48 protein-coding genes (1 of these 48 cut by a window edge) are annotated in these 57,671 nt (G+C 59.7%); 42 read left to right on the forward strand and 6 right to left on the reverse strand.

Translation table 11 applies throughout. The features are described from left to right. Positions 1 to 34: 34 nt before the first annotated feature. The 3 genes from thrC (at position 35) to ACIGEK_RS09290 (ending at position 2,562) form a co-directional block, all read left to right on the forward strand. Positions 35 to 1,444, forward strand: coding sequence for a threonine synthase (gene thrC / locus ACIGEK_RS09280; protein ID WP_397492998.1), 1,410 nt, complete (start codon positions 35 to 37; stop codon positions 1,442 to 1,444). A gap of 90 nt (positions 1,445 to 1,534) precedes the next feature. Further along, positions 1,535 to 1,795 (forward strand): ribosomal protein L7/L12, encoded by a 261-nt coding sequence (locus ACIGEK_RS09285; protein ID WP_397492999.1) that lies wholly within the window; start codon positions 1,535 to 1,537, stop codon positions 1,793 to 1,795. Positions 1,796 to 1,827: 32 nt separating this feature from the next. Next, entirely contained in the window at positions 1,828 to 2,562 is a 735-nt protein-coding gene (locus tag ACIGEK_RS09290; protein ID WP_397493000.1) for a substrate-binding periplasmic protein, read from the forward strand. A 27-nt stretch (positions 2,563 to 2,589) separates the two neighbouring features. Here the strand turns inward: ACIGEK_RS09290 and ACIGEK_RS09295 are convergent, their stop codons facing one another. Continuing rightward, entirely contained in the window at positions 2,590 to 3,789 is a 1,200-nt protein-coding gene (locus ACIGEK_RS09295; RefSeq protein ID WP_397493001.1) for a CaiB/BaiF CoA transferase family protein, read from the reverse strand. A gap of 337 nt (positions 3,790 to 4,126) precedes the next feature. On the opposite strand from ACIGEK_RS09295, the gene ACIGEK_RS09300 reads away from it, so the two are divergent. From ACIGEK_RS09300 to recJ, 11 genes are all read left to right on the forward strand, one after another. Further along, entirely contained in the window at positions 4,127 to 4,756 is a 630-nt protein-coding gene (locus ACIGEK_RS09300) for a YjfI family protein (RefSeq protein WP_397493002.1), read from the forward strand. A 4-nt stretch (positions 4,757 to 4,760) separates the two neighbouring features. Beyond that, the gene (locus ACIGEK_RS09305; protein WP_397493003.1) at positions 4,761 to 5,462 is read left to right on the forward strand and encodes a PspA/IM30 family protein; all 702 of its coding nucleotides are present in this window, start codon (positions 4,761 to 4,763) and stop codon (positions 5,460 to 5,462) included. A gap of 56 nt (positions 5,463 to 5,518) precedes the next feature. Next, entirely contained in the window at positions 5,519 to 6,163 is a 645-nt protein-coding gene (locus ACIGEK_RS09310) for a hypothetical protein (protein ID WP_397493004.1), read from the forward strand. Between the two features lie 27 nt (positions 6,164 to 6,190). Next, entirely contained in the window at positions 6,191 to 8,236 is a 2,046-nt protein-coding gene (locus ACIGEK_RS09315) for a hypothetical protein (protein WP_397493005.1), read from the forward strand. Positions 8,237 to 8,349: 113 nt separating this feature from the next. Then, on the forward strand, positions 8,350 to 8,589 hold the full coding sequence (locus tag ACIGEK_RS09320; protein ID WP_397493006.1) for a hypothetical protein: 240 nt from the start codon (positions 8,350 to 8,352) through the stop codon (positions 8,587 to 8,589). Positions 8,590 to 8,681: 92 nt separating this feature from the next. Further along, positions 8,682 to 13,937 carry a DNA repair ATPase gene (locus ACIGEK_RS09325; RefSeq protein ID WP_397493007.1) on the forward strand — a complete coding sequence of 1,752 codons (5,256 nt, stop codon included), beginning with the start codon at positions 8,682 to 8,684 and terminating at the stop codon, positions 13,935 to 13,937. After that, the gene (locus ACIGEK_RS09330; RefSeq protein ID WP_397493008.1) at positions 13,934 to 14,494 is read left to right on the forward strand and encodes a rhomboid family intramembrane serine protease; all 561 of its coding nucleotides are present in this window, start codon (positions 13,934 to 13,936) and stop codon (positions 14,492 to 14,494) included. Before ACIGEK_RS09325 ends, ACIGEK_RS09330 begins: the two co-directional genes overlap by 4 nt. Beyond that, positions 14,495 to 15,184 carry a phospholipase D-like domain-containing protein gene (locus tag ACIGEK_RS09335; protein ID WP_397493009.1) on the forward strand — a complete coding sequence of 230 codons (690 nt, stop codon included), beginning with the start codon at positions 14,495 to 14,497 and terminating at the stop codon, positions 15,182 to 15,184. It abuts the gene before it with no gap. A gap of 102 nt (positions 15,185 to 15,286) precedes the next feature. Next, entirely contained in the window at positions 15,287 to 16,729 is a 1,443-nt protein-coding gene (gene gtfA, locus ACIGEK_RS09340; RefSeq protein ID WP_397493010.1) for a sucrose phosphorylase, read from the forward strand. Between the two features lie 72 nt (positions 16,730 to 16,801). After that, a complete protein-coding gene (locus ACIGEK_RS09345) occupies positions 16,802 to 17,341 on the forward strand; it encodes a YaeQ family protein (protein ID WP_397493012.1) in 540 nt (179 codons plus the stop codon). Positions 17,342 to 17,464: 123 nt separating this feature from the next. Continuing rightward, the gene (gene recJ, locus ACIGEK_RS09350; protein WP_397493013.1) at positions 17,465 to 19,177 is read left to right on the forward strand and encodes a single-stranded-DNA-specific exonuclease RecJ; all 1,713 of its coding nucleotides are present in this window, start codon (positions 17,465 to 17,467) and stop codon (positions 19,175 to 19,177) included. 5 nt (positions 19,178 to 19,182) lie between these two features. On the opposite strand, the gene ACIGEK_RS09355 is transcribed toward recJ, so the two are convergent. After that, entirely contained in the window at positions 19,183 to 19,854 is a 672-nt protein-coding gene (locus ACIGEK_RS09355) for a transglutaminase-like cysteine peptidase (protein WP_397493014.1), read from the reverse strand. A gap of 278 nt (positions 19,855 to 20,132) precedes the next feature. Between ACIGEK_RS09355 and ACIGEK_RS09360 the strand changes: the two genes are divergently transcribed. Both ACIGEK_RS09360 and ACIGEK_RS09365 read left to right on the forward strand, forming a co-directional pair. Further along, positions 20,133 to 20,882, forward strand: a complete 750-nt coding sequence (locus ACIGEK_RS09360) for a tellurite resistance TerB family protein (protein ID WP_397493015.1) — start codon at positions 20,133 to 20,135, stop codon at positions 20,880 to 20,882. Positions 20,883 to 21,010: 128 nt separating this feature from the next. Then, positions 21,011 to 21,805, forward strand: a complete 795-nt coding sequence (locus tag ACIGEK_RS09365; protein WP_397493016.1) for a hypothetical protein — start codon at positions 21,011 to 21,013, stop codon at positions 21,803 to 21,805. Between the two features lie 3 nt (positions 21,806 to 21,808). Here ACIGEK_RS09365 and ACIGEK_RS09370 read toward each other — a convergent pair whose 3' ends face one another. After that, a complete protein-coding gene (locus ACIGEK_RS09370) occupies positions 21,809 to 23,446 on the reverse strand; it encodes a diguanylate cyclase domain-containing protein (RefSeq protein ID WP_397493017.1) in 1,638 nt (545 codons plus the stop codon). Between the two features lie 242 nt (positions 23,447 to 23,688). On the opposite strand from ACIGEK_RS09370, the gene ACIGEK_RS09375 reads away from it, so the two are divergent. From ACIGEK_RS09375 to ACIGEK_RS09440, 14 genes are all read left to right on the forward strand, one after another. After that, positions 23,689 to 25,323: a methyl-accepting chemotaxis protein gene (locus ACIGEK_RS09375; protein WP_397493018.1), complete on the forward strand. Its 1,635-nt coding sequence runs from the start codon at positions 23,689 to 23,691 to the stop codon at positions 25,321 to 25,323. 2 nt (positions 25,324 to 25,325) lie between these two features. Continuing rightward, on the forward strand, positions 25,326 to 25,829 hold the full coding sequence (locus ACIGEK_RS09380; RefSeq protein WP_397493019.1) for a chemotaxis protein CheW: 504 nt from the start codon (positions 25,326 to 25,328) through the stop codon (positions 25,827 to 25,829). Beyond that, the gene (locus tag ACIGEK_RS09385) at positions 25,826 to 27,085 is read left to right on the forward strand and encodes a CheR family methyltransferase (protein WP_397493020.1); all 1,260 of its coding nucleotides are present in this window, start codon (positions 25,826 to 25,828) and stop codon (positions 27,083 to 27,085) included. The genes ACIGEK_RS09380 and ACIGEK_RS09385 overlap by 4 nt, the downstream gene beginning before the upstream one ends. Then, positions 27,075 to 27,743: a chemotaxis protein CheW gene (locus ACIGEK_RS09390; protein ID WP_397493021.1), complete on the forward strand. Its 669-nt coding sequence runs from the start codon at positions 27,075 to 27,077 to the stop codon at positions 27,741 to 27,743. The genes ACIGEK_RS09385 and ACIGEK_RS09390 overlap by 11 nt, the downstream gene beginning before the upstream one ends. Next, entirely contained in the window at positions 27,740 to 29,995 is a 2,256-nt protein-coding gene (locus tag ACIGEK_RS09395; RefSeq protein WP_397493022.1) for a hybrid sensor histidine kinase/response regulator, read from the forward strand. The genes ACIGEK_RS09390 and ACIGEK_RS09395 overlap by 4 nt, the downstream gene beginning before the upstream one ends. Next, positions 29,992 to 30,996 carry a chemotaxis response regulator protein-glutamate methylesterase gene (locus ACIGEK_RS09400; RefSeq protein ID WP_397493023.1) on the forward strand — a complete coding sequence of 335 codons (1,005 nt, stop codon included), beginning with the start codon at positions 29,992 to 29,994 and terminating at the stop codon, positions 30,994 to 30,996. The genes ACIGEK_RS09395 and ACIGEK_RS09400 overlap by 4 nt, the downstream gene beginning before the upstream one ends. A gap of 136 nt (positions 30,997 to 31,132) precedes the next feature. Then, a complete protein-coding gene (locus ACIGEK_RS09405; protein ID WP_397493024.1) occupies positions 31,133 to 32,095 on the forward strand; it encodes a diguanylate cyclase in 963 nt (320 codons plus the stop codon). Between the two features lie 209 nt (positions 32,096 to 32,304). Further along, a protein-coding gene (gene prfB, locus ACIGEK_RS09410) for a peptide chain release factor 2 (RefSeq protein WP_397493123.1) occupies positions 32,305 to 33,400 on the forward strand; the annotation gives its coding sequence in 2 pieces (ribosomal slippage) (positions 32,305 to 32,376 and positions 32,378 to 33,400; 1,095 coding nt in all). 84 nt (positions 33,401 to 33,484) lie between these two features. Continuing rightward, entirely contained in the window at positions 33,485 to 35,002 is a 1,518-nt protein-coding gene (gene lysS / locus ACIGEK_RS09415) for a lysine--tRNA ligase (protein WP_397493025.1), read from the forward strand. Positions 35,003 to 35,158: 156 nt separating this feature from the next. After that, complete coding sequence (locus tag ACIGEK_RS09420; protein ID WP_397493026.1) at positions 35,159 to 35,872, forward strand: TetR/AcrR family transcriptional regulator; 714 nt, start codon at positions 35,159 to 35,161, stop codon at positions 35,870 to 35,872. Positions 35,873 to 35,902: 30 nt separating this feature from the next. Then, positions 35,903 to 36,454 (forward strand): hypothetical protein, encoded by a 552-nt coding sequence (locus tag ACIGEK_RS09425; RefSeq protein ID WP_397493027.1) that lies wholly within the window; start codon positions 35,903 to 35,905, stop codon positions 36,452 to 36,454. Between the two features lie 20 nt (positions 36,455 to 36,474). Continuing rightward, entirely contained in the window at positions 36,475 to 37,770 is a 1,296-nt protein-coding gene (locus tag ACIGEK_RS09430) for a flavohemoglobin expression-modulating QEGLA motif protein (protein ID WP_397493028.1), read from the forward strand. Between the two features lie 190 nt (positions 37,771 to 37,960). Then, a complete protein-coding gene (locus ACIGEK_RS09435) occupies positions 37,961 to 38,707 on the forward strand; it encodes a TIGR00266 family protein (protein ID WP_397493029.1) in 747 nt (248 codons plus the stop codon). An 86-nt stretch (positions 38,708 to 38,793) separates the two neighbouring features. Further along, positions 38,794 to 39,099, forward strand: coding sequence for a hypothetical protein (locus tag ACIGEK_RS09440; protein ID WP_397493030.1), 306 nt, complete (start codon positions 38,794 to 38,796; stop codon positions 39,097 to 39,099). Positions 39,100 to 39,101: 2 nt separating this feature from the next. Here the strand turns inward: ACIGEK_RS09440 and ACIGEK_RS09445 are convergent, their stop codons facing one another. Next, positions 39,102 to 39,443 carry a pilin assembly protein gene (locus ACIGEK_RS09445; protein ID WP_397493031.1) on the reverse strand — a complete coding sequence of 114 codons (342 nt, stop codon included), beginning with the start codon at positions 39,441 to 39,443 and terminating at the stop codon, positions 39,102 to 39,104. 154 nt (positions 39,444 to 39,597) lie between these two features. Between ACIGEK_RS09445 and ppc the strand changes: the two genes are divergently transcribed. The 7 genes from ppc to ACIGEK_RS09480 all read left to right on the forward strand — a co-directional run bounded on the left by ppc (position 39,598) and on the right by ACIGEK_RS09480 (position 47,128). Beyond that, positions 39,598 to 42,234 (forward strand): phosphoenolpyruvate carboxylase, encoded by a 2,637-nt coding sequence (gene ppc / locus ACIGEK_RS09450; protein ID WP_397493032.1) that lies wholly within the window; start codon positions 39,598 to 39,600, stop codon positions 42,232 to 42,234. A gap of 246 nt (positions 42,235 to 42,480) precedes the next feature. Next, positions 42,481 to 43,128 carry an adenylate kinase gene (adk, locus tag ACIGEK_RS09455; protein WP_397493033.1) on the forward strand — a complete coding sequence of 216 codons (648 nt, stop codon included), beginning with the start codon at positions 42,481 to 42,483 and terminating at the stop codon, positions 43,126 to 43,128. Between the two features lie 196 nt (positions 43,129 to 43,324). After that, a complete protein-coding gene (locus ACIGEK_RS09460; protein ID WP_397493034.1) occupies positions 43,325 to 44,110 on the forward strand; it encodes a 5'-nucleotidase, lipoprotein e(P4) family in 786 nt (261 codons plus the stop codon). Positions 44,111 to 44,269: 159 nt separating this feature from the next. After that, positions 44,270 to 44,950: a tRNA (adenosine(37)-N6)-threonylcarbamoyltransferase complex dimerization subunit type 1 TsaB gene (gene tsaB, locus ACIGEK_RS09465; RefSeq protein ID WP_397493035.1), complete on the forward strand. Its 681-nt coding sequence runs from the start codon at positions 44,270 to 44,272 to the stop codon at positions 44,948 to 44,950. A 133-nt stretch (positions 44,951 to 45,083) separates the two neighbouring features. Further along, positions 45,084 to 45,425 carry a hypothetical protein gene (locus ACIGEK_RS09470; protein WP_397493036.1) on the forward strand — a complete coding sequence of 114 codons (342 nt, stop codon included), beginning with the start codon at positions 45,084 to 45,086 and terminating at the stop codon, positions 45,423 to 45,425. A 136-nt stretch (positions 45,426 to 45,561) separates the two neighbouring features. Next, complete coding sequence (locus ACIGEK_RS09475) at positions 45,562 to 46,422, forward strand: DUF72 domain-containing protein (protein WP_397493037.1); 861 nt, start codon at positions 45,562 to 45,564, stop codon at positions 46,420 to 46,422. A gap of 13 nt (positions 46,423 to 46,435) precedes the next feature. Continuing rightward, positions 46,436 to 47,128: an extensin family protein gene (locus ACIGEK_RS09480; RefSeq protein ID WP_397493038.1), complete on the forward strand. Its 693-nt coding sequence runs from the start codon at positions 46,436 to 46,438 to the stop codon at positions 47,126 to 47,128. A gap of 4 nt (positions 47,129 to 47,132) precedes the next feature. Here ACIGEK_RS09480 and ACIGEK_RS09485 read toward each other — a convergent pair whose 3' ends face one another. Beyond that, the gene (locus ACIGEK_RS09485) at positions 47,133 to 47,897 is read right to left on the reverse strand and encodes a hypothetical protein (protein WP_397493039.1); all 765 of its coding nucleotides are present in this window, start codon (positions 47,895 to 47,897) and stop codon (positions 47,133 to 47,135) included. A 106-nt stretch (positions 47,898 to 48,003) separates the two neighbouring features. Between ACIGEK_RS09485 and ACIGEK_RS09490 the strand changes: the two genes are divergently transcribed. Beyond that, a complete protein-coding gene (locus ACIGEK_RS09490; protein ID WP_397493040.1) occupies positions 48,004 to 48,792 on the forward strand; it encodes a class I SAM-dependent methyltransferase in 789 nt (262 codons plus the stop codon). Between the two features lie 61 nt (positions 48,793 to 48,853). Here ACIGEK_RS09490 and ACIGEK_RS09495 read toward each other — a convergent pair whose 3' ends face one another. Beyond that, positions 48,854 to 49,492 (reverse strand): TetR/AcrR family transcriptional regulator, encoded by a 639-nt coding sequence (locus ACIGEK_RS09495; RefSeq protein WP_397493041.1) that lies wholly within the window; start codon positions 49,490 to 49,492, stop codon positions 48,854 to 48,856. 91 nt (positions 49,493 to 49,583) lie between these two features. Between ACIGEK_RS09495 and ACIGEK_RS09500 the strand changes: the two genes are divergently transcribed. The 4 genes from ACIGEK_RS09500 to ACIGEK_RS09515 all read left to right on the forward strand — a co-directional run. Next, positions 49,584 to 50,705, forward strand: coding sequence for an efflux RND transporter periplasmic adaptor subunit (locus ACIGEK_RS09500; protein ID WP_397493042.1), 1,122 nt, complete (start codon positions 49,584 to 49,586; stop codon positions 50,703 to 50,705). 5 nt (positions 50,706 to 50,710) lie between these two features. After that, entirely contained in the window at positions 50,711 to 53,791 is a 3,081-nt protein-coding gene (locus ACIGEK_RS09505) for an efflux RND transporter permease subunit (RefSeq protein ID WP_397493044.1), read from the forward strand. 242 nt (positions 53,792 to 54,033) lie between these two features. Then, positions 54,034 to 55,893 (forward strand): DUF3857 domain-containing transglutaminase family protein, encoded by a 1,860-nt coding sequence (locus ACIGEK_RS09510; RefSeq protein ID WP_397493045.1) that lies wholly within the window; start codon positions 54,034 to 54,036, stop codon positions 55,891 to 55,893. Positions 55,894 to 56,652: 759 nt separating this feature from the next. Then, a protein-coding gene (locus tag ACIGEK_RS09515; protein WP_397493046.1) for a sodium:solute symporter family protein crosses the window boundary here: on the forward strand, positions 56,653 to 57,671 show its 5' portion. The gene runs 421 nt beyond the window's last position; 1,019 of the gene's 1,440 nt are visible here — the first part of the coding sequence; it begins with the start codon at positions 56,653 to 56,655; its stop codon lies off the right edge, out of view.

Genomic DNA, 57,671 nt, shown 5'->3' on the forward strand with positions numbered 1-57,671 from the left:
TGGCTCTTGAAGAGTCAATCGAAGGTTTGCCCCTATGCGCTATATCAGTACCCGTGGCCAGGCACCGGCCCTGAATTTCGAAGACGTGCTGCTCGCCGGTTTGGCCAGTGATGGCGGTCTGTATGTTCCGGAAAACCTGCCGCGCTTCACTCAGGAAGAAATCGCCTCCTGGGCAGGCCTGCCGTACCACGAGCTGGCCTTCCGCGTGATGCGCCCGTTCGTCACCGGCAGCATTCCGGATGCCGACTTCAAAAAAATCCTCGAAGAAACCTACGGTGTATTCGCCCATAGCGCCGTGGCGCCGCTGCGTCAGCTGAACGGCAACGAGTGGGTGCTGGAGCTGTTTCACGGCCCGACCCTGGCATTCAAAGACTTTGCCTTGCAGCTGCTAGGCCGTTTGCTCGACTACGTGCTGGCCAAGCGCAACGAGCGCGTGGTGATCATGGGTGCGACCTCCGGTGATACCGGTTCGGCCGCCATCGAGGGCTGCAAGGCCTGCGATAACGTCGACATCTTTATCATGCACCCACACAACCGTGTGTCTGAGGTGCAGCGCCGACAGATGACCACCATCCTCGGTGACAACATCCATAACATCGCCATCGAAGGCAACTTCGATGACTGCCAGGAAATGGTCAAGGACAGCTTCGCTGACCAGAGTTTCCTCAAGGGCACCCGTTTGGTCGCGGTTAACTCGATCAACTGGGCGCGAATCATGGCCCAGATCGTTTACTACTTCCATGCAGCCCTGCAGCTGGGCGGCCCAGCGCGTTCTATCGCGTTCTCGGTGCCGACCGGCAACTTCGGCGACATCTTCGCCGGCTACCTGGCGCGCAACATGGGCCTGCCGATCAGCCAGCTGATCGTTGCGACCAATCGCAACGACATCTTGCACCGCTTTATGAGTGGCAATCAGTATGTGAAGGACACTCTGCATCCGACGCTGTCGCCGTCCATGGACATCATGGTTTCGTCGAACTTCGAGCGCCTGCTGTTTGACCTGCACGGTCGCAACGGTGCGGCGATTACCGAGCTGATGGCTACCTTCAAGCAGGGCGGTGGTTTCAGCGTCGATCAGGATCGCTGGACCGAGGCGCGCAAGCTGTTCGATTCCCTCGCTGTGGATGATGCGCAAACCTGCGAAACCATTACCGACGTGTTTAACGAGTGCGGTGAGCTGCTTGATCCGCATACCGCGATTGGCGTGCGTGCTGCCCGTGAGTGCCGTCGCAGCCTGGCGACGCCGATGGTCATCCTTGGCACGGCGCATCCGGTGAAATTCCCCGAGGCCGTGGAGAAGGCCGGTGTTGGTCAGGCGCCTGCGCTGCCCGCGCATCTGGCGGATCTGTTCGAGCGCGAGGAGCGCTGCACGGTGCTGGCCAATGACCTGAAAACCGTACAGAGCTTTGTCGCTCAGCACGGTAATCGTGGTAAGCCGCTGTAAGTTTGGCGCTTGTCGATAAAGCCGGTACCCGCGAGGGGCCGGCTTTTTTTGCGGCTATGCTTTGGATGGTTTGTTGGGCTGGAGCGTGTCATGGCTGAGTTTGATCAGGATTTGCCGGTAGAGGTGGTTGCGGCACTTGAGCGTGGGCGGAAAATTGAAGCGATCAAGCTGCTGCGTGAGCTAAGAGGCATTGGTTTGAAAGAGGCCAAGGACGCCGTGGATGACTACGGGCCCGCGCGACAGGCGGGTGGTATGTCGGTGGTGCAGTCTGGCGGGCATGGCGGTATCTTCTGGTTGTTGGGCTTACTTGTGCTGGGTGCTGCAGTCGTCTGGTTGTTTGGCGCGTTTTAGCGGCAGTGTGTTGTGCAGTTAGAGGTAGCAGAGTGAAGTGGCTGATCAAGGCGGTTGTTCTTCTGTGCGGTGTCTGTCCCTTGGCTGGCGTCAATGCCGCTACCTTTGAAGTCGGCTTTTATAACTACCCGCCGATGATGATCGAGCAGGGTAAAACCGGTATTTATCAGGATATTTTCGATGAGCTGGGTAAGCTGACGGGCGACACATTCAGTGTGCAGTACTACCCCTATCCACGCATTGGTCTGCTGTTCAATGGCGGGCAGCTGGATATCGAGCCGGGTGTTTATCCGGGTTGGGTGCAGGGCCAGTCGACGCCTGGGGTGTTTTCGGTGCCGTTTGGCAAGGTTGTCGATGTCATGCTGTTTGCCCCGGGCAAGGCTTTCCCCGTGGCGCGGCCTGAGGATTTGCGCGGCAAATCAGTGGGGCTGGTGCGTGGTTATGCCTATCCGGACCTGCGTGCGTTGATCGAGGCCGGGCAACTCGATCGGCGCAATGCGCTGAATGAAGCGCAGTTGCTGGAGATGTTGGCCAAATCGCGCTTTGATCAAATTGTGGTCAATAAGGCGATTGCGCAATACAGCCTGGCGAAGGTCCCGGAGTACAGTCACCTCGAGATCGGCGATGTAATGAGCTCTTTCGATGTCAGTATGCGTGTTCATCCGCGCCACGAAGCCTGGTTGGATAAACTCGATGCGGCCATTCTGACGCTCAAACGTCGCGGCGTTATTGAGGGGATCTACGCCAAATATGGCGTTCACCTTTAGCAGCAGCCTGATAGCTGAGATTGCTGATTAAATGGCGCCTTCGTCACGTAGGCTGGCGATCTGTTCACGGCTATAGCCCAGTCCGCTCAGCACGTGTTCATTGTGCTCACCCAGCTCCGGGCCTACCCAATTTACTTCGCCTGGAGTGTCGCTCAGCTTGGGTACGATGCCTGGCATCTTGAAGGCTTTGCCGTCTGGCAGCTTGGCCGACAGGAGCATTTCTCGGGCAAGAAATTGCGGGTCGTGGAACATGTCCTCAGCGCTGAAAATGCGACTGGCGGGTACCTCGGCTTGGTTCAGTGTCGCCAGTACTTGTTCCAGCGGCAGCGAGCCTACCCAGCGGTCGATCACGCCATAAATCTCATCGCGTCGCGCGTCGCGGCCATCATTGCTGGCCAGCGTCACGTCCTCGGCTAGGTCCTGGCGGCCTATGGCCTGCATAAAACGCTTGAAAATCGCATCGCCGTTGGCACCAATCTGGATGTGTTTGCCGTCGCTGCTGGTGTGAATGGATGACGGCGTGATGCCAGGCATGATGTTGCCGGTGCGTTCGCGGATAAAGCCGAACACATCGAACTCCGGCACCATGGACTCCATCATGGCGAAAATCGCCTCATACAGCGCCACGTCGACCACCTGGCCGCTGCCGCCGTTGACCTCGCGATGCCGCAGCGCCATCAGTGCGCCGATCACGCCCCACAACGCCGCAATCGAGTCGCCAATCGAGATGCCAGTGCGCACGGGTGGGCGATCTTCGAAGCCGGTGATATAGCGCAGGCCGCCCATGGATTCGCCGACGGCACCGAAACCCGGTTGATCCTTCATTGGGCCTGTTTGACCGAAACCAGAGAGGCGCACCATCACCAGTTTGGGGTTCAGTGCGTGCAATACATCCCAGTCCAGGCCGAGTTTTTCCAGCACGCCGGGGCGGAAATTTTCGATCAAAATATCCGCTTCGCTCAGTAGCTTTTTCAGTACCTCGCGCCCGGCATCATTCTTGAGGTTGAGGGTGATCGACTGCTTGTTGCGCGCTTGCACAAACCACCACAGCGAAGTGCCCTCGTACAGCTTGCGCCATTTACGCAGGGGGTCACCGCCATTCGGTGACTCGACCTTGATCACCTCGGCGCCAAACTCGGCACAGATGCGCGAGGCAAACGGGCCAGCAATCAGAGTGCCGAGCTCGATCACTTTCAGGCCGGCGAGGGGTTTGATAGCTGGGTTCATAAGGTTTTCCGTTGTGCGGTGGGCTGGCTAAGGCTATTCGATTGTGGGGTGCTGCGTCATTTTTCAATGGTCGCTATCGGGCGCTGCGGCTGCGACGGGGTTGGCAGATTTAGCTGTTTAGTTGGCGGGCTATATGGCGTTAAATTGCCGCCACGAATGGATGCTCGGTATCGCTAACCCTGGATGGTTTTCCTCCTGCGACTTTTCCCTGTTCAATTTTTGCTGCGCTGCTTATGAGCGGCTCGCTTTTGCACGCCTGAAAATCGATAAAACATGCGTTTTAAAATATTACATGTGATGTATTGATTCATTACATGTGTGGGTCTAGTCTGCGTCCATGGAAAACAAATCATCAGCCCACTACCAGCGTCTTTTTCGTCAGCGCCTGCGCGAGCAGGGGTTGGTCAAGAAAGAAGTCTGGATACTGCCAGAGCATGCCCCACTGCTTATGGCGTTTGAGCGGAAACTTCGTCAGCCGCACTCAGTAAAGCTGGCATCAATGGAAAAGGAGGAGGGTATGAGCATGCCGCAGGTTTGGACTGCACAGGCTTTATACGATGCGCTGTCGGCCGCTGAGTTATTCAAGGGCGGGCAAGCGAGCATCGAGCTGATTCAAAGTTCGGATGCCAGCTTGCACGTAACCATGCACGACTATGGCGATCTGCCGTTGTTTATTGCCGTATTTGGTGAGCAGATCGTGGTCGAGAGTTTGCTTTGGCCGGCCGTCGACGTGCGTGACAGTGCAGCTTTCAATGAAGAGGTGCTGCGCACCCACAAGCTGTTTCCGCTGTCATCTATCGGCCTCGAGACTCTGCCGGATGGTCAGCCTTGCTACACCATGTTTGGTGCGCTGAGCTCGGCTTCGACCTTGACCGACGTGGTCTTCGAGATCGAATTACTGGCCGACAACGTGATCAAGGCCACCGAAGCCTACGAAGGCTTCCTCAAGGCTGATGCTAAGGAGTGATGCTATGAACGTCTGGAGCAAGTTGCTGACGGCGCTGCGTGGCGGCGCCAATGAAGTGGGTGAGGCCGTGGTTGACGGTCAGGCGCTGCGTATTCTCGACCAGGAAATCCGCGATGCCGACCTAGAGCTGCGCAAGTCCAAGGAAGCCTTGGCCGAAATCATGGCCAAGCAAAAACTGGCCAGTGATCGCCTGGACAAGAGCACTGCGAAGATTGCCGAGTATGAGCAGTACGCGCTCAAGGCCCTGGATGCAGGAAATGAAAGCCTGGCCAAGGACGTGGCCGAGAAGATCGCCAACCTCGAGGCCGAACAGGCCAGCGACCGTGAGCAGGCCGATGGTTTTGCTGCCAGCGTGGCGCAGTTGCGCAAAGCGGTAACCCAGGCGGAAGGGCATATCAAACGCCTCAAGCAGCAGGTCGATACGGTCAAGGCTACGGAAAGCGTGCAGAAAGCGCAGATGGCGGTGGCGCAACGCTATGGCGGTTCACAGGCCAAATTGCATACCGCGGTCGAGTCGCTGGAGCGGATCAAGCTCAAGCAGGCCGAGCGGGCGGCGAAGATGGAAGCGACGGCGGAGCTGGCCGCAACCAGCGCTCCGGATGATGCTCTGGAGGTCAAGCTGCGTGCTGCCGGCATTGTGCCGGACAACGCCAGTGCCGATAGCGTGCTGGCACGCCTGAAGAGTAAGGCTAAGCCCGACGCCTGAGCGGCTAATGCGGGAGCTGTGGCTCCCGCTTCTTCGACTACCAGGATGTAAAGCAGATGGAACTATTTATACAGACCGCGCTGTCGTTTCCCGTGGTGCTGCTCAGTTTTGCGCTTTGCGTGGCGATTCTGTATTGGCTGGTCGCCGCCATGGGGATTGTCGATGTCGATCTGTTGGATATTGAAGTCGACTCGTCGCTGGAAAACCACGCGCTGCAGCCCGAAGGCCTGGCCGGCCTGTTACTCAAGCTGGGTCTGAACGGCGTGCCGGTGACGTTGATTCTCACCTTGCTGTTCTTTTTTGCCTGGTTCCTCTGCTATTTCGTCGAGCTATTTGTGTTGCGCTTTCTGCCTTTGGGTATTTTGCGTTACCCCCTGGGGCTTCTGGTGATCGCCGCCGCGTTGATCGCCGTGGTGCCAGTGGTGAGCCTGTTGGTGCGGCCATTGCGTCCGCTGTTTCTCAAGTTGGAAGCCACCACTAGTAAATCCGTTCTCGGGCAGGTGGCCATCGTGCGCAGTGGGCGGGTAACTGCCGCTCAGGGTGAGGCGACGCTTGAGGATGGCGGCGCCGGGCTGATTTTGCGTGTACGTGCCGATGAGGTGCAGGGATTCAAACGTGGCGACCGTGTGGTGTTGCTGGAGTACCTGGAGGCCGAACACGCCTATCGGGTGATTACCGAAGACGAGTTCAAGGGCATCTAGCCCGTTTATCAAAGGAGATTGATTGTAATGAGCCTCGAGCTGCTAATGCCTTTTCTGACCGGTGTCGGTCTGTTCTTCCTGATTGTTTTTGGCTTTTTTGTTCTATTCAAAGCCTTCTATATCAAGGTTCCGCAAGGCACGGCGTTGATCGTCAACGACATGTCTTCGACGCCCAAGGTGCATTTCACTGGCGCATTGGTGTATCCGGTGATCAACCTCAAGGAGTTCATGAAGATCTCCCTGATCACCCTGGAAGTTGATCGTCGCGCCAAGGACGGGCTGATCTGCCGCGACAATATGCGCGCCGACATCACAGTGGCCTTCTACCTGCGCGTCAATGAAACGCAGCAGGACGTACTCAAAGTTGCCAAGGCTATTGGGGTTGACCGTGCGTCTGATCGCGCCGCCGTTAACGAGCTGTTCAATGCCAAGTTCTCCGAAGCCCTGAAAACCGTTGGTAAGCAGTTCGACTTCGTCCAACTGTTCGAGAACCGTCAGGATTTCCGCGACCGCATCGTTGAAGTGATCGGTAATGACCTCAACGGTTATGTGCTGGAAGACGTGGCCATCGATTACCTGGAGCAAACCTCCAAGGCGTCGCTTGATCCGAGCAATATTCTCGACGCTGAGGGTATTCGCAAGATCACCGAGCTGACCGCCGCACAGAACGTCATCACCAACGAACTTGAGCGTAACGAAGAGCTGGCGATCAAGAAAAAGAACGTTGAAACCCGCGAAGCCACACTGTCCCTGGAGCGCCAGGAAGCTGACGCAGTGGCGCGGCAGAAGCGCGAGATCGAAACCATTCGTGCCCGTGAAGAAGCTGAAACGCTCAAGGTGCAGGAAGAAGAGCGCTTGAAGTCCGAGCAGGCGCGTATCAACACCCAGCAGGAGCTGGATATCCGCGCCGAGAACCATCAGCGCGAAGTCGAAGTGGCGCAGCAGAACCGTCAGCGTGCGGTGGTTATCGAGGTGGAAAAAGTCACCCGCGCCAAGGACCTGGAAATCGTCTCTCGCGAGCGTGAAGTCGAGCTGCAACGCATCGAGAAAGAGAAAGCTCTGGAAGTCGAGCGCAAGAACATCGCCGGAGTTATTCGTGAGCGCGTGGCGGTCGAGAAAACCGTGGCTCAGGAAGAAGAGCGCATCAAGGAAGTGCGTGAAGTGTCCGAGGCTGATCGGGCCAAGCAGGTCATGGTGCTCAATGCCCAGGCCGAGGCCGAGCAAGAGCTAGTGCGTCAGGTTAAGCAAGCCGAAGCCGACGAGACCCGTTCCCAGCACAAGGCCGTGGAAATCAACAACCTCGCCCAAGCCGAGCTGGAAGCGGCGGCCAAGCAGGCCGAAGCCAAGAAGAAAATGGCCGAAGGTATTGAGGCCGAGCGCGCAGCGCCTGGTTTGGCTGATGCACGGGTACGTGAAGTCACCGCCGCCGCCAAGGAGAAGGAAGGCCTGGCTGAAGCCCGTGTGCATGCCGAGCAACTGATCGCCGAAGCCAAGGGCGAACAGGAGAAGGGCCTGGCCGAAGCGCGTGTCACCGAAGCCAAGGCGGCTGCGAAAGAGAAAGATGGTCTGGCTGATGCCAAGGTGCTTGAGGAGAACCTCGGTGCGCAGGCCCGTGGTGAAGAGCAGCTTGGTGCTGCCAAGGCCAAAGCCACCCAGGACCTGGGTATGGCCGAAGCCCATGTGCTGCTTGAACGCTTGAATGCTGAAGCCGAAGGCCTGGGCAAGAAGTTCGGTGCTCTCGATGCGCTCAGCGACAACGCGCGTCAGCACGAAGAGTTCCGCATGCAGCTGGAGGCGAACTTCGACGAGGCCATGGCCGCCATCGCCGCCAACAAGGAAATCGCCAAGGACCAGGCCGAAGTGCTCTCGGCGGCGCTGTCCAAGGCGAAGATCGAGATCGTCGGCGGCGAAGGCGACTTCTTCAATTCCTTCGCCAAGTCCTTGTCGGTGGGTAAAGCCATCGAAGGCGTGGTCGGCAAGAGCCCGGTTGTGCAGGACGTGTTGGCCCGCCTGCTCAACGGCAGCGTCGGCGAAAGAAAAACGCCAGCGGCAGTGGATAGCAGCGAGAGCTAAGTGCTTGCCGGTAACGGCTGCAACCTAGCGTCTTACCAATATGTGGATGGTTTCTTGGGGTTAGTGAAAGCTAACCCCAGGAGTGGCCCGTTTATTTCTAATTAGGAAGCCTTATGTCAGAACCACGGGATTATCTGGAAATGTCGTTTCGCTCGATCCAGTGCTTTGCCAATGACGGTCGCCTGGATGTGCATGAACTGGGTTCGCTGCTGGCTGTTGCCGAGCGCGACGGGGTGATTGATGACAATGAAATTCGTGTGCTGAAAAAGATCATCGCGCAGATTAAGCCCGAAGAGTTAGATCAGCCGATGCGCGACAAACTTGCCGAAATCGCCCAAAAGATTGGTGCCTAACAGAGGGTAGATTCGCCGTTGGGGTCGGCTGAAACCGCCCCTTCGCTCCATCCCACCTTGCTAGCAGACAGCGCAGATTCAGGAAGACCACGATGTCGGATGCTCCAGCCGTAGCCCAACCACAGGATGTATTGGACAAGGCCGTCGCCGAAGGCGGTGCCTACGAGGTGCTGCACAAGCGCCTGCAGGAGCAGGGCTTGCGCCTGCGCCAGACCACTGAGGCGCTGAACGCTCAGCGTTTGCAGGAGTTCGGCAGCAGCCAGATGGAAGTGGTTGGGCGGGTGCGCATTCGCACCGAGAACAACTGCACGGCCCGCGATATCGTTCAGGTCGGCGAGAACCTGCTGTTTGGCTACAACGTGTTCCTCGGCCTGAAAAAGGAAACCCGCGTCGAGGACGTGTTCTCCCTGTATCGCCTGGGCGAGCAGGAAGAGGGCTATGAGGCCGAGAGCGTGGCGCTGGCCGACAGTTTTCTCGGTCAGAGCAGCTTTGTTAACGACTTCAACGAGCTTTACACCTATTACAAGAACACCCGCCTGCTGCAGCTTTTGGTGCGTGACGGCAAGCTGCTGGCCAGCTTCCAGATTGGCGAGCGAATCAGCGATATCCGCGTGTTCCGCTGGTCAATTTCCCTCGACGGCAAAGAGGTTCGCTATATCGATAACCGCGGCGAGCGCGATATAGCGCTGCCGGCGCCGTTCGATTTTGAATGGCAAAAGACATCCCGCGAGATGGTGGTCAACGGCCGTCATCCGCATATGAATATTCTCGACACCATCTTCGTCGAGACCATCGGCGGCGACCTCACAGTCAAGGTCGAGAACAACACCGAAGACGGCCTGGGCATCTACCGCGAAGCGGTGCTCGACAAGACCCAGTCGCTGGACGATGCGCAGATCGAGTACGCCAAGCTCGGCAGCCTGATCCTGCTGAAAGTGCTGCCGTACCGCGAAGAGCAGTGGCGCTACCTGGTTTTCAACAGCCTGACGCGCAAGGTCGAGCGTATCGACGCCATCGGCCTGGCCTGCGTTCAGCTGCCGGAAGACCACGGCATCATCTTCCCCGGTGGCTACTACCTGCAGAACGGCGAGTCCAAGGCCTTTGAGCAGCCCATGGCCGGTATGCGCTTCAAACGCGCGGTGCGCTCGCCCAATGGCGAGGACGTGCAGTACATCTTCTACCACCCGGAAGAAGGCCGTTCGGCGCTGTTCACCTACAACATGATCAACCGCCAGTTGCACAATCCGATCTTCGGCCACGGCTACGCGCGCCTGGAAGACGGGCGCATGGTGATTTTCGCCGCGGAAGGCACCGAGCCGACCCGTATCCACCCGATGCAGATCTGGCAGACGCCGTTCTGCAGCGATGATTTCGCCGCTCGCCAACCGGTTCGCAGCGGCTTCTTCGGGCGCATCGGCAATGCTGAGCTGGTGCGCGGCGTCTCCGACCTGCTGGGCCTTAGCCGCGAGATCGAGACGCCGGAAGTTTCGGTGCAGCGCTACACCCAGCTGTGCCAGAACACCCGCCGCTTGTTCGACGTCTATCACTGGTTGGGGGATGCCCAGTGTCAGGGCATGGCGCCGCTGCTGCGCGAGATCGCCGCCACCGGCGAACTGGTGCTCGACGAATTCGAGAAAGTCGAGAGCATTCGTCAGCAATCGGCCCGCGCGATGGCTGAGGCCGAAACCCGGCAGCAGGCGCTGCTCTCCGGTCTGCTGATCGATAGCTGGGACGAGGTGCGGCACTTCGTCGATGCGCTCAACGGCATCAATGCCCAGCGTGGCCAGCTACTGACTATTCGCGATTACCGCTATATCGATGTGGCGCGTATCGACGCCATGGAAACCGAACTGCTGACGGCCCAGGAGCAGGTCGCGGCCGCGACCTCGGCGTTCCTCGCCAGTAAGGCGGCGCTGGAGCCTTATGTGCAGCAGCTGGCTCAGCTCGACGCCCAGGCGCAGAAGGCCGAAAGCGTCAGCCAACTTAATGAGCCGTTGGTGGCGCTGCAGGCTATGGCCGGCAATCTGGATATGCTCTCCAGCCTGATGGCTTCGCTGCCGATTGACGATGCCACCCAGCGTACCGAGATCGTCGAGTCGATTTCCGAAGTCTATGCCCGCCTCAATCAGGCCAAGGCCCGGGCTGAACAGCGGCGCAAGGGCCTGGGGTCGGCGGAGACCGTGGCGCAGTTCGGCGCCCAGTTCAAACTGTTCAGCCAGGGCATCACCAACGCCCTGGCCATGGCCCAGGACCCGGAGCGCTGCGACGAACAGCTGTCGCGCTTGCTGGTACAGCTGGAAGAGCTGGAAAGCCAGTTCGGCGATCAGGAACAGTTCCTCGGCGATATCCTGGCCAAACGCGAAGAGCTGCTGGAAACCTTCGAAGCGCACAAGCAGGCGCTGCTCGACGAGCGTCAACGCAAGGCCCAGGGTCTGCTCGATGCCGCGCGGCGGATTCTGGAAAGCCTCGGTCGGCGCACCGCGCGCCTGACCCAGCCGGATGAGTTGAACGCCTTCTTCGCTTCTGATCCGTTGATTCTCAAGCTGCGTGAACTGGCTGAGCGTCTGCGCGAGCTGAAGGACAGCGTCAAGGCCGAGGATGTCGAGTCGCGCCTCAAGGCCGCCCGCGATCAGGCGGTGCGCAGCCTGCGTGACAAGAGTGAGCTGTTCGAAGAGGGCGGCAACGTCATCAAGCTCGGTCCGCGCCACCGCTTCAGTGTCAACACCCAGGAGCTGGACCTGACCCTGATGCCGAGGGGGGATCAGCTTTACCTGCATCTCACCGGTACCGAATTCCTCGAGCCGCTGCAGAACGCCGAGCTGGAAGCGCTGCGCGACTATTGGCAGGTATCTCTGGAGTCCGAATCCGCCAGCCTTTACCGCGCCGAATACCTGGCAGGCGAAGTGCTGGCGGCGGCTGATGCCGGGCGTGATGGCCTTAGCCTGGATCTACTTAAGCAGCAGCTGGCCCAGCCGGAGGCACTGGTCAAAAGCATTCGTGACTTCGCCGCGCCGCGCTACAAGGAAGGCTACGAGAAGGGCATCCACGATCACGATGCGTCGTTGATCCTCACCCAGCTGTTGCCGCTGCGCGACAGCGCCGGGTTGCTCAGTTACGGCGCCTTGCCGCGAGGTTTCGCCAGCTTTTTCTGGGGCCAGGTGCAGCGCCGCGACGATGCGAAGCAATGGCCGCAGCGTGCGCGTAGCGCCCGGCATATTCAGCAGCTGTTCGGCCGGCGCGACAGCCTGTTGCAGCTGCAGACGGAAATCGCCGAGGCAATGGCCGGCTACATCGCCGAGCAGGGTATGCAGCTAAGTCCTGCGGCGTTGGCCGAGGCTGCGGAATACCTGGCGCAGGAGCTGGCGGCCGAGCGCATTGAGTTTGTCTTCAGCAAATACGCTCGTGAGCTGCTCGCCGGCTTGCAGGCGCGCTTGCAGGCCGCGCATATGTGGGATGTGTATCAGCAGACCCTGACGCAACTGCAGGGGCGACCGGCGGCGCAATGGGCGCTAGTGGAAAACTGGCTGCGTGGTCTTTGCGCGGCAGAGGAGTTCGCCGCGCTCAGTGCCTATGTGCCCGAGGCCGTGGCCCTGGCTTTGCTCACTGAGGATCTGCCCAAGCGCATCACCGAGGTGGACCTGCGCTTTACCGCCAAGGAGTTGATGGGCGAACACCCACGTATCAGCGAACGGCAACTGGTGCTGGCGGTGGACGACTTCTTCGCACGCCTGCGCGTGCATCGCGAGCAGTTCCTGCCCGGTTTGCAGCGCTACCAGGCATTGCGCCAGGAAGTGGTGGTGCGCGAGCGCGAGGCGCTGCGCCTTAACGAGTTCAAGCCCAAGCCGCTCAGCTCCTTTGTGCGCAACAAGCTGATCAACGATGTCTACCTTGGCGTGATCGGCGACAACCTGGCCAAGCAGATGGGCACCGCCGGGGAGAACCGTCGTTCGGACCTCTCCGGCCTGCTGATGCTGATTTCGCCGCCGGGTTACGGCAAAACCACGTTGATGGAGTATGTCGCCCACCGCTTGGGTTTGATCTTTATGAAGATCAACGGCCCGGCCCTGGGCCATGAAGTGCGCTCGCTGGACCCGGCCCAGGCACCGGACGCCACTTCACGTCAGGAGCTGGAAAAGCTCAACCTGGCGCTGGAGATGGGCAACAACGTGATGCTCTATCTTGACGATATCCAGCACACCCATCCGGAGTTTTTGCAGAAGTTCATCTCGCTGTGTGATGGCACTCGGCGCATTGAAGGCGTGTGGAAGGGTCGCACCCGCACCTACGACATGCGTGGGCGCAAGTTCTGCGTAATCATGTCGGGCAACCCTTACACCGAGTCCGGCGACGTATTCAAAATCCCGGATATGCTGGCCAACCGCGCCGACATCTATAACCTCGGCGACACCCTGGGTGGCATGCAGGAAGCCTTCGCGCTGTCCTACATCGAAAACGGCCTGACCTCCAATCCGGTGCTGGCGCCGCTGGCCACCCGAGATATGGCCGATGTCTACCGCTTTGTCGCCAAGGCCGAGGGCAAGCCATTCTCCAGCAACGAGCTGAGCCACAGCTACAGCGGTGCCGAGGTCAATGAGATCGTCACCACCCTGCAGCGTTTGATGCAGGTGCGTGACGTGGTTGGCCGGGTCAATCAGCAGTACATCGCCAGCGCCGCCCAGGCCGATCAGTACCGCACTGAGCCGCCGTTCAAGCTGCAGGGTAGCTACCGCAATATGAACAAGATGGCGGAGAAGATCAGCTCGGTGATGAACGATACCGAGGTACTGCAACTGATCGCAGATCACTATCAGGGCGAGTCACAACTGCTCACCACCGGCGCCGAGGAGAACCTGCTCAAACTGGCCGAGTTGCGCGGCAATATGACCGACGTACAAGCCGAGCGCTGGGCGCAGATCAAGCGCGACTTTATGCGCAACAAGGCCATGGGTGGCAGCGATACGGATGTTGGTGGCCGTGTGGTAGCGCAGCTTAATGACCTGGTTGAAGGTGTGCGCGGCTTGGCCACGTTGGCGCCGGGCGAGCAAGCCGCCGCGCCAACGATTCCTTGGGCTGAACTGTTGGCTGGACTGGATAGCCTGGGCAAGCTGCGCCCGCAAGTGGAGGTGATCACGCCGCCACAACCGGCCGTACAGAAGGTATTAGAAAGCCTGGCGGACAGCCTGCAAAACAGCTTTTTGCCGTTGATCCACGCCATGGACAAGAAGATCGATATCGACCTGCGCACCCACAATCGCATGCTGGAAATCTCTACTCAGCTGCGTGATTTAGGTGAGCAACTGGGCCATGAACAGCGTCTGGGTGGCGACAGCGAAAGCGAAACGCCATGAAAGCGGGGTTGTTGCCACGCGTACAGCTGTTGCTGGGCATCGCCGCACTGATGCTGGTGCTGCAGCTGGGCAACAGCCTGAGTGGTTACAGCCTGAATCTCTGGGGCGTCATACCGCGGCGGCTTGAGTCCTTGCCAGGTGTGCTGTTTGCGCCCTGGCTGCATGGCAGCTGGATGCACCTGCTGAGTAATCTCAGTGGCCTGCTGGTATTGGGGCTGCTGGCCTTGCTTGAGTCGCGTCGCGACTTCATTCAGGGCAGCCTGTTTATCATCCTCGGCAGTGGGCTGTTGGTCTGGCTGTTCGGTCGCGAGGGTATCCATGTCGGCGCCAGCGGCTGGTTGTTCGGGTTGTGGGCGTTGCTACTGGCACGGGCCTGGTTTCGCCGCAGCTGGCTAGACCTGCTGCTGGCGGTGCTGGTGTTCTTTCTGCATGGCGGTTGGGTCTTCGGTCTGCTGCCGCAGCAGGGCGTGTCATTCGAATATCATCTGGCCGGCGCGTTGTGCGGTGGGCTCTACGCGGCCTGGCGCTACACGCCTCGTTCACGACAAGGAGGTTAAGTGGATTTCAATCGTCTCGATCAGCAGTTGCGTGACAGCCTGGCCGACCTGCGCCTGAGTAATGAGGAGCGCGATGAGTTGCGCCAACTGGGGAGTGACCTGGGGCCGGATCAGGTGCGCTACCTGCGCAATCGTGCCTTCGCCCTGGTGCGTGAGTTAGTCGTTGATCCGGCTAACACGCTGGCGGCGCTGAAGTGGCTTGAGCAGGTGATCAAAACACTCGACAGCTGTGCGGCACCAAACCGGGTAGAGGTCGCCAGTGCGCACTTCAGCCCTGGCGAGAGCTGCCGGCGCAAGATTCGTGACCTGTGTCGCCAGGCCCGGCAGTCGGTGGATATTTGCGTATACACCATCTCCGATGATGAGTTGAGTAGTGAGATTCTTGCCTGCCATCAACGCGGCATCGCGGTACGGGTGATTACCGATAACGAAAAACAGTTTGATCTTGGCAGCGATATTGAGCGCCTGCGTAGCCTGGGCGTGCCACTGCGCATCGATTCTGGGCCGTACCACATGCATCACAAGTTCGCTCTGTTCGATGGCCGTTTTCTGCTTAATGGCAGCTTCAATTGGACCCGGAGCGCGACCACGGGCAACGAGGAAAACCTGCTGGTAATCGACCATTCCGCATTGTTTGCCGATTATCGGCGGATGTTCGATGAACTATGGCTGCGTTATGCGAATAACTGATGTGTGAGCCTTGCGGGCTGGCCATGCCTGGCATCTCTCGTTAAGGTCAACCCGGTCCTGCTCTCAGCAGGCGGCGGTTGTTCTGGCAAATGAGGGGCGAGCATGGCATTGCGCAACGCGATTCAGTTGATCACCTATCCAGATCGCTTGGGTGGCAATCTTGGCAGCCTCTACACGCTGCTCGACCGACACCTGGCTGATGCCGTCGCTGGCGTGCATTTGCTGCCGATGTATCCGTCCAATGCGGACGGTGGTTTTTCACCGTTAACTCATATGGAAGTCGACCCACGCTACGGCGACTGGGAGGATGTCGAGCGTATCTCGGCGCGTTTTGATCTGTGTGTTGACTTGGTGATCAGCCACATTGCTGATGAGTCGCCAGAGTTTCTCGATTTTGTTGCCCATGGCCAGGACTCGGCATACGCCGACTTGTTTGTGCAGGTTGATAAGCTGGGCGAGATCAGCCTGGAAGACCTGGCCAAGATCCATATTCGTAAAGAGAAAGAACCGTTTCGCGATGTGCGCCTGGCCAATGGCGAGACGTGCCGAGTGTGGTGCACCTTCACTGAGCGGCAAATCGACCTCAACTACGCGTCGCCACTGACCTATCAGTTGATGGAGCGGTACATGGCCTTTCTCGCCGCGCGTGGGGTCAAACTGTTTCGGCTGGATGCGTTCGGTTACACCACCAAGAAGATTGGCAGCAGCTGTTTTTTGGTCGAGCCGGATGTCTATCGCATCCTCGACTGGTTCCGTGAAACCGGCGAGAAGTACGGCGCTGAGATGCTGCCTGAGGTTCACGACCACATCAGCTACCAGTACGCCATCTCACGCCGGCATATGCGCCCGTATGCGTTCGCCTTGCCACCGCTGGTGCTGCATGCCTTTCTCAGCGGGCAAAGCCGCTACCTGAAACAGTGGCTGCGCATGTGCCCGCGCAATCAGATCACCGTGCTGGATACCCATGACGGCATCTGTATTCCAGATGTGGAAAGCATGCTGCCGGAGGCGGAAATTCGCTTTCTGGTCGATGAGGTTTCGACCCGCAGTGCCGACCCGATCATGCGTCGTTCAGCGGTCAGCGTGCACAGCGTCGGCGCGATTTATCAGCTGACCTGCACCTTCTATGAAGCTCTGCTGCGCAATGACGATGCCTACATTGCGGCGCGTGCCATTCAGTTCTTCACCCCCGGTATTCCGCAGGTTTACTACGTTGGTCTGTTGGCCGGCTGTAATGATTTTGAGCTGTGTAGCGCAACCGGCGAGGCGCGTGACGTCAATCGACACTATTACAGCTTGGAAGAAGCCGAAGAGGCGCTGCAGCAGCCGCTGGTACAGCGCTTGTTACCGCTGATGCGCCTGCGCAATAGCCATCCGGCCTTTGATGGGCGCTTTGAGTTGGATCAGTCCGGTGAAAGCAGCGTGGCCATGGCCTGGCGCCATGGTGAGCATTACTGCCGCTTGTATGTCGACCTGAGCACGTGCCAGGCAATTATTGATTACCGTGATCCTGAGGACGGCAGCGAGCGACAAATGCGCTGTTGAGTTGGCGTGCCTACGGGCGAGGCGCATTTCGGGTTAGACTTGCGCTCTTTTCGCCCAGTAAGAAGCCCCACCATGGCCCTGCCGTCTACCACCTACAAAATCGAGCTGAACCTCACCGACATGGATCGCAGCGTTTATGAAAACCTGCGTTTCACTGTGGCAAAGCATCCTTCGGAAACCGAAGAGCGCCTGGCCGCGCGCCTGGTGGGGTATGCCTTGTTCTATCACGAGCATTTGGCGTTCGGTCGCGGCCTGTCGGATGTTGATGAGCCGGCGCTGTGGGAAAAGAGCCTGGATGATCGCGTGCTGCACTGGATCGAAGTCGGCCAGCCAGACAGCGACCGCATCACCTGGTGCTCGCGGCGTACCGAGAAATTCAGCCTGGTGGCCTACGGCAACCTGCGAGTTTGGCAGACCAAGGCGCTCGATCCCGTGCGCAGCCTGAAAAACATCAACGTCGTCGCCCTCGACCAGGAAGCCTTGGCCAAGCTGGCGCTGGATATGCCGCGTTCGCTGAACTGGAGCGTGATGATCAGCGACGGAGAGCTATTCGTCACCGATGAGCGCGGCCAGCATGAGCTGCCGATTGAGTGGTTGGCGGGCGAGCGCTAAATCTTGCCTTTGTAGGTTGGGTATTGCTGCGCGCAACCTGCGCGGCCCGGTCCATCCTAAGGCTCTAGGCGTGCCACTTAAACGCCTGTGTATGCCCTGCATTTTGTTTGTACCGGAACCCTGATGCGTATCGAAGCCCGCCCGTTACCTGCCGTATTGCCTGATCTTGGCGCTCTGCCGCCGTTGCTGACCCGCTTGTATGCCGCCCGTGGCGTGCAATCGGCTGCCGAGCTGGATAAGGGCCTGGCGCGGCTGATCCCCTATCAGCAGCTCAAGGGCATGTCAGAAGCCGTGGAACTGCTGGTGCAGGGTCTGCAGCAAGGCCAGCGCATGCTGATCGTCGGCGACTTCGATGCCGATGGCGCCACCGCCAGTACGGTGGGGGTGCTTGGTTTGCGCATGCTCGGCGCGGCGCATGTCGATTATCTGGTGCCCAATCGCTTTGAATACGGCTACGGCCTGACCCCGGAAATCGTTGCGGTGGCGCTTGAGCGCCAGCCGCAGTTGCTGATTACCGTGGACAACGGTATTTCCAGCGTTGAGGGCGTAGCGGCGGCCAAGGCAGCTGGCTTGACCGTGCTGGTAACCGATCACCACTTACCCGGTGCCGAGTTGCCGGCAGCGGATGCCATCGTCAATCCCAACCAGCCGGGCTGTGAGTTCCCCAGCAAGGCGTTGGCTGGGGTTGGGGTGATGTTCTATGTGTTGCTGGCGCTGCGCGCACGCTTGCGTGAGATGGGTTGGTTTACTGCGCAGCGGCCTGAGCCGAACCTTGGTGAGTTACTGGATCTGGTTTCCCTCGGCAGCGTCGCAGACGTGGTGCCGCTGGATGCCAATAACCGCATTCTGGTGCATCAGGGTTTGGCGCGGATTCGTGCCGGTCGTGCGCGGCCGGGCTTGCGCGCCATTCTTGAAGTGGCCGGGCGCGATCATCGGCGCATTACCTCCACCGATCTTGGCTTTATCCTCGGGCCACGGCTGAATGCGGCGGGGCGGCTGGATGACATGTCGCTGGGCATCGAGTGCCTGCTCTGCGAAGACGAAGCCCTGGCCCGCGATATGGCTGTGCAGCTGGATCAGCTTAATCAGGACCGTAAGGCGATTGAGCAGGGCATGCAGCGCGAGGCCTTGGCCCAGCTCAAGGACCTGCCGCTGGAAGATATGCCGTTCGGCCTGTGCCTGTTCGAGGCCGATTGGCACCAAGGTGTAATCGGTATCCTCGCCTCGCGGATGAAAGAGCGTTATCACCGTCCTACCATCGCCTTTGCCGATGCTGGCGACGGTGTACTGAAAGGCTCGGCGCGTTCGGTGCCGGGGTTCCATATCCGTGATGCGCTGGATGCGGTGGCCGCTAAGCATCCGCAGCTGATCAGCAAGTTTGGTGGGCATGCCATGGCGGCAGGGCTGTCACTGCCTGAAGCCAATTTCGCTGCTTTTGCCGCGGCCTTTGATGCGGAGGTGCGTCGCCAGCTCTGTGAAGACGATCTGACCGGTCGCCTGTTGTCTGACGGCGCGCTGTCCATCGAAGAGTTTCACCTACCGTTGGCCAAAGAGCTGCGCAATGCTGGGCCTTGGGGCCAGCATTTCCCTGAGCCGCTGTTTCATGGTGTGTTTCAGTTGGTGCAGCAGCGCGTTGTCGGCGAGCGGCACCTCAAGGTGGTGCTGAAAAGTGAATGCGGCAGTGTGCAGCTCGACGGTATTGCCTTTGGTGTAGACCGCGAAATCTGGCCGAATCCGACCGTGCGTTGGGTCGAGCTGGCCTACAAGCTGGATGTAAATGAGTTCCGTGGGCAGGAGTCGGTGCAACTGCTGATCGCCCATATCAGCCCACGCTGATTGGGCTAGCTCTGCGGTGAGCGTGCGGCCGAACCATCGGCCAGCGCGCGCTCACTCAGCTCATTCCAACGCGCAAGAAACTCCGGTGGCTGGCTGGCGCGCTGCGGCGACTTGGCCAGAAACACACCGTGGTTATTGAAGGAATACACCGGCAGCAGATCGCCACGTTCACTGGCCGGGCGAATGCGTGGGTCAAGGTTGTCGAGAATCAGCGGTTGCTCGCTGGCGCTGGGGTAATAGGCCAGCACCATATGTGCCTGGTTCTGTTTGAGCGCTTTAACGAAAGTCAGGCGCAGCTTCTCGCTGGGTACGCCCATGCGCACCAGGCTGAAGTATTTGGCAATGGCGAAATCTTCGCAGTCACCTTTGCCTAGGCTCAGTGTCTGCGCGGGCGTCGCCCAATAGTCATCGGCGCCCCAGGCTTGCTGGTCACTGACAAAGCTCACTGAGCGATTGATAAAGTGATTGACCCGCTCCAACTGGGCGCGTTCGTCGTCGCCGGCGGAGTTATCGAGCAGGTTGAGCCAGCTGGCCAGGCGCGTATCGCTGAGCGCCGCCGCCAGGGCACTGTGCTGAGTATTCGATGCATCGGCTACCAGCACTGGGCTGAATAGCCAGCAACTGGCAAGCAGGCTGCGCAATAAACGGTGGGCGGGGCGATTGGCGCGTGGCGACATGGCGCGAAGTCTCCGGCGTCGGCTCTTGATAGCCTTTTGCCGTTGCGGGTTTTATGTACGTCATCCTATCGGCGTCAAATATAGATCGACTATCGGCAGAATGTGATGGTGACCACTATTTGACATATTTACTGTCGGTTAACCGACGAATAGCCGCTTTTCCTGGGGGTTACACCCGCTGGCAATCTTTCGAAGCACTCTGGCGTTAGGTGGCGACAAACCTCCGTCTCTAGAATCAGCCTGTGTGCTTGCACAACCATTTTTAGGGAGAGCGCTTGATGATTACCCGTGGCTTGCTTGATCAGTTGTTGAAATCCGGTCAGGACCTGATGCAGCAGAAATCTGCTGGCAGCTCCGCAGGTGGATCGGCCGGTGGCTTGGGTGGCGCGCTGGGCGGTTTGCTTGGCGGCGCCGGTAAAGGCGGCCAGGGCGGTGATCTGGGTACTCTGCTCAAAGGGGCGGGTGGTGGTGCGTTGGCGGCAGGTGCGCTGGGCTTGCTGCTGGGCAACAAGAGTGCGCGCAAGATGGGCGGCAAAGCGCTGACCTATGGTGGTCTGGCCGCGTTGGGCGTCGTCGCCTACAAGGCTTACAACAACTGGCAGGCGCAGCAGGCCAATGCGCCGCAGGTCGAGCCGCAAACCCTGGACCGCTTGCCGGCGCCGCAGGCTGAATTGCACAGCCAGGCGATTCTCAAGGCGCTAGTGGGGGCGGCCAAAGCCGATGGTCATGTCGATGCACGTGAGCGGCAATTGATCGAGGGTGAGTTGGTCAAGCTCACCAGTGACGCCGAATTGCAGCATTGGCTGCAGGCCGAGCTGAACAAGCCGCTGGACCCCGCCGAAATCGCCCGCGCGGCCAGTACGCCGGAAATGGCAGCAGAAATGTATGTGGCCAGCGTGCTGATGGTCGATGAAGAGCACTTTATGGACCGTGCTTATCTGGAAGAGCTGGCCCGTCAACTCAAGTTGGATCCGGCGCTCAAGGCCGAGCTTGAGGCTCAGGTGCGTCAGGAACTGGTGGCCGGCTAATAGCGCGTAGCGGCCATTTGCCAAGGGTTGTGGCCGCTAACCGGCGGCCTCCCTTTGCCAAGGGTTGTGGCCGCTAACCGGCGGCCTCCCTATAATTGGCGTTTTTCCTCGCTATGGATGGACGTCCGATGCGCCGTACCTACACGAATTGTCTGCTGAGTCTGGCGCTGGTTCTTTTCAGCGCAATCGTGCATTCCGCGCCTGATGTGGCGTTGAGCCAGGTACAGCTGGCGCAGGTGCAGGTGTTTCGCGCCAGTACCGATCTGTTTATCCATCGTGGTGAAGGCGGGCATACCGAGCTGGCAACCAAGGTGCAGAACGATCTGAGCAAGCTGCGTGAAAGCCTGGCGACCTTGCAGGCGCAGCCTATGACTGATTCGGCGCGCTTGGCGATGGAACAACTGCAGCCGCCACTGGCAGCTTTTATCGCGATGGTCGAGCAGACCCTGGCGTATAACCCCAGCGAGCCTGACCTGCCCTGGGAGTTCAACTTCCAGTACAGCAAGGCCCAGCGTGAGTTGGTGGCGGCCCTGGAAGCACTCGAGCAGCAGCTGCTCAAAGGCTTGGCGCAGCCATTGCCAGCGGCGGATCTACGTTTGCAAAGCCTGCCGGCCAAGGTGCAATACCTGGCGGCGCGCTATACCGCGCGGGCCTATGTTGGCGACATTGAGACCCTGCCTGAGCAACAGCAGGATTACCTGAATCAGGATATTGATGTACTGGCCAAGCAGGTGGACGCCGAGCTTGCCAGTCTGGCCACTGAACTGACCGGCGAGCAGCAGCAACGTTTGCAGCGGGCGCAGACGCGCTGGAAGTTTATTTACCCGCGCCTGGTTGGCTACAGCGACAACCTGGTGCCGCTGGTCGTCGAGCGGCATGCGGCCGAAATGGCTGACCAGTTGCTGCGTTTGCGCGCTAAATAAGTTTCAGTGTTTGTGGGCTGCGTGGAACACCGCGCAGTTCTTGCCGGCATGTTTCGCCCGGTACAGAGCCTGGTCGGCCAGTTCCAGTGCTTCGGCAAGGTTGCTGCTGTCCAGCGGCCAGAGTGCACCGCCGATACTGCAGCCAACCTTAACCTGATTGCTGCCCAAGTCTACCGGCGCACTCAGTGCCGCGAGGGTGCGCTCAGCCACCAGTTGCGCCTGTAGCAAGGCTTCGCCATTGGGCACCTGCAGTACCATCAGAAACTCATCGCCGCCTAGCCGCGCGACTAGATCACCTTCGCGCAGGCAACCGCGCAAGCGCACTGCCACCTCGCGCAGCAGCTGATCGCCCGCAGCATGGCCGAACTGGTCATTGATCGGCTTGAAACCGTCCAAGTCCAGATAGAACAACGCCAGGCAGTTGCTGTTGGCCTGGCTGCGTTGCTGCGCACGTGGCAGGTAGCTTTCCAGGGCGACGCGGTTGGGTAGGCCGGTGAGGGCGTCGTGGTGAGCGAGGTTTTCCATAGCGCCGAGGGCGTTTTGCTGGTGGGTCAGGCTTTCCACTAGGTGGCGAATCGAGTTGCTGAGGATCTCGATTTCGCGGGTGCTTTTCAGTTCAGGGATAACGCTGATTTCACCAGCGCTGAGGCGGTCCGCTGCCTCGGCAATCTGCCGCAGTGGGCGGGTGAAATAGCCGGTCACCAGCCAGCCGAGCAGGGCGAACAGCAGCGCCAGGCCACTGCCCCAGAGCAGGATGTAGCGCGTGGTTTCACGCGCCGGGGCATAGGCTTCATCCAGTGGTTGGCGGGCAATCACCGTCCAGCCCAGGCCCTCGTAGTCCATATGGCCCTGGCTCAGTGCCAGGCCAGTGAGGTATTGCTTGCCGTCCGGCCACTCCTGCACAGCCCACAGATCGTTGCGTTGCGCCACTTCATTGAGAACGGGCAGGTGCAGGCGCTGGCCGATCATTTCCTTGGGGGCGAGCAGCACGGTACGGTCTTGGCCGATCACGAAGAACTCGACATTGCGACGCTTCTGGATCGGTTCAAGGATGGACAGGCGTACTTCGTCGGCCCATGACCAGGATAGGTGCGAGGCCAGCACGCCCACTAGGCTACCGTCCCGGGCAAACACCGGCAGGCTGATATCGACGAATTTCATCGCCTCACCGGTTGGGTTGGGCAGCAGCTTGGCCAGCAGCACGGCCTCATGTACGTCGCCGATAAACACGGTTTTCTGCGCTTCCATGAACACCGGGCGCTGGGCGATGCTGGCACCTTCCAGCACACCATCGCTTGAGGCCAGCACCGTGCCCTGGGCGTCGGTAAAGCCGATCCAGGCGATGCTGGGGAACTCGGTCTGCAGGCGGTCGAGTAATACGCGAACCTCGACGATATCGTCCGGCTGGCGCAGTGCGCGCAGTTTGCCAATCACCTGGAGCATGGCAGCGCGGCTCTGCATGTCGCGGTCCAGGCGGTCGACCATCATAAAGGAGACTTCTGCGAGATCGCGGCCGACCTCTTCGCGGATGCGCTGGCTGGCATCATGGCCAATCAGGCTGCCAAGCAGCCAACTTAGGCCTGCGACCAGCACTGCAATCAGCAGGGCAAAACGGCTACGTAGGCTGTGCGGTCTACCCATACTGACGCAACTCCGCAGGCGGGTTTAGGTGTATCAAGCTAATTGAGGGCTGGTGTAAATAAGGTTTGAGCGTTCAGCGGGCAGTCTAGCTCAGCTGTGCTGGGCTTGGTCAGAGTAGGGATGGCTCTGTGGCCTATGGTATTTCAGAGCTTGCTGCTGGCTGACGCAAACTCTAGAGTCCAAATAACTGCGCGCAATCGCTGTCTGGTTGGCTGAATGCGTTTAATCGAGTGGGGAATACTGTGAAGAACTGGACTGTCCGGCAACGCATCATCGCGAGCTTTTTCGTTGTGGTGATTATTCTTTTGCTGCTTTCCGCAACCGCCTATTACCGTTTGGCAACGGTCGAACAGGCGGCGGTTAATGTGCGCACGTCGGCGGCTCCTGGTATGCAATTGGCCGGGCAGTTGCGCTTGGCCTGGGCGGATCACCTGATGGAAAGTCAGCGTTTATTGATGGTTGGTCAGGATGATGACGCTAGGCGCAACTTGAGTCCGGAGGAAAGTAAGGTTTTTGCCGAGTTGATTCAGCGGCTAGACACAACGTGGGCGGCTTACCAAGAGACCAACAACTCGGAACGCAGTCGGTTGGAGTCGCAAGAGTTCTTAAGCAAGCGTGATCAGTACCTGGCGCTACATGCCCAATTGCTTGCACTGCTTGCGGATGGTCGCGATATTGATGCCCGCCGCTTGGTGCGCGAAGAGTTGCTACCGACTTGGCTAGAGGCGCGCAAAGTACTGACTCAGTTGTTCGAGTTAAATCAGCACACGGCTAATCAAGCTGTGGAGCAGATTGTCACAGATGCCGGGTTGACCAAGTTGAGCCTGGTGCTGGCCATTTTGATTGTTCTGGTGGTGGCGGCACTGAGCGCGGTGATTTTGCAGCGCACCATCAGTCAACCCATTGCTGTGATAGTGGAAACCTTCAAAGTACTTGGTTCAGGCGACCTTTCTGCGCGTCTTGCTATGGGGCGGCGCGATGAGTTCAACGCCATCGAAGAAGGCTTCAATAGTATGGCTGATGAGCTGAAGAGTCTGGTGGCTCAGGCGCAGCGCTCGGCCGTGCAGATGACCACCTCGATCACCGAAATCGCGGCAACCTCCCGGCAGCAGCAGGCTACTGCTACCGAAACGGCCGCCACTACTACGGAGATCGGCGCTACCTCGCGTGAAATTGCAGCGACATCGCGCGATCTGGTACGCACCATGAGCGAGGTGTCTGGCACTGCCGAACAAACCTCGGTGTTGGCCGGTTCTGGTCAGTTGGGCTTGGCCCGCATGGAGGATGTGATGCGCCATGTGGTGGGTGCTGCCGACGTGGTGAATGCCAAGCTGGCGATCCTCAATGAGAAAGCGGGCAATATCAATCATGTGGTGACCACCATCGTCAAAGTGGCGGATCAGACCAACTTGCTGTCCCTGAATGCGGCCATTGAAGCCGAGAAGGCTGGCGAGTATGGCCGTGGTTTTTCCGTGGTTGCTACTCAGGTGCGGCGCCTGGCCGATCAGACGGCTGTGGCCACCTATGACATCGAACAGATGGTGCGCGAAATCCAGTCGGCGGTGTCGGCTGGGGTCATGGGCATGGACAAGTTTTCTGAAGAGGTGCGCCGCGGTAATAGCGAAATGACCCAGGTGGGTGATCAGCTGTCGCAGATCATTCATCAGGTGCAGGCTCTGGCACCGCGGGTGCAGATGATGGACGAGGGTATGCAAGCCCAGGCGACCGGTGCCGAACAGATCAATCAGGCGCTGGTGCAATTGAGCGAAGCTAGCGGCCAGACGGTTGACTCGCTGCGCCAAGCCGGTGCCGCCATTGACGAATTGAACCAGGTGGCTGGTAGCCTGCGCAGCGGCGTCAGCCGATTCAAGGTCTGAGTATGCACACCCCGAGTGCCGGCCAAACGTACGCCAAGCGTGAGACGGGTGAGTTGTATTTGTTATTCAGTCTGGACCAGGACCGTTACGCACTAAGTGTGCACGAGGTGGTCGAGGTGTTGCCGTTGCGCCGTCTGAAGGCGTTTCCGCAGGCACCTTCTTGGGTCGCTGGCGGCTTTGAGTATCGTGGGGCACTGGTGCCGGTGATTGATCTGTTGGTCCGCGCCTGTGCTCGACCTGCGGCGGCGTTGACCAGTACCCGGCTGGTGCTGGTGCAGTACCGTCCAGCAAACCGTGTGCTGGGCCTGATCCTGGAAAAGGCCACCGATACCTTGCGCCTGCCTACCAGTGCCTTTGCTGACTCAGCGTTGCACGCCGGCGAGGCGCAGTACCTGGGTGGGGTGCAACGTAGTGCGCAGGGACTGGTGCAGCGCATAGAGGTTGCCGGTTTGCTGCCTGCGGATGTGCGCGCGCTGCTGTTTCCTGAGCCGGGCGGGGCGCCATGATTAGCCAGGTAGAGCGCCTGCTGAAGCAGCTGATCGGCCTGGAAGCGGAGTCAGTTGGCCGACTGGTGATTGAGCGGGCAGTTCGTCAGCGCATGCAGGCGTTAGGGCTTGCTACTGAAGATGATTATTGGCAGCAGTTGAGTCGTTCGAGCAGCGAGCAACAGGCATTGGTCGAGGCGGTAGTGGTGCCGGAAACCTGGTTTTTCCGCTACCCGGAGTCATTTGTGACCTTGGTCGAGTTGGCTCTCAAGCGTAAGGCTGCGCTGGCTGGCGGTCGTGCGCTGCGCGTCCTAAGTTTGCCGTGCTCCAGTGGCGAGGAGCCCTATTCAATCGTGATGGCGCTGCTGGATGCGGGTTTTGCGCCTGCTGCATTCCAGGTTGATGCGTTGGATGTCAGTGCCCGGGTGGTGGAGTTGGCACGCTTGGGGCATTACGGGCGCAATTCATTTCGTGGACAGGAGCTGGGCTTTCGCGAGCGCTATTTCGAGGTAACGGGCAGCGGTTTCCAGCTACAGCAGCGGGTGCGCGACCGGGTCCAACTGCGTTGCGGCAACTTATTGGACAGTAATGTGCTGGGCGGTGAAGCGCCGTTTGATTTTATCTTCTGCCGCAACCTGCTGATCTATTTTGATCGCCCAACGCAGAATGCTGTACTGGATGGACTGCAACGCCTGCTGCACGCCGATGGCACCTTCTTCGTCGGCCCAGCCGAGGCCAGCTTGCTGACTCAGCGCGGCATGCAGGCGTTGGGTGCGCCGCTGACGTTTGCTTTTAAACGTGCGGTTGTGGCGCCTTTAGTAAAGGCACCCGTGCGCGTGGTGATGCCAGCGCCCGTTCGGTCGATGCGGCCACAGCCAGAGCCACAGCCGCTGCGCGCGCTGCCGGCCGTGGCTCTGGCACCGCCGGCACCTGCAGTGCGGCTCGACGATGCGGCCAGTGCGCTGGCCAGAGTCGTTGAACTAGCCGATGCCGGGCGCAGTGAGGAGGCGCTACAGGAGTGTGAGCGTTATCTGCTGGAGCACGGCCCTAGTGCCGATGCCTTTTATTGGTTGGCCTTGCTTAATGACATGGCCGGCCAGGGTGACAGTGCACAGGCTTACTACCGCAAGGCGCTTTACCTTGACCCCGAGCACGTTGAAAGCCTGGTGCATCTGGCGACGCTGCTGGCAGCGCGCGGTGACCATGAAGGTGCCAAGCGGCTGCAGCAGCGGGTAAGTCGCGCGAGCCCTACTGGAGTGAAACGCGATGAGCGATGAGCTGATGCTGGTGGACGGCGGGGCCGCTATCGATGATTGCTGGAACCGTATCGGGGTGCAGGGTGATAAAAGCTGTGAGCGCCTGCGGGAGCATGTGCATTGCCGCAATTGTGAGGTGTATGCGGCGGCCGCGACACGCTTGCTTGAGCGTTATGCGTCGCTGCAAGACGACGTCGAGCTAGTTGTCCAAGAGCAGGCCGTTGCGTGTTGCTCACTATTGGTGTTCCGCATTGCTGAAGAGTGGCTGGCGATTGCCACGCGTAGCTTAGACGAGGTGGTGGCGCCGATGCCGATTCATTCATTGCCTCACCAGCGTTCCCGAAGTCTGTTAGGTGTGGCCAATGTGCGCGGCACCTTAGTGGCCTGCCTATCGCTTGGCGAACTCCTAGGTATTACTGTCGGTGGAGTACCGCCTACCCAGCAACGTGTCACCCCGCGCATGCTGATTCTTACTGGGCAAGGCGGGCCCGTGGTCGTACTCGTGGATGAGGTGGATGGTATTCACGCCATTCCACTGCACAGTGTGCTGCCGGCGGTGCGTGATGGCGGCCTGGCGGTTAGTCAGTTTGCCAGCGGTGTAGTGCAATGGCAGGGGCGCAGCCTGACCCGGCTGGATGACGAGCTGCTGCGCCAGGCCATAGCCAGGAGTCTCGCATGACGCCTGATCAGATGAGGGATGCTTCGCTGCTAGAGCTCTACCGTCTGGAGGCGGATGCCCAGGCGCAGCTGCTGGATGCCGGCTTGCTGATCTTGGAGCGTGAGCCCTGCGATGCCGGGCAGTTGGAAGCCTGTATGCGGGCGGCGCATTCGCTCAAGGGCGCAGCGCGTATTGTCGGATTGGATGACGGGGTGAAAGTCGCGCATGCCATGGAAGACTTGCTGGTTGCCGCCCAGGAAGGCTTGCTGCGCTTAGTGCCCGAACAGATTGACGGGTTGCTGCAGGGCACCGATCTATTGCGCCGGGTTGGCGCACCAGTGGTGGCCGATGCACCCTCGGTCGAGCGAGTTGAGCAACTGGTGAGCTTGTTACAGCGCCAGTTGGTAGCTGCTGTGCCGACCTTGGGCCGTGCGACTGCAGCAGAAGAGCCCGCTGTACAGGCTGAGGTTATGCCCGAGTCCGTATCTGCGGATGAGCCGCTTGAAGAACCGCATGATGACGGTCGCGGCCGGGTATTACGCGTTTCGGCCGAGCATCTTGATCACTTGCTGGATATGTCAGGCAAAGCACTGGTTGAGTTTCAGCGTATCCAGCCGTTGGCCGACGCTCTGCAGCGACTTAAACGTCAACAGACATCGGTGCGGCGCACTCTGGATGGCTTGCGCGATATCACTTTGAACAGCTCGTTGGAGCCTCAGGCGTTGGCACTGCTGGAGGAGTCCAGGGCGCAGATGACTGAGTGCCAGCAGCTGTTACAAGAGCACTTCGAGGCCTTTGATGAATTTGCCTGGGAGGGGGGACTGCGCAGCCGCTCGCTTTACGATGCGGCTCTGTCCTCGCGCATGCGTCCGCTGGCAGATGTGCTGGTGGGCCGCGCACGGATGGTGCGCGACTTGGGGCGCTCGCTCGGTAAGCAAGTACGTCTGGATATCGAAGGGGAGGCCACCCAAGTCGACCGTGATGTGCTTGAGCGCCTCGATGCACCCTTGACCCACCTACTGCGCAATGCGATCGACCATGGCATCGAACCGCCTGAGCTGCGAGCCCGTAAGGGTAAGGCGCCGGAAGGGCGTTTGTTGCTGCGTGCGCGACATCGTGCCGGCATGTTGCTGCTGGAATTAAGTGATGACGGTGCCGGCGTGGATGTCGAGCGCCTGCGCGAAGTGGTGGTAGCACGCAAGTTCGCCAGCACTGAGACGGCTGCCAAGCTGGCGGAGGAAGAGCTGCTGGCGTTTCTGTTTTTGCCGGGTTTCAGTCTGCGTGAACAGGTAACCGAGACCTCTGGGCGCGGTGTGGGCCTCGATGCGGTGCAGCATGAGCTACGGCAGTTGCGCGGCAGCGTGCGCCTGGAACATCGGCGTGGCGAAGGCAGCACCTTCATCCTGCAAGTGCCGCTGACGCTTTCCGTGGTGCGTAGCCTAGTGGTGGAAGTGGCTGGCGAGGCCTATGCCTTCCCCTTGGCGCATATCGAGCACATGGTGCGAGTCAGCCCGGAGGATGTCGTGCAGCTGGAAGGGCGCCAGCACTTCTGGCACGGCGACCGCCATGTCAGCTTGATCTCTGCCAGTCAGTTGTTACAACGCCCTGAGGGCCGTACCGAAGACGCTGGCATCCCGCTGGTGCTGATTCGCGAGCGCGACAACCTCTACGGCGTTGCCGTAGAGCGCTTTATCGGCGAGCGAACGCTGGTGGTTATGCCGCTGGACCCGCGCTTGGGCAAAATTCGCGATGTGGCCGCCGGCGCCTTGCTGGATGACGGCACGCCGGTGCTGATTCTAGATGTTGAGGATTTGTTCAGCTCAATAGCCAAACTCTTGAGCAGTGGTCACCTCGATCGAGTTGATCGACGCAGTCAGGGCGCTCGTGAGGCCGCTCGCAAGCGGGTCTTGGTAGTCGATGACTCGCTGACGGTGCGCGAACTTGAGCGCAAGTTGCTGCTCAGTCGTGGTTATGACGTAGCGGTCGCAGTGGATGGCATGGACGGATGGAATGCGCTGCGTGCAGAACACTTCGATTTGCTGATTACCGATATCGACATGCCGCGAATGGACGGTATTGAGCTGGTCACGCTGGTACGGCGCGACAGTCGTCTGCGCAGCTTGCCGGTGATGGTGGTGTCGTACAAAGACCGTGAAGAAGATCGCCGGCGAGGCTTGGATGCTGGTGCGGATTATTACCTGGCCAAGGCGAGTTTCCATGACGAAGCCCTGCTTGATGCGGTGCTGGTACTGATAGGTGAGGCGCAGGGATGAGAATCGGTATCGTCAACGATATGCCGTTGGCCGTGGAGGCGCTGCGTCGTGCACTGGCGCGTGCCCCCGAGCACCAAGTGGCCTGGGTCGCGGGCAGTGGCACAGAGGCTGTAAAACGCTGTCGAGAGGACACCCCGGATCTGCTTTTGATGGACCTTCTGATGCCGGAAATGGATGGCGTTGAGGCCACCCGGCAGATCATGGCCAGCACGCCCTGCGCGATCCTGATCGTCACCTCGGACGTTGACCGTCATGTCAGCCGAGTGTTCGAGGCCATGGGGCATGGTGCCCTGGATGTCGTTGCCACCCCCGTGCTAGGGACGGCAGCGCTGCCGGATGCGGCAGCGCTGTTGCGCAAGATCCGTAACCTGGGCTTGCTGTTCGAGCAAAACACCACGCGTAAAACGTCTGAGTCTATCCAGCGCGCCACTAACAGCTGTCGCCAGCCGTTGGTGGCGATAGGTGCGTCGGCGGGCGGTCCGGCTGCCTTGGTTGAGCTACTCAAGCAACTACCCTCTGGTTTTCCGGCTGCCGTCGTGTTGGTGCAACATGTGGATGAGGCATTCGCCACTGGCATGGCGCAATGGTTGTCCAGTGAGTCGCACCTGCCCGTGCGCTTGGCGCGTCCGGGGGATGTGCCGCAGCCTGGAAGTGTGTTGTTGGCGGGTAGTAATGATCATTTGATTCTGCAGCGCAATGGTGAGCTGGCCTATAGCTCTGAGCCCAGTGCACATATTTACCGGCCGTCGATTGATGTGTTTTTTGAGAGTGTGGTGGCCAATTGGAAGGGGGACTCCATCGGTGTGCTACTGACGGGCATGGGGCGCGATGGCGCCCAAGGGCTGCTGAGTATGCGTCGGCGTGGTTTTATCACCATCGCCCAAGATCAGGCCAGCTGCGCGGTGTATGGCATGCCCAAGGCGGCAGCACAGCTTGGTGCTGCATCGGAAATATTACCCCTGACCGATATCGGTCGGCGCTTGGTGGCGCTGTTTGACTAATGATGGAGATGGCTAAGTGCTATTGGGTGTCGCAGGGTCTATAACTGTAGAAGGCGCTAAGCCTGGAGTAATTGGTAGGCAGAGTTTTCCTCATCTCAACGATGCTCATGAGGATGCATCGACATCTGCGCCATTGATGGTTTTGTTGGTCGACGATCAGGCGATGATCGGTGAAGCTGTGCGTCGGGCTTTGGCGCCTGAGGTAAACATTAGCTTTCATTTTTGCTCGGACCCTTTGCAGGCAGTGAGTCTGGCTGAGCAGATAAAGCCTACGGTTATTTTGCAAGATCTGGTTATGCCAGGCGTGGATGGGCTTGAATTGTTGACTCAGTACCGTGCGCGCCGCGCGTTGCAGGACGTGCCGATTATCGTGCTGTCGACCAAGGAAGACCCCAAGGTCAAAAGCGCCGCGTTCACCCTGGGTGCCAACGATTACCTGGTTAAACTCCCCGATGTTATTGAGCTGGTAGCGCGTATTCGTTATCACTCACGTTCTTATATGGCCTTGCAGCAGCGCGACGATGCCTTTCGCGCGCTGCGTGAAAGTCAGCAGCAGCTGCTGGAGGCCAATCTAGTTCTGCAGCGCTTGATGAGATCAGACGGGCTAACGGGGCTGGCCAATCGAAGACACTTTGATGATTGTCTGAACAGTGAATGGGCACGTGCGCTACGTGAACAGAGCGAACTGTCGCTGCTGATGATCGATGTTGATCACTTCAAGGCCTTTAATGATCGCTTTGGCCATGTGGAAGGGGACGAAACCTTGCGCAAGGTCGCGGCGTGTATGAATGAAATGTGCAGCCGTTCTTCGGATTTGGCAGCGCGTTATGGCGGTGAGGAGTTCGCCATGATCCTGCCGGGCACCACGCGCGGCGGGGCACGCTTGTTTGCGGAAAAGGTCCGGCTCTCTGTGCAAGCCCTGGCAATCCCCCATGAGAAGCCCGTGCAGGGTTCCATCGTCAGTATCAGTATGGGTGTTGCCACGCTCACGCCGCGGGTGGACATGGCGCCGACCGACCTGGTCGAACTGGCTGATCGAGGCTTGTACCTGGCCAAGCAGAATGGGCGTAACCAAGTGTGCCTTGTCGCTCCGGATTGATGCGTAGCGCAACGTTTTAACTGATTGCTGGCCGTCTGGAGGTGTTCGCCATGGGCTGCCAGCGGGGTGTTGACTGGGGTATACTCGCCGGCTTTTCTGAAACTTCGGGGTCAGGGTCAGATTGCCGAGTTCGATCAGATGCCGTGAGGTTGCTGATAGGGCTGCACATGACCGCTGTACACCTCAATCGCCTGCGAGTGCTGCCAGCCATGGAAATCAACCCGATCCTTAATAGCATCAAGGACCTGTCCGAGCGCACCCTGACTATTCGGGGGTATCTTTGACTACGATCACAAGCATGATCGTTTGGTCGAAGTAAACCGCGAGCTCGAAGACCCGGCCGTCTGGAACAACCCTGAATACGCGCAGAACCTGGGCCGCGAACGCGCCTCCCTGGCGCTGATCGTCGACACCCTGGATGACCTGCACGGCAGCCTGGCTGACTCGCGTGATCTGCTCGATATGGCCGTCGAAGAAGACGACGAAGGCGCGGTAAATGACGTTGCCGCCGAGATCGAACGGCTGCGCGAGATCCTCGAAAAGCTCGAGTTCCGCCGCATGTTCAGTGGCGAGATGGACCCCAACAACGCCTATCTGGATATCCAGGCCGGCTCCGGCGGCACCGAAGCACAGGACTGGGCCAACATGCTGTTGCGCATGTACCTGCGCTGGGCCGACAAGCGCGGCTTCGATGCCACGATCATGGAGCTGTCCGCCGGTGAAGTAGCCGGGATCAAGGGCGCGACCCTGCATATCAAGGGTGAATATGCCTTTGGTTGGCTGCGCACCGAGATCGGTGTGCACCGTCTGGTACGCAAGAGCCCGTTCGACTCCGGCAACCGTCGGCATACCTCGTTTACTGCGGTGTTCGTCTCGCCAGAAATCGATGACAACATCGAAATCGAGATCAACCCGGCCGACCTGCGTATCGACACCTATCGTTCATCCGGTGCCGGTGGTCAGCACGTAAACACCACCGACTCGGCCGTACGTATTACCCACGTACCGACCAATACCGTGGTCAGCTGCCAGAACGAACGTTCCCAGCATGCCAACAAAGACACCGCGATGAAGATGCTGCGTGCGCGTTTGTACGAGCAGGAAGTGCAGAAGCGCAACGCCGCCTCCCAGGTGCTGGAAGAAAGCAAGTCGGATATCGGCTGGGGTCACCAGATTCGCTCCTACGTACTCGATGCTTCGCGGATCAAAGATCTGCGCACCAATATCGAACGCAGCGACTGCGACAAGGTGCTCGACGGCGACATCGACGAATATCTGGTGGCGAGCCTCAAGCAGGGGCTCTAACCGCCAAGTGATGGTTTAGGCAGGTTGGGCGTGCGATGCGCGGCCCAGCCATCCGCCAACGATTTACAGGACAGACGAACGACCATGAGCGACCAACAACTCGACCAGCAAGCCCCTTCCCACGAAGACCAGCAACAGGAAGAAAACAAGCTGATTGCCCAGCGCAAGGAAAAGCTTGCTGTTATCCGTGAGCAGGGCAACGCCTTCCCTAACGACTTCCGTCGCGACAACTACTGCGCCGACCTGCAGAAACAGTACGCCGAGAAGACCAAGGAAGAGCTGGCCGAGGCTGCCATTCCGGTCAAGGTTGCCGGGCGCATCATGCTCAACCGTGGCTCGTTCATGGTGATTCAGGACATGACTGGGCGCATCCAGGTCTATGTCAACCGCAAGACCCTGTCGGAAGACACCCTGGCCGCGGTGAAAACCTGGGACATGGGCGACATCATCTCCGCCGTCGGCACCCTGGCCCGCTCTGGTAAGGGCGACCTGTACGTGGAAATGACCGACGTGCGCCTGCTGACCAAGTCGCTGCGCCCACTGCCGGACAAGCACCACGGCCTGACCGACACCGAACAGCGCTATCGTCAGCGTTACGTTGACCTGATCGTCAACGAAGAAGTGCGCCAGACCTTCCGCGTGCGCTCGCAAGTGATCGCGCACATCCGCAGCTTCCTGATGCAGCGCGACTTCCTCGAAGTCGAAACGCCGATGCTGCAGACCATCCCTGGCGGCGCCGCGGCCAAGCCGTTCGAAACCCACCACAACGCGCTGGACATGGAAATGTTCCTGCGTATTGCGCCAGAGCTGTACCTCAAGCGTCTGGTGGTTGGCGGCTTCGAAAAAGTGTTCGAGATCAACCGCAACTTCCGTAACGAAGGCGTTTCGACTCGTCACAACCCAGAATTCACCATGTTGGAGTTCTACCAGGCGTACGCCGACTACGAAGACAACATGGACCTGACCGAAGAACTATTCCGTGAATTGGCGCAGCTGGTTCTGGGCAGCACCGACGTGCCGTACGGCGACAAGGTGTTCCACTTCGGCGAGCCGTTTGTGCGGTTGTCGGTATTTGACTCGATCCTCAAGTACAACCCTGAGCTGACTGCCGATGACTTGAATGACATCGACAAGGCGCGCGACATCGCCAAAAAAGCCGGTGCCAAAGTGCTGGGCTTCGAAGGCCTGGGCAAGCTGCAGGTGATGATTTTCGAAGAACTGGTCGAGCACAAGCTGGAGCAGCCGCACTTCATTACCCAGTACCCGTTTGAAGTGTCGCCGTTGGCCCGTCGCAACGACGAGAACCCGAACGTCACCGACCGCTTCGAGCTGTTTATCGGTGGCCGTGAAATCGCCAACGCCTACTCCGAGCTTAACGACGCGGAAGACCAGGCCGCGCGCTTTATGGCGCAGGTGGCCGACAAGGACGCCGGTGACGACGAAGCCATGCACTACGATGCTGATTTCGTCCGCGCCCTGGAATACGGCATGCCGCCGACCGCCGGTGAGGGCATTGGTATCGACCGTTTGGTGATGCTGCTGACTAACTCACCGTCTATTCGCGACGTGATTCTGTTCCCGCACATGCGCCCGCAAGCCTGATACTTGATAAGCCGCCTCCGGGCGGCTTTTTATTACCCGGTTTTTATGGCCTACCAGCCGGGGAACGATTTTTTATTAGCGGCCAGTGGATTAATTTTGCGATTTACTGACTAAGTCATTATTAATCGTGAATAACCGACAGAGGATCCTCTTGCTGTGACAGCCAAGCCCGCCCAAGAAAGCGCCACCCTGGTGGCCAACGCCGTTGCCGAGAGCGTGCAGTATCAGGGCCGCAAAGCCAGCCGTCAGGGCAGTGAACAGCGCCGTCAGGCCATTCTCGATGCCGCCATGCGTATTATCGTGCGTGAAGGCGTGCGTGCCGTCCGGCACCGCGCAGTAGCCGCAGAGGCCGAAGTGCCGTTGTCGGCGACTACCTATTACTTCAAAGACATCAACGACCTGATCACCGATACCTTCGCTCAGTTCGTCGAGCGCAGTGCGGCGCACATGGGCGAGTTCTGGAGCGGTACCGAAGGTCTATTGCGTGAGCAGGTCAGCCGCCTGGATGGCAGCGCCGAGGCGCGTCGGCGTCTGGCCAATGAAATTGCCCAGTTGGCTGTGGAATACGTGCGTCAGCAGTTGCTGACCCGCCGTGAACACCTGCTAGCCGAGCAGGCCTTTCAGCAGGAGGCTTTGCTTAACCCTCGTCTGCACGGGCTGTTACGTGCTCACCGGCAGATATTGCTGCAGGGCGTGACGCACTTCTTCGAGGTGCTGGGTTCGCAGCAGGCCGAGCCGTATGCCAAGCTCTTGACGGCGATTATTGTGCGCATGGAGTATCAAGGGCTGCTCGATGGTGTCGATCATCTGGACAGTGAAGAGATGTTGGCCATGCTTAAACGCTATATGCATCTGGTACTGGGCCTGTAACCCGGTCAATCCGTTCACAAGGAGAGCTGAATGAAAGCCTGGCGCGCGCTGCTTGCCGTGTCCTTCCTGTTGCTTGGTGGCTGTCTGGTGACCTTCAAGGACCCGATCCCCGCCAATGAAGCAGCCCCGATTCCCCTGCTTGGCGAATGGTCGCGCAAGAACGAGTGGGGCGAACAGCTGTATCTGCAAATCACCCGTGCCGGTTCCAACGTCTATAAGGCGCGGGCCTATGTTGACAGTCTGGATAACCTCGACAGCGTTGAAGAATACGGCTTTACCGTGGCCCACCATGGCCGTCGCTGGTACCTCTCGGCGGGCTTGCCGAAGAGCCTGGGGGCAAACTTCGCCATTGCCGGTTTTGAGCTGACCACCAGCAATGAGTTGGTGATCTACAACCTGGATGTCGACCGGATCCTTCAGGAGCTGGAGCAGGGTGCGTTGCAGGGCGAGGTAATCGACGGCGCCGAAGGCGATGGCGTGCTGATCAGCAGCCCGCTGGGACAGGTATTCAGCTACCTCGATGATCAGGCCAATTCGGATGTATTTATTGAAGTCGCACGTTATCAGCGGGCGGGTGACTAGTAGGTTGTGGTGAGGAAAGCATGAACAGTCATACCGGGTTGGACGATTATCAGTTGATCGTGCGCGCGTTGTCCGACCGCCTAGTCGACGCACAAACGCCGATTCGCGTGCTGGATGCGGTGAAGTGGGATGACTCGATCCGCAGCGAGTTCCTCAAGCACAAGGGCAAGAAGCTGCCCGCCGTCGACCGTGCCTACTACGCCAACCGGCCGCTGCCCTTTGATGCGGCAGCGAAGAAGCTGGAATTCCAGAATATCGAGCGTGATATCACCCGCCAGCTCGGCCAGTTCAACCCCGTGGGCAAGATCATGCGGCGCATGTGCCGCGAGTACCGCATGGTTATTCGCATGCTCGAAGCGCGCGGTACCGAGGACTTTGGCCTGATCAGTCAGGAGCTCTATGGCGCGGCCTCCGACGCTTTCCATGCCGGCGATCCGACCCTGGCCGACCTGGGCATGATGTTTTCCGACTTCCTGAATAACATCGACAAGCGCGGTGACCTCAAGGACGAGGCCAAGACCCTGACCGCGAAAGAGGCAGTCAACCTGCTGCAACACCGCCTGAACAAGGTTTTTGGCGAGGAAGAGAGCACCATTCGGGTGTTTGAATCCGATGGCATCCTCGCCGATGCCGCCGCCGGTGCCGATTACATCAAGATCCGCGCTGATGCGATGTTCAATGACCGCGATGTAAAAGCCCTGGAAGTGCACGAGGGGCTGGTACATGTGGCCACCACGTTGAACGGGCTTAATCAGCCGATTTGCACCTTTCTGGCCAAGGGCCCGCCCTCGTCGACGGTGACCCAGGAAGGCCTGGCGATTCTGATGGAGGTGATCACCTTTGCCTCCTATCCGACGCGGTTGCGCAAGCTGACCAACCGCACCCGCGCCATTCATATGGCCGAAGAGGGCGCGGATTTTCTGCAGGTTTACGATTTCTACCGTGAGCAGTGCTTTAGCCAAGAGCAGAGCTACAGCAACGCCAACCGGGTGTTCCGTGGCTCGACGCCCACTGGTTTGCCGTTCACCAAGGACCTGTCCTACCTGAAAGGCTTCATCATGGTTTACAACTACATCCAGTTGGCCGTGCGTAAAGGCAAGCTGGAGCAGATTCCGCTGCTGTTCTGCGGCAAAACCACCCTGGAAGATATGCGCAGTCTGCGCCAGCTGGTGGATGAGGGACTGGTTGTCGCGCCCAAGTACCTGCCGCCGCAATTCAGCGACCTCAACTCGCTGTCGGCCTGGATGTGCTTCTCCAACTTCCTCAATCACCTGAGTCTTGATCGGATCGAAGCCGACTACGCCAATATCCTCTAGTAGCTACTGCGCTCGGATATGCAGCGTTGCGCACGACCTGAAAAATGCTCATTTACAGTCGTAAACTCCGCTTTTCCAGGTCGTGCGCGCCTTGCCTAACCTTCGCTCGTGACGCTCCTAGCCCTTTAATAGATGATTCGTAGCCCGGATGAAATCCGGGTTGCTCTTCCCGCATTAACAGGAGCTGCGCATGCCCAGCCATCAACTCGACTACGAAATCCTCGGCGCCTCCGCACAGAGCGTGGAGATCATTCTCGATCCGGGCGAAACGGTGATCGCCGAAGCCGGGGTGATGAATTACATGACCGACGGCATCCGCTTTGAAACGCGCATGGGCGATGGCTCAACCAACGGTGTGCTGGGCAAACTGTGGGGCATGGGCAAGCGCATGCTGACGGGCGAATCGCTGTTTATGACGCATTTTTCCAATGCAGGCAAAACTCCCGCGCGGGTGGCCTTTGCTGCGCCTTACCCCGGCACCGTGGTGCCGATCCAGCTGGCGGAGCATGGTGGCACGCTGATCTGCCAAAAGGATGCTTTTCTTTGTGCGGCTTACGGCACGGCAGTAGGAATAAGCTTTAACAAACGCTTGGGCGCCGGTTTTTTCGGTGGCGAAGGTTTTATCCTGCAGAAGCTCGAAGGTGACGGCCTGGCCTTTGTCCACGCCGGCGGTACGGTGATTCGCAAGGAGCTGAATAACGAAACCCTGCGCCTGGACACCGGTTGCCTGGTGGGTTTTACCAGTGGCATCGACTACGACATCGCCCTGGCCGGTGGCCTGAAAAGCATGTTGTTCGGCGGCGAGGGCATCCTCCTTGCCACGCTCAAGGGCACTGGCACGGTGTGGGTGCAGAGCCTGCCGTTCTCGCGCTTGGCCGAGCGCATCTATGAAGCGACGTTCAAAGCCCGCGAAGAAGTGCGCGCTGGCGGCAAATGATGCGGCAATCTGGGCCTTTGCAGGCGCGAGTGTTTGCTGCAAGCTGCGCCGCTTATTGCGCCAATTGATAATTCCGAGAGCCTGTTATGAGTGAAGTAAACCCCATCCCGCTGATCCTTACCGGTATCGGCAGTATCTGCGCCACGGTGGCTGTGCTCAGTTATTACGGCTACCTGCATATCGCCAAGCCGGAAGATGCCTTGCTGTTGTCCGAGTTCACCATGCTCAAGACTGTGCCGGGTGAGGACTACAAAGTCTCGCTCAAACCCGCCAGCCAGGTCGCCCAGTGCATCGACGGCGTGCTGGTGATGTTTGATCTGGAGCAGAAGGGCTTGAGCGGTGTACTGGTCGACCAGCGTAAGCAGGCCGTACGCTGCTCTGACGGTCAGTAAGCTCAGCTTGCCTGCTTCTGCTGCTCGCTAAGACGCTGCAGATGCCGGCGTGACAGGGCGAGGAAGCGCGGTGTCAGGCCGATGTCTTCATACAACGGGTCGCCCTGTTCATCGCTGGCCACCACCTTGTTGCCTTGAACGTAGGGGAGGCTGGCCTCCAGCTCATCGAGCGCCGCACCTAGCAGCTCCCCCAGCAGCTCTTCTACGTGGTGCTTGGGGTACATTTCCTGCAATGCCGCCAGGCGTGCTGCGGCCTCCAGGTCGAGCCTTATCTGATAAGGCGTTGCGCTCAGCCGCCCTTGGGCATTTTCCTGCCAATGCTGAACAAGCTCGCGAATCTTCATGATTGCCTCGTGTCTGTCCTATGCCCACCGTTTTTTGGTGAGCTGCATAGTTAAGACTAGTGCTTGGGCCGATAAGTGCGGCCGACGCGTCGCGCACTTGTAAGAAGTTGGCGCGCTGGGCACTCTGGAGGCAGGATCAGCGGAGGCAGCACTCATGGCAGAAATCGACGCGCGTCTGCGCGAGGACGTCCACCAGCTCGGCGAGCTACTGGGTGACACCATCAGCGTGCAGCATGGTGCTGCTTTTCTCGACAAGATCGAGCGCATTCGCAAAGGCGCCAAGGCATCGCGTCGAGGCTCGCAAGAGGGTGCGGAGCAACTCAGTGCAACCCTTAACCAACTGGACGATGACGAACTGCTGCCGGTGGCGCGGGCGTTCAACCAGTTCCTCAACCTGGCCAATATTGCCGAGCAGTACCACCGCGTGCGCCGCCGTGCGCCGGGTGAAGCGCAGCCATTTGAAGACAATATCCTCTCAGACTTACTGCAGCGGCTGTCCAGCAACGGCCACAAGGGCGAGGCTCTGGCCCGCCAGTTCGGCCGCCTGGATATCGAGCTGGTGCTGACCGCGCACCCCACCGAGGTGGCTCGGCGTACGCTGATCCAGAAATACGATGCGATGGCCGAGCAGCTCGCGGCCGGCGACCACAGCGATCTGTCGGCTGCCGAGCGCGAGCAGGTCAAACAGCGCCTGCAGCGGCTGATTGCCGAAGCCTGGCACACCGAAGAAATCCGCCGCAGCAGGCCGAGCCCGGTGGATGAGGCCAAATGGGGCTTCGCGGTGATTGAGCATTCGCTCTGGCATGCCATCCCCAACGTGCTGCGCAAGGCCGATCAGGTGTTGCACAGCGCCACCGGGTTGCACCTACCGCTGGACGCCGCGCCGATTCGTTTCGCCTCCTGGATGGGCGGTGACCGTGACGGCAACCCCAATGTCACCGCAAGCATTACCCGTGAAGTGCTATTGCTGGCGCGCTGGATGGCGGCCGATCTGTACCTGAGGGATGTTGATAACCTGGCCGCCGAGTTGTCCATGCAGCAGGCCAGCCCAGCGCTATTGGCGCGGGTGGGCGAGAGTGCCGAACCCTATCGCAGCCTGCTCAAACAGTTGCGTGAGCGCTTGCGCGCCACCCGTAGCTGGGCCCAGGCCGCGCTGAATGAGCAGATCCCGGCCCCCGCAGCGGTGCTGCAGGACAATCGCGAGCTGCTGGAACCGCTGACGCTGTGTTACCACTCGCTGCATGAATGCGGCATGGGTGTGATCGCCGATGGCCCGCTGCTCGATTGTCTGCGCCGTGCGGCGACCTTTGGCCTGTTTCTGGTGCGCCTGGATGTGCGTCAGGACTCCAGCCGGCACGCCGCCGCCATGAGCGAAATCACCGATTACCTCGGCCTTGGGCGTTACGCGGAATGGGGTGAGGAAGTGCGTCTTGCGTTTCTGTTGAAAGAGCTGGAAAACCGCCGGCCACTGCTGCCGGGGCACTTCAAACCCAGCGGTGAGACCGAAGAGGTGCTGGCGACCTGCCGTGAAGTGGCCGGTGCGCCCGCTGCTTCCCTGGGCTCTTACGTGATCTCCATGGCCGGTGCGGCTTCCGATGTGCTGGCGGTGCAACTGCTGCTTAAAGAGGCCGGATTGCAACGGCCGATGCGTGTGGTGCCGTTGTTTGAAACCCTCACTGATCTGGACAACGCTGGCCCGGTGATCAGCCGTCTGCTGGCGCTGCATGGCTACCGCGCGCGCTTGCACGGGCCGCAGGAAGTGATGATCGGCTATTCCGACTCGGCCAAGGATGCCGGCACCACGGCGGCCGCCTGGGCGCAATACCGCGCCCAGGAAACCCTGGTTCAGGTATGCCGCGAGCAGGATGTCGAGTTGTTGCTGTTCCATGGCCGTGGCGGCACAGTCGGGCGCGGCGGCGGTCCAGCGCATGCGGCAATTCTGTCGCAGCCGCCTGGCTCGGTAGCGGGGCGTTTCCGCACCACTGAACAGGGTGAAATGATTCGTTTCAAATTCGGCCTGCCGGATATCGCCGAGCAGAACCTCAATCTGTACCTCGCCGCCGTACTCGAGGCCACCTTGTTGCCGCCGCCTAGTCCGGAGCCAGCCTGGCGCGAGCTGATGGATAAGCTGGCCAGCGATGGCGTCAGTGCCTACCGCGCGGTGGTGCGCGAGCACCCACAGTTCGTCGACTATTTCCGCCAGGCTACGCCGGAGCAGGAACTGGGTCGTTTGCCTCTTGGCAGCCGCCCGGCCAAGCGGCGCGAGGGTGGCGTCGAGAGCTTGCGGGCGATTCCGTGGATTTTCGCCTGGACCCAGACGCGCCTGATGTTGCCGGCCTGGTTGGGCTGGGAGGCGGCGCTGGACAACGCCTTTCAGCGCGGCGAAGGCGAGCTGCTTGGGCAAATGCGCGAGCAATGGCCGTTCTTCCGCACGCGTATCGACATGCTAGAGATGGTGCTGGCCAAGGCCGACGAGTCCATCGCCCAGTTGTACGACGAGCGTTTGGTCGAGCCGGCCCTGCGTCCGCTAGGCGAGCATCTACGCGGCCTATTGTCGCAGGCGGTGGCTGCAGTACTAGGTTTGACCTGTCAGGCGCAGCTGCTTGCGCACAGCCCGGAAACCCTGGAGTCGATCAGTGTGCGCAACACCTACCTGGACCCGCTACATTTGCTCCAGGCGGAGCTTCTGGCGCGCTCGCGGCAGCGTGACAATCAGGCTGACAGCCCTCTGGAACAGGCCTTGCTGGTCAGTGTGGCGGGTATTGCAGCTGGTTTACGCAACACCGGCTAGGTGGCTGAAGAAGGGGGGGTTAGGCTTTCGCTGGCGCATATGTAGTGCGCTGGCGAAAGCACTACCCGCTAGAAGTGGTCGCAGGTGTATCCGACTTTCGGTGGCTTGTGCGCTATGGGTGCGCTGTGTATCTTGAGCGGCCTTTCGGCACTCTGGCCCAGTTTGGCAGCGCTGCTTGAACAATTCTGAGATTGGCCCCACGAGGCGAGTCCGACGATTTTTACTTAAATCTTGAGGAGCACATCGATGCGTGTGATTTTGCTGGGGGCGCCCGGTGCCGGTAAAGGTACCCAAGCTGGTTTCATCACCAAGAAATTTGGTATTCCGCAAATCTCCACCGGTGACATGCTGCGTGCTGCGGTCAAGGCCGGCACTGAACTGGGCCTGGTTGCCAAAAGCGTAATGGACAGCGGTGGTCTGGTCTCCGATGACCTGATCATCAATCTGGTCAAGGAACGCATCGCCCAAGCTGATTGCGCCAATGGTTTCCTCTTTGATGGTTTCCCGCGCACCATTCCTCAGGCTGAAGCCCTGAAGGAAGCTGGCGTGGTCATCGACAACGTGGTCGAAATCGCCGTTGATGACGAAGAAATCGTCGGCCGTATTGCCGGTCGCCGTGTGCACCCAGCGTCGGGTCGCGTCTATCACACCGAGCACAATCCGCCAAAAGTCGCCGGTGTTGACGACGAGACCGGTGACGAGCTGATCCAGCGCGAAGACGACAAGGAAGAAACCGTACGTCATCGCCTGTCGGTCTATCACTCGCAGACCAAGCCGCTGGTGGACTTCTATCAGAAGCTTGCCGCCGCTGACGGTACGCCTAAGTACAGTGCGATTGCCGGCGTTGGCTCGGTTGACGAGATCACTGCCAAGGTACTTGCGGCGCTCAGTTAAGCTTTGCTGCAGTCAGTCAACGGCTCGCTTTTGCGGGCCGTTGTCGTTTCTGCGGTTGGCGCGCTGGAGTCGCTGAGCGTCGTTCATAGAACAGTAACCTTGCTCGTCTAAGCTAGCATCGGTTTGGTCTAGACCACTAGATGAGATGGTCGTAGACGTCGAGCCTTAACCCATACTAAGGAAGAGAGCGCATTCAATGACCGAGAAAACAGCAAAGAGTGCCATCTGGTTGGGCCTTGCGTTAGCCCTGGTGGGGAGTCCTGCGGCTTTTGCCGAGACCGCGGCGAAGCCCACAGCGGACTGCGCAGTCGCCGAGTTCACCATGGGGCTGCGTTTCCAGCAGCAATCGGCAGAAGTTCAGGCCCTGCAACTGCAGGCCTACAACATCGCCACACTGAAGCTGGATGCAGCAGTGGCTGCTGCGAAAGATCCGTCCAAGCTGGCCATCGTCACCGACCTGGATGAAACCGTTATTGATAACAGCGCACTGTTGGCGCGGGACCTGGCCAACTGTCACACCTATAACGCCTGGGATACCTGGCTGCCCTGGGAGCGTGACGGTACTCCTGTGCTGATTCCAGGGGCGAAGCAATTTTTGGAGCACGCCGACAAGCTCGGGGTGACCATTCGCTACATTTCCGATCGCGCCGACGAGCAGAAGAAGTACACCCTGGCCACTCTGACCAAGCTGGGGCTGCCGCAAATCTCGGAAGAAAGCGTGTTGCTGCTGGGCCCACCTAAGGTCGAGCGCCGCGCCATCGTCAGCGCCGATCATCAGATTGTGCTGCTGCTGGGCGATACGCTGCATGACTTCGATGGGCGTTTCCGCAAAACGCCGCTGGCCGATCAGCGCGCCACCGTGGCTTCTGAGGCGGGCAAATGGGGCACCGAGTGGATTGTCTTCCCTAATGCGGGCTACGGCACCTGGTCCAAGGCGCCTTTGCAAGGTTGGGACGCCAAGACCGTTATCGAACCCTGGTAAGCGCGTTACTTAGGCAGCAGTGGGGCTCTTCGGCCCCGCTGCATGCCTGTAATCCTGCGAGACCGCTCGCGTGACAGGCGCGGGCAGCAGTGATTACGCTGGAAAAAAAAGCCTCAAGCCGTTCTAATGCCGGTCCATTTCGTCACCTGTCCGAATGCAATGACCACTCTCCTGGCCCTGGATACCGCCACCGAAGCCTGCTCCGTTGCCCTGCTGCATAACGGCCAGGTACTCAGCCATTACGAAGTGATTCCACGCATGCATGCCCAGCGTCTGCTGCCTATGATCAAGCAGCTGCTGGCGGATGCCGGGGTGCCGCTGTCGGCGCTCGACGCGATTGCCTTTGGCCGTGGCCCGGGCGCTTTTACCGGTGTGCGCATCGCTATCGGTGTGGTGCAGGGCCTGGCGTTTGCCTTGGAGCGGCCGGTTTTGCCCGTGTCCAATCTGGCCGTGCTAGCACAGCGCAGCTTGCGCGAGCATGGCGCGCAGCAAGTGGCTGCGGCCATCGATGCGCGTATGGATGAAGTTTATTGGGGCTGCTACCGCGCTGAGCAGGGTGAAATGCGTCTGGCCGGCGTCGAGGCCGTATTGCCGCCTGAGCGCGCTAGCCTGCCGGGTGATGCCAGCGGCGACTGGTTTGCCGCCGGTACTGGCTGGGGCACCTTTGCCGCGCGTATTCCGGTTGTGATCAGCGGACAGGATGCGGCCATGCTGCCGCACGCCGAGGACCTGCTCAGCCTGGCGCGCTTTGCCTGGGCCCGTGGTGAAGCGGTTGACGCCGACCTGGCGCAGCCGGTTTATTTGCGTGATCAGGTGGCCACGCCCAAGGCCCCGGTTTAAACAGTCGGGCATTGGCGTACCTTCTGTCGCGCATATTGCCGCGTGCACCGGGCTTGATTGCCAAGCCGGTCTTCGGCGGCTAAATTGCCATCACATGTGTCCATCGTTGGCTAAGCAAGCCGAGCAGTAATTGATGCGTATCGACGGTTTTACCTCCTCTTATTCGCCAGACCGCAGTGCCCGCCCGGGCTCTGCGATTACGCCATTTCGCGAAGCGCAGCGCGAGATAGAGGACCGTCGTGAGCAGCCAGCATCCCCCGCCAGCACCCAGGGCTTTGAGCAAGTTGCCCAGACGCGCAAGGTCGAAGCCAGTAATGCCAGCAGCGACAGCCTGCCATCGCGCCTGCAAGACCAGCTCTACCAGCCGCCACTGAATAACCGCGCCGCCCAGGCCTTGGCCAGCTACAGCTCAACCGCCAGTTTCGCCAGCGAGACGGATGCCCAGCAGGTCATGGGACTCGATCTCTACGCCTAGAAGACCATTGCAAAACTACTGCGCTCGGCTATGTCGCGTTGATATCAACCTCGTCGTACTCATATACAACTCGTACACTGCGCCCCTCGGCTGATCTCGCCTTCACTCGCTACATTTCTCAACGGTCTTCAGATTAATGTTGCCTTACTACCTCGGTTGCCCGTCATGGAGCGAGCCTGCCTGGCGCGGTTCCCTGTATCCGGATGGCAGTCGCAGCGCCTACTTTCTGCCGCTGTATGCTCAGGTGTTCAACGCCGTTGAGGGCAACACCACCTTCTATGCACAGCCTTCCTCTTCAACCGTGGCGCTCTGGGCCGAGCGCATGCCGGCCCATCTGCGCTTTTGCGCCAAGCTGCCGCGTGAGATTAGCCATAATGGCGATCTGCGTGACCAGTTGAGTGCCACCGAGGATTTCCGCCGCTTGCTGGCGCCATTGGGTGAGCGGGTGGCGCCGTTCTGGTTGCAGTTGCCGGCGAGTTTCGGCCCGCAGCGTTTGGCGGAGCTGAGCGCTTATATCGAGCCCTGGCAGGCTGGGGAGCTGGCCGTTGAGGTGCGTCATCCAGGATTCTTTGCCAAGGGTGACGAGGAACGCAGCCTTAATCGTCTGCTGCATGGGCGTGGCATCGAGCGTATCTGCCTGGATTCGCGGGCGCTGTTCAGCTGTGTATCCACAGCGCCGGCCGTATTGCATGCGCAGGCCAAGAAGCCGCGTCTGCCGCTGCGGCCCACAGCCTTTAGCCAGGCCCCACAGCTGCGCTTTATCGGCCATCCCGAGTTGCTGGCCAATGACCCCTTTATAGCGCCCTGGCTGGACAAGGTGGCAGGCTGGATAGAAGAAGGGCGCACCCCCTACGTTTTTCTGCACACCTCGGACAATCGCCTGGCGCCACAACTGGCGCAGCGCTTTCACCAGCAGTTGATGCTGCGTTTGCCTGGTTTGGCGGATCTGCCACAGGTGCAGGTCGAGGATCAGGTCGAGCAGTTGGGTCTGCTCTGATAGGCTGCGCCGCATGACTTTCTTCCGCGGTTTTCTCATGCTGTGTGTCGTGCTCGCCTGCCTATTGCTGGCGATCTGGCGTGGCTGGTTGGATGTACCTCCGCGCTGGAATCCCTGGGCGGTGCTGGATATTCGCGAAACGCCGAACCTGCTGACCAGCTTCAAACTGTGGCGGCTGCAGGATGATCCGGCGTTGTGTCAGCAGGCCCTGAATACCTCATCACTGCACTTTACGCCTCAGGCCGACAGCAGCCCGGAGGTGGCCTGTCCGCTGAACAATACCTTGCGCGTACAGAGCTCAGGAGTTGCGTTCAGCAGCAGCTTTATCGCCAGCTGCCCGCTGGCGGCGGCCTTTGCTCTGTTCGAGCAGCATGATCTGCAGCCAACTGCCCAGGCGGTGTTTGGCCAGCGCGTGGCGCGGGTAGAACATGTGGGCAGCTTCGCCTGTCGCACCATTGCAGGCAGCCAACGGCGCAGCCAGCATGCGTCGGCTAATGCGCTGGATATCATTGGCTTTCGTTTGACTGATGGCCGGCGCATCAGCGTGCTGCAGGATTGGCCCAAGCAGGGCAAGAGCACTGAGTTTCTGCGCCAAGTGCAGCAGGGTGCCTGTCGGCGTTTCAACACCACTCTGGGGCCGGAGTACAACGCGGCCCACCGCGACCACTTTCACGTGGATATGGGGCTGTGGCGGATGTGCCGTTAAGTGCTTAACGCTCTGCTAATAGCAGGTCGGCAGCCTGGCCACTGCGGCCGTTGGCAAATTCGAAGCGGCCAAGTTGGGCGATTTCGTCGTAAGCGCCCAGGGCAATTTTTACGTCGCGCACTTGCAGGTCGATGGCGCTGACGCCGGCTTGGCTCAGCGACTGACTGGACTGCCGGCCCTGCGCGTCGAAACGCAGCAGGCTCAGACGTTCGAAGATCGCATCCTGGCTATCGATACGGCCGTCACCGTTGTCATCGTATTTGCGCAGCTCGGCAAAGCCATTGGCGGCGCCGTTCTGGTCGCCGAACAGCTCGCGGCCATCATCGATGCGGCCATTGCCGTTGCGGTCATAGGCGAGCAGGGCGTCGTCACCGGTGGGCACGCTGATCTGGTCGAGCTTGCCGTCGGCATTCAGGTCGAAATTTACTGAACGATTCAGGCCGCTGGTGCTGAAGCCGTTACCGGCCAGATCGAGCACCAGTGGGTCGGTTTTCTGCGGTTCGGCGTTGATATTGACGTTCAGCTCCAGCTCGCGCTGGGCGGCCAGTTCCTGAAAATCACTGGCCTGAGCAGTGACGGCGGGTGGCTCGCTGGGTGTTTCCGGCGGGCTGGCGGGCGCCTCGGCCTCGACTTCATTGGGCATCAGGGTGCGCCGCAGAATCTGGTAATCCAGCGAGGCGCGCTTGCCTTCCGCCAGCGTCTCGCTGATCGAGCTGGTGTTGGCGGCCGACGGTGCGGCGCTGCGTGGGGCAGAAATGACGTCGAACATAGCGAACTCGGTGCGGCTGGAAGCTGCCGGGTCTGGCAAAATGCCGCTCAGGCAGGTTATCGGCCGCTGCGGCGGTCAGTTGAGTGATTTTTGAGCACATTTTCTGATGAGTGATGAGCGGCTAATAGCCAGAATTCGTATGCAAGCCCTGGCTCCCCATCTGCAGGCAGCGGCTGAAACCTGGGCCGCACGCCTGGGTTTACCGCTGGAGGGGGAGAGCGAGTTTGCCCTGCAACTGGGCGAGGGCGGCTTGCAGCTGGTGGAGCTGGGGCCACAGGCACCAGGGCCGGTTAAAGTGGATTTTGTCGAAGGCGCGGTGGCGCATCGCCGACTATTCGGTGGCGGCAGCGGGCAGATGATTGCCAAGGCGGTTGGCGTGCAAGCCGGGGTGCGTCCGAGTGTGCTGGATGCCACGGCCGGCCTGGGGCGCGATGCCTTTGTGCTGGCCAGCCTGGGTTGCCGCATGACCTTGATCGAGCGTCAGCCGCTGATTGCCGCGCTGTTAGAGGATGGCCTGGCTCGTGCCGCGCTGGATCACGACGTCGCGCCGATTGCTGCACACATGCAGCTGCTGAATGGCAACGCCATCGAGCTGATGCGTGCTTGGGAAGGCGAACCGCCGCAGGTGATCTACCTCGACCCGATGTTTCCGCATCGTGACAAGAGCGCGCTGGTGAAGAAAGAAATGCGTCTGTTCCGACCGTTTGTTGGTGATGACCTGGATGCCCCGGCGTTGCTGGAAGCGGCGCTGAACCTGGCCAGCCATCGGGTTGTGGTCAAGCGCCCGCGCAAGGCGCCGCTGATTGACGGCGCCAAGCCGGGTTATGCCCTGGAAGGTAAATCTAGCCGCTACGACATCTACCCGAAGAAGAAGCTGCAGACCGCCAGCGAGTAACGCTGGCGATGCCTGGCGTTCGCAGCCCGTTGAAAAACTACCTACGTTCTTCAGCCGCCTGCTAGTCAGCGCGGAAGGCGCGCAGGAATACCTCGACCGCATCGCACACGTGGGCTTCGGCTTCGGCGCCCTGCAAGGCTTCGCCGCAGCCGATCAGCAGGCGGAAGTTGGCCCCGCCTTTGATCAGGCAGAAGAACTGATCCGCCGCGCTCAGTGGGTCGGGTACGCGCAGTTTGCCGCTCTGGTCGGCCTGGCGCAGTAGTTCTTCCATGCCATGCAGCACGCGCTGAGGGCCTGCCTCGTAGAACATCCGCGAGAGCTTGGAGTCCTGCGCAGCCAGGCTCACCATCACCCGGTGCAGCTCCACCGACTCGCGGCTGTTGATCAGCTCATTAAAGCCACGGCCGATATTCAGCAGCAGTTGTGCCACCGGCACCTCGTCGTCCAGCTCGAACAGCAGCTCGGGCAGTTGCTCCTCGCATTTGGACTTCACTGCCTCGGCAAACAGCTTCTCCTTGTCGGTGAAGTGGCTATACACCGTGAGCTTGGACACTCCGGCTTCCGCGGCAATCGCATCCATACTGCTACCGTCATAGCCATTGCTGAGAAACAGGGCCTTCGCCGCTTCCAGGATGGCTTTGCGCTTGGCCAGATCTTTTGGGCGACCGGGGCCGCTGGGTGGTAACACTTTGTTTGGCATTGGTCGTTTTTAATACTGGACTAGTGAGTTTGCTATTTTTACTATACCCGCCAGTATAAATATTCAAAAGCCTCCACAAAGGTTAGTCATCATGTTTCGTCATGCACTGTCTGTTGCGTTGCCTGTCAGTCTTATCCTGTTGCTCGCCGCCTGCGGCAATGGCGAACCCGCCAAGGTTGCCGTGCGCCCGGCGATGGTGGTGCAGCCGCAACTGGCGGGTGACCTGATGGATGCCTACCCCGGTGAGGTGCGCGCGCGCCTGGAGCCGGAGCTGGCCTTCCGTATCGGCGGCAAGGTAGCCAAGCGCCTGGTCGACGTCGGTGCACGGGTGAAGAAGGACCAACCTCTGGCCGAGCTGGACCCGCAGGATGTGCGCCTGCAGCTGGAAGCCATTCGCGCTCAGGTCGCAGCGGCTGAAGCCAATCTGCAGCTGGTACGCGCCGAGCGTGACCGTTACAAAACGCTGCTGGCACGCAACCTGGTCAGCCGTTCGCAGTACGACAATGCCGAGAACACCTACCGCTCCGGTGAGGCGCGGGTGAAGCAGGTGCGAGCCGAATTCAACGTGGCCAACAACCAGGCCGGTTACGCTGTACTGCGCGCCTCGCAGGATGGTGTGGTGGCACGGCGTATGGTCGAAGTCGGCCAGGTGGTTGCCGCTGGGCAAACCGTATTCACCCTGGCCGCTGACGGCGAACGTGAAGTGCTGATCAATCTGCCGGAACAGGCCTTCGAGCGCTTCAAGGTCGGCCAGGAAGTGGCGGTTGAACTGTGGTCGCAGCCGGATCAGCGCTTCCCAGGGCGTATTCGTGAAATGTCGCCATCGGCCGACCCTCAGTCGCGCACCTTTGCTGCCCGTGTGGCTTTTGTCGAAGGCAAGGTGCCGGCCGAACTGGGCCAGAGCGCCCGCGTATTTATCGCTCATGACGGCGAAGTGCCGCTGGCCGTGCCGCTGTCAGCGCTGACGGCGGAGAAGGGCCAGCCCTATGTCTGGGTGGTCGATCCCAAGGACTCCACCCTCAAACGTACCGATGTGCGTATCGGTGCTTACGGTGAGAAAACCGTACCGGTGCTCGAAGGCCTGCAAGCCACTGATTGGGTGGTTGCGGCCGGTGGTCAGGTGCTGCGTGAAGGCCAGCAGGTGCGTCCGGTTGACCGTGACAACCGTGCTGTTCAGCTCACGGCCAAGACCGACCTGACGGTCGAGGAGTAAGCCCGATGGATTTCAACCTATCCGCCTGGGCGCTGCGCAACCGCCAGATCGTGCTGTATCTCATGCTGCTGCTGGCTGTGGTCGGGGCTATTTCCTACACCAAGTTGGGCCAGAGTGAAGACCCGCCCTTTACCTTCAAGGCCATGGTGGTTCGCACCAACTGGCCAGGGGCTAGCGCCGAGGAAGTCGCGCGTCAGGTCACCGAGCGCATCGAAAAGAAACTGATGGAGACCGGCGACTACGACAAGATCATCTCGTTCTCGCGCCCGGGTGAATCCCAGGTCACCTTTGTCGCCCGCGATTCGATGCATTCCGCCGACATTCCCGACCTGTTCTATCAGGTGCGCAAGAAGGTCAGCGATATTCGCCACACCTTGCCGCAGGGGATTCAGGGGCCGTTCTATAACGACGAATTCGGCACCACCTTCGGCAATATCTATGCACTGACCGGCGAGGGTTTTGACTACGCCGTGCTTAAGGATTACGCCGACCGCATTCAGCTGCAGCTGCAGCGCGTCAAAGACGTAGGCAAGGTCGACCTGCTTGGCCTGCAGGATGAGAAGGTGTGGATCGAGCTGTCCAACACCAAATTGGCCACCCTCGGCCTGCCGCTGGCCGCCGTACAGCAGGCGCTGGAAGAACAGAATGCTGTGGCTGCCGCCGGCTTCTTCGAAACGGCCACTGATCGTGTGCAACTGCGCGTTACCGGGCGTTTCGAGTCGGTTGATGAAATCCGTAATTTCCCGATTCGTGTGGCGGATCGGACCTTCCGTATCTCCGATGTGGCCGAGGTCAAACGCGGCTTCAACGATCCACCCGCACCGCGCATGCGCTACATGGGTGAAGACGCCATCGGCCTGGCTGTATCGATGAAGGCCGGCGGCGACATTCTGGTACTCGGTGAGGCCCTGGAAGGCGAGTTCGCTCGCCTGCAGGAAACCCTGCCGGCCGGCATGCAGTTGAACAAGGTGTCGGACCAGCCGGCGGCGGTGAAAACCGGGGTCGGTGAGTTCGTTCGCGTGCTCACCGAAGCGGTGATCATCGTGCTGCTGGTGAGCTTCTTCTCACTCGGCCTGCGCACCGGCCTGGTGGTGGCGTTGTCGATTCCGCTGGTGCTGGCGATGACCTTTGCCGCCATGTACTACCTCGGCATCGGCCTGCACAAAATTTCCCTTGGCGCGCTGGTGCTGGCGCTGGGCCTGATGGTGGATGACGCGATCATTGCCGTGGAAATGATGGCGATCAAGATGGAGCAGGGCTACGACCGTATCAAAGCGGCCAGTTATGCCTGGACCAGCACCGCCTTCCCGATGCTCACCGGCACGTTGATCACTGCCGCCGGTTTCCTGCCGATTGCCACTGCGCAGTCCGGCACCGGGGAATACACCCGCTCGATTTTTCAGGTGGTGACCATTGCTCTGCTGGTGTCATGGATTGCCGCCGTGGTGTTCGTACCGTATCTGGGGGCCAAGCTGCTGCCCGACCTGGCCAAGCCGCACGCCGCTAAACATGGCGGCAGTGCGGACGGTCATGACCCTTATGGCACACCGTTTTACCAGCGTGTACGCGGTGCGGTGGAGTGGTGCGTACGACGCCGTAAGACGGTGATCATGCTGACCATTGCCCTGTTCGTCGGCTCAATTCTGCTGTTCCGCTTTGTACCGCAGCAGTTCTTCCCGGCATCCGGCCGCCTGGAGTTGATGGTTGATCTCAAACTCAGTGAGGGCGCATCGCTGGCCGCCACTGAAGAGCAGGCCAAGCGGTTCGAAGAACTGCTCAAAGGGCGCGAAGGCATCGATAACTACGTGGCCTATGTGGGGACAGGGTCGCCGCGTTTTTACCTGCCGCTTGACCAGCAACTGCCGGCTGCCAGCTTTGCCCAGTTCGTGGTATTGGCAAAAAGCATTGAAGAGCGCGAAAAAATTCGCACGTGGCTGATCGACGTGCTGCGTGAAGAGTTCCCGACCCTGCGCACGCGTATCTCGCGCTTGGAGAACGGTCCTCCTGTGGGTTACCCGGTGCAGTTCCGCGTTTCTGGCGAGCATATCGACGAGGTGCGTCAGCTGGCCCGTCAGGTTGCTGACAAGGTGCGTGAGAACAGCCATGTGAGCAACGTGCACCTGGACTGGGAAGAGCCGAGCAAGGTGGTGCGCCTGAACATCGACCAGGAGCGCGCTCGCGCCCTGGGCGTCAGCACTGCCGACCTGTCGCGCTTCCTGCAAAGCTCGCTGACTGGCTCGCCGGTGAGCCAGTACCGCGAAGGTAACGAGCTGATCGAGATCCTCCTGCGCGGCACCTTGAGTGAGCGCCAGGAACTCGGCCTGCTGCCAAGCCTGGCTGTGCCAACCGACAATGGCCGCAGTGTGCCGCTGTCGCAGATTGCTACCCTGGAATACGGTTTTGAGGAAGGCATCATCTGGCACCGTAACCGCCTGCCGACCGTCACCGTACGTGCCGATGTGTACGGTAAGGAGCAGCCGGCGAGCCTGGTCAAACAGATCCTGCCGACTCTTGAACCGATCCGGGCACAACTGCCAGACGGCTACCAGCTGGACGTCGGCGGCACGGTGGAAGACTCCAGTCGTGGGCAGAAGTCGGTCAACGCCGGTATCCCGCTGTTTATCGTGGTGGTGCTGACCCTGCTGATGCTGCAGCTGAAAAGCTTCTCGCGTTCGGCCATGGTGTTCCTCACCGCGCCGCTGGGGCTGATTGGCGTGACCCTGTTCCTGATGATCTTTCGTCAGCCGTTCGGCTTCGTCGCCATGCTCGGCACCATCGCCCTGTCGGGGATGATCATGCGTAACTCGGTGATTCTGGTCGATCAGATCGAGCAGGACATTGCCGCCGGTATGGACCGCTGGCACGCAATTATCGAAGCCACCGTGCGGCGCTTCCGGCCTATCGTACTGACCGCTCTGGCGGCGGTACTGGCGATGATTCCGCTGTCGCGCAGCGTGTTCTTCGGGCCGATGGCCGTGGCCATCATGGGCGGCCTGATCGTGGCCACCGCGTTGACCTTGCTGTTCCTGCCGGCGCTGTATGCGGCCTGGTTCCGGGTCAAGGAAGCGGAGTCAAAGCCTGCCTGAAGCGACGGTTGCTGATGTGAAAAAGCCAGACCCTACGGGTCTGGCTTTTTTATTGCGACGGTAAAAAGCAGCAGCATCTGAGCGTTGTTAACGGCACAAGTAGTTGCGTCGAGGCGCCTATCTCGGGCGTTCTAGACGTTCGCACGATAACAAAAAATAACATTTCTTGTTGCGATTGATTTTCATTGGGGCGATCATTCCTGGCCTTTCGGTGCCCGTGGCGCCGTTTTACAGAGGCGTTTATGCAATGTTTTTCGTTCTACCGGCCACTGCTTGGTATCAGTCTGATTGCGCTTACGCACAGCGTATCGGCTGCGCTCCAACCTTTGGCCGAAGCACCGCTGGCCAGTGATATTGATATGCACTGCCACTTCAGTCGTGATGTCAGCACCGACTGTACGACCACCTACCGCTACACCATTCTCAAGCCCCTGGGCCGTGAAATGCTCTCGCGAATCGATTTCAGCTATGTCGAAACTGACGAGTTTGAGGTGATCAACGCCGAGTATGTTCAACCCGACGGCCAGCCGACGCCTCTGCATGAAACGCAGATCGATACACGTACGGCGCCCAATCCCGATCAGGGTTTCTCCCGAGAGAAACAAACATCGCTGGCTTTTCCGGCGCTGCGCGTCGGGACTCAAGTTCGCTATACCGTGCGTGAGCGCAGTGCTGCACAGCCTCTGCTCAGCGAGTTCCATTACAGCCTGCGGTTTGCCCCCAACGCCGTTCGCCGGGACCGGTTCAAGGCGCGTTTCACCGCCGAGCAGCCAATCCAGTGGCGCAGTGAGTTGATGGACGATTTCACCATCGCCGCTTCGGCCGATGGCAAGGCACTGGATATCGAACAAAGAGCTCCGGTGTTTAGCAGCTACATCAATGAGTCTAACAATGCCTACATACGCCGTATTCCGCGGATAGAGCTTGGCAGTACTGTGCAACTGCAGCGTTACTTCGGCGCTTTAGCCCAACGCTACAGCCAAATAATCAGCGCTGATCTACCACCTGAGAGCGCCATAGCGGTCGCTGCGGTGAAGGGGCTTGAGCCCGCCCAACAAGTAGCCGAACTGATGCAGCATTTAAATGCCCATTACCGCTACCTGGGCGATTGGCGGGCTTCCGAGCGCGGCTATGTGCCATTCAACCTGCAGGAAATCGAGCAGCGCGGTTATGGCGACTGTAAGGATCTTGCCACGCTGCTGACCGCCATGCTCAGGGCGAGCGGCATTAGCGCCGAAATCGCCTGGGTCAGTCGGGGCGATGTGGTGGAGTCATTGTTGATCCCAGGTACCAGTGCACCAAACCATGCAATCGTGCGCGCCCAAGTTGCCGACCAGGTCTGGTGGCTGGACCCCACCAATCCGGTGTTTGCCCCTGGCCAGACAATGTCTGACATCCAGGATCGCTGGGCTTTGGTAAGCGACGTGCAAGGGCAGGTGCGTGAAGAACACATTGCGCTGGCGCGTCCTGAAGTCAGCATTCGCCTCGATAAGCAGGCACATTTTGATAGGGCCGGGGGCGCTGTCACTCAGGCCACGCTCGCATTCGCCCGACAGCCGTTGATGCAATTGAGCCTGGCTGATAGCTATCAAGGTGCCACCGCTTCGGATCAGGATCTCTGCGACAACTTCGGGATGGAAATCAGCGACTGTAAAGTCCATCGCGAAAGCTTGGGGTTTTTAGTGCCCGAGCGTTACAGCATCAAGGTGTCAATGACCAATCAGCGGGCACTTGAGAAGCTCGACGGTGGTTACTTCTACAGCGACGCCTATCTCCACGATAAATGGAGCGATCTGCTCAACTATCGGCGTAACGATCAACGTGCCGACCTCTACGTGGGCGATCCGGATACGGTCGATTACACCGTCACCTTGTCCGGTGCGCAGATGGACAAGCCGATCCAGCGCTGCAAAGTCCGCTCGCCTTGGTACGACCTCGACCTGGATGGGGAAAAGATCAGCGATGGCATTCGCTATCACTACCGCCTGACCCAGAAAGTGAGCTGGCTGGGCCACGATGAGCTTGTGAGTGCACCGTTTGGCACAATGCTCAGCCAAGCCCGCAGCTGCGCAGAGCAGTTGGAGCAAATGGTAAAGCTCTAAACGATGGTGTACGGCGCAGGGAGGCGGCAGCGTTCTTTCGGCAATCGGCGAACAACGCGGCCCCACGTAGCACCCATGCGGCTCGCTGCTTCTCGTAATAATGCAGCTACTTGCTGCGCTCGCCCTGCGGGCGTTACTGCACTCGGCTACTCGGCGGCCTGCTGATGGGGCGTTTGGCGCTGTTTGCGAGATTGTGGATTGGAGAACCAGCACCTGTGATGGTGATGGCGGGTAACGGAGGATTTTGGCATAACGGTGGACAAGCTTTGCGCTGCCCACCCGACGGGTCGGCCCATTGGTGATCCTGGCGTAGGGTGGATGACGCTTTTTCATCCACGGTTGCCCGGGCTAGTCGCTGGTTCCGGGTCAAGGAAGTGGAAGCGAAACCAGTCTGAATCGGCGGTTGATGTTGTGAAAAAGCCAGGCCTAGCGCCTGGCTTTTTTATGCCTGGCGGTTAGTGCGTTTGCGGGTCTTCTGTCAAAAATATGCAACTGTCTGCTGAGGCCTGTATGTGGCTTTTATAGCGTTTACAGTCTGTTACAGGGGGGTGCAGGGCATTCTGGCGAATTATCTGCTTACGTTCCGTCGTTTTTGTTTGACATATTTTACGTGTTTGCCAAAACTGCGCGACCTTGAACGGGCGCGTGCAGCTACCCGTTAAGAATGGTCATAACAAAAACCTGTAGCCCATCGTTACGTCCTACGCAGCCTGCGTGGGGCATGCATGCGGTGGGCTGACGTCTGTGGAACGGGAAAGCATGCTGATCTGGTTCGTTGCGCTCTATTTGCTGGTGACTGTCGCCATCGGTTTCTACGCCTCCACCCGGGTGCACAACACCCGCGACTTTGCCTCCGGTGGTCGTAGCATGGGCTTCCCCATCGTCGCCGCCATGGTGTTTGCCACCTGGTTTGGCAGCGAGGCGGTACTGGGCATCCCCGCCACCTTCCTCGAAGAAGGCTTTGCCGGCATCGTCGAAGACCCGTTCGGCTCCTTCGGTTGCCTGTTCTTGGTCGGTCTGATAATCGCCCGGCCGCTGTACCGGATGAACCTGCTGACCATCGGTGACTATTTCAAAAAGCGCTTCGGCCCGCAGGTCGAGCTGATCATCAGCCTGGTTATCGTCATGTCCTACCTGGGCTGGATCGCCGCGCAGCTGATTGCCCTTGGCCTGGTGTTCAACGTCATCTCCGACGGCAGCATCAGCACTACCCAGGGCATGTTCCTTGGCACCTTTATCGTGCTGCTGTACACCCTGTTCGGCGGCATGTGGTCGATTGCCCTGACCGACTTCTTCCAGATGATCATCATCGTGGTCGGCCTGGTGTACTTGGTCTGGCTGTTCAGCGGCATGGCTGGCGGTGCTGATCTGGTGATCAGCAAGGCAGCCAGCGAAGGCAAGTTCACCTTTATGCACGCCTTCGAGCCTAAGGACATCGTCGCCTTTATCGGCGCGGCGGTAACCATGATGCTCGGCTCCATCCCCCAGCAGGACGTGTATCAGCGGGTGATGTCGGCCAAGAGCGAGAACATCGCCGCGCGCGCCTCAATGGCCGGTGCGGTGTTCTACCTCGGTTTCTGTATGTTGCCGATCTTCTTGGTGTACGCCGCCTCGATGATCGATCCGACGCTGGTCGAGAAGTGGTTGGCTGAAGATGCGCAGATGATTCTGCCGCTGATGATCCTGGAAAAGACGCCGCTGTTCGCCCAAATCATGTTCTTCGGTGCGCTGCTCTCGGCAATCATGTCCACCGCCTCGGGCACCTTGCTGGCACCGTC

This window comes from Pseudomonas sp. NPDC079086, from assembly GCF_044542155.1.
GTDB lineage: Bacteria > Pseudomonadota > Gammaproteobacteria > Pseudomonadales > Pseudomonadaceae > Aquipseudomonas.

Excerpts from the sequence above, each read along its gene's own strand:
- thrC (WP_397492998.1), top strand. The coding sequence starts at position 35 with ATGCGCTATATCAGTACCCGTGGCCAGGCACCGGCCCTGAATTTCGAA.
- ACIGEK_RS09285 (WP_397492999.1), top strand. The coding sequence starts at position 1,535 with ATGGCTGAGTTTGATCAGGATTTGCCGGTAGAGGTGGTTGCGGCACTT.
- ACIGEK_RS09295 (WP_397493001.1), bottom strand. The coding sequence starts at position 3,789 with ATGAACCCAGCTATCAAACCCCTCGCCGGCCTGAAAGTGATCGAGCTC.
- ACIGEK_RS09300 (WP_397493002.1), top strand. The coding sequence starts at position 4,127 with ATGGAAAACAAATCATCAGCCCACTACCAGCGTCTTTTTCGTCAGCGC.
- ACIGEK_RS09305 (WP_397493003.1), top strand. The coding sequence starts at position 4,761 with ATGAACGTCTGGAGCAAGTTGCTGACGGCGCTGCGTGGCGGCGCCAAT.
- ACIGEK_RS09310 (WP_397493004.1), top strand. The coding sequence starts at position 5,519 with ATGGAACTATTTATACAGACCGCGCTGTCGTTTCCCGTGGTGCTGCTC.
- ACIGEK_RS09315 (WP_397493005.1), top strand. The coding sequence starts at position 6,191 with ATGAGCCTCGAGCTGCTAATGCCTTTTCTGACCGGTGTCGGTCTGTTC.
- ACIGEK_RS09320 (WP_397493006.1), top strand. The coding sequence starts at position 8,350 with ATGTCAGAACCACGGGATTATCTGGAAATGTCGTTTCGCTCGATCCAG.
- ACIGEK_RS09325 (WP_397493007.1), top strand. The coding sequence starts at position 8,682 with ATGTCGGATGCTCCAGCCGTAGCCCAACCACAGGATGTATTGGACAAG.
- ACIGEK_RS09330 (WP_397493008.1), top strand. The coding sequence starts at position 13,934 with ATGAAAGCGGGGTTGTTGCCACGCGTACAGCTGTTGCTGGGCATCGCC.
- gtfA (WP_397493010.1), top strand. The coding sequence starts at position 15,287 with ATGGCATTGCGCAACGCGATTCAGTTGATCACCTATCCAGATCGCTTG.
- ACIGEK_RS09345 (WP_397493012.1), top strand. The coding sequence starts at position 16,802 with ATGGCCCTGCCGTCTACCACCTACAAAATCGAGCTGAACCTCACCGAC.
- recJ (WP_397493013.1), top strand. The coding sequence starts at position 17,465 with ATGCGTATCGAAGCCCGCCCGTTACCTGCCGTATTGCCTGATCTTGGC.
- ACIGEK_RS09355 (WP_397493014.1), bottom strand. The coding sequence starts at position 19,854 with ATGTCGCCACGCGCCAATCGCCCCGCCCACCGTTTATTGCGCAGCCTG.
- ACIGEK_RS09360 (WP_397493015.1), top strand. The coding sequence starts at position 20,133 with ATGATTACCCGTGGCTTGCTTGATCAGTTGTTGAAATCCGGTCAGGAC.
- ACIGEK_RS09365 (WP_397493016.1), top strand. The coding sequence starts at position 21,011 with ATGCGCCGTACCTACACGAATTGTCTGCTGAGTCTGGCGCTGGTTCTT.
- ACIGEK_RS09370 (WP_397493017.1), bottom strand. The coding sequence starts at position 23,446 with ATGGGTAGACCGCACAGCCTACGTAGCCGTTTTGCCCTGCTGATTGCA.
- ACIGEK_RS09380 (WP_397493019.1), top strand. The coding sequence starts at position 25,326 with ATGCACACCCCGAGTGCCGGCCAAACGTACGCCAAGCGTGAGACGGGT.
- ACIGEK_RS09385 (WP_397493020.1), top strand. The coding sequence starts at position 25,826 with ATGATTAGCCAGGTAGAGCGCCTGCTGAAGCAGCTGATCGGCCTGGAA.
- ACIGEK_RS09390 (WP_397493021.1), top strand. The coding sequence starts at position 27,075 with ATGAGCGATGAGCTGATGCTGGTGGACGGCGGGGCCGCTATCGATGAT.
- ACIGEK_RS09395 (WP_397493022.1), top strand. The coding sequence starts at position 27,740 with ATGACGCCTGATCAGATGAGGGATGCTTCGCTGCTAGAGCTCTACCGT.
- ACIGEK_RS09400 (WP_397493023.1), top strand. The coding sequence starts at position 29,992 with ATGAGAATCGGTATCGTCAACGATATGCCGTTGGCCGTGGAGGCGCTG.
- ACIGEK_RS09405 (WP_397493024.1), top strand. The coding sequence starts at position 31,133 with ATGGTTTTGTTGGTCGACGATCAGGCGATGATCGGTGAAGCTGTGCGT.
- lysS (WP_397493025.1), top strand. The coding sequence starts at position 33,485 with ATGAGCGACCAACAACTCGACCAGCAAGCCCCTTCCCACGAAGACCAG.
- ACIGEK_RS09425 (WP_397493027.1), top strand. The coding sequence starts at position 35,903 with ATGAAAGCCTGGCGCGCGCTGCTTGCCGTGTCCTTCCTGTTGCTTGGT.
- ACIGEK_RS09430 (WP_397493028.1), top strand. The coding sequence starts at position 36,475 with ATGAACAGTCATACCGGGTTGGACGATTATCAGTTGATCGTGCGCGCG.
- ACIGEK_RS09435 (WP_397493029.1), top strand. The coding sequence starts at position 37,961 with ATGCCCAGCCATCAACTCGACTACGAAATCCTCGGCGCCTCCGCACAG.
- ACIGEK_RS09440 (WP_397493030.1), top strand. The coding sequence starts at position 38,794 with ATGAGTGAAGTAAACCCCATCCCGCTGATCCTTACCGGTATCGGCAGT.
- ACIGEK_RS09445 (WP_397493031.1), bottom strand. The coding sequence starts at position 39,443 with ATGAAGATTCGCGAGCTTGTTCAGCATTGGCAGGAAAATGCCCAAGGG.
- ppc (WP_397493032.1), top strand. The coding sequence starts at position 39,598 with ATGGCAGAAATCGACGCGCGTCTGCGCGAGGACGTCCACCAGCTCGGC.
- adk (WP_397493033.1), top strand. The coding sequence starts at position 42,481 with ATGCGTGTGATTTTGCTGGGGGCGCCCGGTGCCGGTAAAGGTACCCAA.
- ACIGEK_RS09460 (WP_397493034.1), top strand. The coding sequence starts at position 43,325 with ATGACCGAGAAAACAGCAAAGAGTGCCATCTGGTTGGGCCTTGCGTTA.
- tsaB (WP_397493035.1), top strand. The coding sequence starts at position 44,270 with ATGACCACTCTCCTGGCCCTGGATACCGCCACCGAAGCCTGCTCCGTT.
- ACIGEK_RS09470 (WP_397493036.1), top strand. The coding sequence starts at position 45,084 with ATGCGTATCGACGGTTTTACCTCCTCTTATTCGCCAGACCGCAGTGCC.
- ACIGEK_RS09475 (WP_397493037.1), top strand. The coding sequence starts at position 45,562 with ATGTTGCCTTACTACCTCGGTTGCCCGTCATGGAGCGAGCCTGCCTGG.
- ACIGEK_RS09480 (WP_397493038.1), top strand. The coding sequence starts at position 46,436 with ATGACTTTCTTCCGCGGTTTTCTCATGCTGTGTGTCGTGCTCGCCTGC.
- ACIGEK_RS09485 (WP_397493039.1), bottom strand. The coding sequence starts at position 47,897 with ATGTTCGACGTCATTTCTGCCCCACGCAGCGCCGCACCGTCGGCCGCC.
- ACIGEK_RS09490 (WP_397493040.1), top strand. The coding sequence starts at position 48,004 with ATGAGTGATGAGCGGCTAATAGCCAGAATTCGTATGCAAGCCCTGGCT.
- ACIGEK_RS09495 (WP_397493041.1), bottom strand. The coding sequence starts at position 49,492 with ATGCCAAACAAAGTGTTACCACCCAGCGGCCCCGGTCGCCCAAAAGAT.
- ACIGEK_RS09500 (WP_397493042.1), top strand. The coding sequence starts at position 49,584 with ATGTTTCGTCATGCACTGTCTGTTGCGTTGCCTGTCAGTCTTATCCTG.
- ACIGEK_RS09505 (WP_397493044.1), top strand. The coding sequence starts at position 50,711 with ATGGATTTCAACCTATCCGCCTGGGCGCTGCGCAACCGCCAGATCGTG.
- ACIGEK_RS09510 (WP_397493045.1), top strand. The coding sequence starts at position 54,034 with ATGCAATGTTTTTCGTTCTACCGGCCACTGCTTGGTATCAGTCTGATT.